Raw genomic sequence first — 57,091 nt, 5'->3', positions numbered from 1 at the left:
CGAAGCGCTGGCGGTGCCGGTGTTGATCGGGCTCGGCGTGGACGAGTTATCAGTCAGCGTACCGCTGATCCCCACGATCAAGGCCACCGTGCGCGAGCTGGACCTGGCCGACTGCCAGAGCATCGCTCGCCAGGTGCTGGGCCTGGAAGAAGCCGCCCAGGTGCGCGAGGCCCTGCGCCTGTACCACGCGGCCACCGTTGAAACCTCACCTGTCGTGGAGCACTGAGCATGTTCGAGAAATTGCAGCGGGCGTTCTGGAAAGCCCTGACCCCGGACTTGATTGCCGAGACGGCTGTGACGGCAGCCCCGAGTCTGTTGTCGGCCGATGTTCTGAATGCATTGGGCGGCGCGGATAACCTCAAGTCACAACAACGTGTGGCGCTGACGCGGGTGCGTGTGCAATTGCAGGATGCGGGGCGGTTGGATGAACCGGCACTCAAGGCGGCGGGTGTGCCGGGTGTGATGGTATTGACCGGTGGGGTCGTTCATTTGATCACCGGTCTCTAAGCCAAGAGCAGATCTAAATGTGGGAGCGGGCTTGCTCGCGAAGAGGGAGTGTCAGCCACCAGATGTATCGACTGACCCACCGCTTTCGCGAGCAAGCCCGCTCCCACATTAGTTTTGTGATGTTTGGGAGAGCGCTACAGCTTCGGGTTATCTTCCGGTGGCTTGGTCTTATCCACGCCCGGCACATGCAAGTTGCCTTCGACCACTTGGTTGCCTTCCAACTGCGGCTGCGTCACCCAGGTGAGGATGTCGTAGTAACGCCGAATGTTCGCCACAAAGTGCACCGGCTCGCCGCCGCGCGCATAGCCGTAACGGGTCTTGCTGTACCACTGCTTCTGCGACAGGCGCGGCAACATCTTCTTCACGTCCAGCCACTTGTTCGGGTTCAGGCCATCCTTCTTCGCCAACGTGCGCGCGTCTTCCAGATGGCCAGTGCCGACGTTGTAGGCGGCGAGGGCGAACCAGGTGCGATCCGGCTCGGCGATGCTGTCGTCCAGCTCATCCTTGATCTTGGCCAGGTATTTGGCGCCGCCCATGATGCTTTGCTTGGCGTCCAGGCGGTTGGACACGCCCATGGCCTGGGCGGTGTTTTGGGTCAGCATCATCAGGCCGCGCACGCCGGTCTTGGAGGTGACGGTCGGTTGCCACAGCGATTCCTGATAGCCGATGGCTGCTAATAGGCGCCAATCGACTTTTTCTTTCTTGGCATAGGCCCGAAAGTCCTTCTCGTATTTGGGCAAGCGTTGCTGCAAGTGCTGGGCAAAGGTGTAGGCGCCGACATAACCGAGTACATCCACGTGCCCGTAATAGCGGTCTTTAAGGCGCTGCAGGGTGCCGTTCTTCTCGACCTTGTCCAGGTAGCTGTTGATCTCGTTGAGCAGGCTGTTGTCGTCGCCGGCCGCCACGGCCCAGCTCTGATGGCTGGCATTGCCGAGGTCGAAGGCCACGCGCACGTTGGGGAAGTACACCTGGTTCATCGCGACTTCGTTGGAGTCCACCAGGGTCAGGTCGATTTGGCCCTCGTCGACCATGCGCAGCAGGTCGACCACCTCAACGGCGTCGGACTCTTCATATTCAATCGCAGGGTTTTGCTTTTTAAGCGCCGCCAATTGTTCGGCGTGGGTGCTGCCCTTGAGCACCATGATCTTCTTGCCGACCAAATCCGCCGGGGTCGTCGGTCGGGACTGGCCATTGCGGTAGATGATCTGCGGTGTCACTTCCAGGTAAGGATGGGAGAAACGCACCTGCTGTTCGCGCTGCTCGCTGGCGACCAGGCCGGCGGCAGCCAGAACCGGGCCATTGGGTTTGCCCAATTGGCCGAACAGGTCATCGAGGTTGTCGGCGGTCTCGATCTCCAGCTTCACGCCCAGGTCATCGGCAAAGCGCTTGACCAGTTCATATTCGAAACCGGTTTCACCGTTGCGGTCCTGGAAATACGTCGCCGGGCTGTTCCGTGTAATCACCCGCAATACGCCATCCTCCTTGATTCGCTCGAGCGTGCTGGGCTTATCAACACAGGCACTGAGCATCAGGAAGAGTCCGGTTGCGATGAGCCATTTGGCGCATCGCGGGCGCAAAGCAGTAGGGGAGAACATCTGCGCAGTATACGCAAACGACCCACGGCGCCATATCTCGACAGCAGGGGACTTGTCTGCTAGTACCCAAAAAACTGGGCTGCAGCCCGCAGAAACGCGGGTTGGCGAGGGTTTATGACGGTTAAAATAACTGCGCGCCAACCCTTGGAAAACGCCCCGATACCGTGCAAACCCTGCCAACTGACGTTCGGCAGCGGCCAGCCGTGCCGTTTCGGGTGCCGTTGGCGACGGTTTACGCTAGAATGCACGGCCTCAAAGCACACCCCTTCCCGAGGCTGTCCCGAAGATGTTGATCCTGCGCGGCGCTCCTGCCCTTTCTGCCTTTCGCCACAGCAAACTCCTTGAGCAACTGAGCCAAAAGGTTCCAGCGGTTACAGGCTTGTATGCTGAATTTGCTCACTTCGCCGACGTTACCGGCGTGTTGACCGCCGACGAACAGCAAGTGCTGGCACGCCTTCTGAAGTACGGCCCAAGCGTTCCCGTTCAAGAGCCTAACGGCCGCTTGTTCCTGGTTCTGCCACGGTTCGGCACCATCTCGCCCTGGTCGAGCAAGGCCAGTGATATCGCCCGCAACTGTGGCCTGGAAAAAATCCAGCGCCTGGAGCGCGGTATCGCTTTCTATGTTGCCGGCCAGTTCAGCGACGCCGAGGCCGAGCTGATCGCCAGCAGCCTGCACGACCGCATGACCCAGATCATCGTCAGCCAGTTGGAACAGGCTGCCGGCCTGTTCAGCCACGCCGAGCCAAAACCGCTGACCGCCATTGACGTGCTGGGCGGTGGCCGCGCCGCCCTCGAGAAGGCCAACACCGAACTGGGCCTGGCCCTGGCCGAAGACGAGATCGACTACCTGGTCAACGCCTTCAACGGCTTGAAGCGCAACCCGCACGACATCGAGCTGATGATGTTTGCGCAGGCCAACTCCGAGCATTGCCGTCACAAGATCTTCAACGCCAGTTGGGACATCGACGGCGAAAGCCAGGAAAAAAGCCTGTTCGGCATGATCAAGAACACCTACGTGATGCACAGCGAAGGCGTTCTGTCGGCTTATAAAGACAACGCCTCGGTGATCGTCGGCTCCGTCGCCGGGCGTTTCTTCCCGGACCCTGAAACCCGCCAGTACGGCGCGGTGCAGGAACCGGTGCACATCCTGATGAAGGTTGAAACCCACAACCACCCGACCGCGATTGCCCCGTTCCCAGGCGCCGCCACCGGTTCCGGCGGTGAGATCCGCGACGAAGGCGCGACCGGCCGTGGCGCCAAGCCAAAGGCAGGCCTGACCGGCTTCACCGTATCCAACCTGCAGATCCCAGGCTTCGAACAACCGTGGGAAGTGCCGTACGGCAAGCCTGAGCGCATCGTTACCGCGCTGGACATCATGATCGAAGGCCCGCTTGGCGGCGCTGCGTTCAACAATGAGTTCGGCCGCCCGGCGCTGACCGGCTATTTCCGTACGTTTGAGCAGTCCATCACCACCCCGCGTGGCGATGAAGTGCGCGGCTACCATAAGCCGATCATGTTGGCCGGCGGCATGGGCAATATCCGTGAAGAACACGTACAGAAAGCCGAAATCCTGGTCGGCTCCAAGCTGATCGTGCTGGGTGGCCCGGCGATGTTGATCGGCCTGGGCGGCGGCGCAGCTTCCTCCATGGCCACCGGCACCAGCTCGGCGGACCTGGACTTCGCGTCCGTACAGCGCGAAAACCCAGAGATGGAACGCCGCTGCCAGGAAGTTATCGACCGTTGCTGGCAGTTGGGTGACAAGAACCCGATCAGCTTCATCCATGACGTCGGCGCCGGCGGTTTGTCCAACGCCTTCCCGGAACTGGTCAACGATGGCGACCGTGGTGGCCGTTTCGAACTGCGCAATATTCCAAACGACGAGCCGGGCATGGCCCCGCACGAGATCTGGAGTAACGAATCCCAGGAACGCTACGTGCTGGCCGTTGGCCCTGAAGACTTCGCGCGCTTCCAGGCCATCTGCGAACGCGAGCGTTGCCCATTCGCCGTAGTCGGCGAAGCCACTGCCGAACCGCAGCTTACTGTCACAGATAGCCACTTCGGCAACAGCCCGGTAGACATGCCACTCGAAGTGCTGCTGGGCAAAGCCCCACGCATGCACCGTTCGGCGGTACGTGAAGCCGAGCTGGGCGATGACTTCGACCCAAGCACGCTGGAACTGGCCGACAGCATCGAACGCGTGCTGCACCACCCGGCCGTGGCGAGCAAAAGTTTCCTGATCACCATCGGCGACCGCACCATCACCGGCCTGGTTGCCCGCGACCAAATGGTTGGCCCATGGCAAGTGCCGGTGGCCGACGTTGCCGTCACCGCCACCAGCTTCGACGTGTACACCGGTGAAGCCATGGCGATGGGCGAGCGCACGCCGCTGGCCCTGCTGGACGCTCCGGCGTCGGGCCGCATGGCCATTGGTGAAACCCTCACCAACATCGCCGCCTCCCGTATCGGCAAGCTGTCCGACATCAAACTGTCGGCCAACTGGATGTCCGCCGCTGGCCACCCAGGTGAAGATGCACGCCTGTACGACACGGTTAAAGCGGTCGGCATGGAGCTGTGCCCGGAACTGGGTATCACCATTCCGGTGGGCAAGGACTCGATGTCCATGGCCACCCGTTGGAACGAAGACGGCACCGACAAGAGCGTTACCTCGCCGCTGTCGCTGATTGTCACCGGTTTTGCTCCGGTCACCGACATTCGCCAGACCCTGACCCCGCAACTGCGCATGGACAAGGGCACCACCGATCTGATCCTGATCGACTTGGGCCGTGGCCAGAACCGCATGGGCGCCTCGATCCTCGCGCAAACCCACGGCAAGCTCGGTAAGCACGCGCCGGACGTGGATGACGCCGAAGACCTGAAAGCCTTCTTCGCCGTGATCCAGGGCCTGAATGCTGACGGCCATCTGCTGGCCTACCACGACCGTTCCGATGGCGGCTTGCTGACCAGCGTCGTGGAAATGGCCTTCGCCGGTCACTGCGGCCTGAACATCGTGCTCGACAGCGTTGCCGAGGATGCCTCTGAGATTAATGGCATCCTGTTCAACGAAGAATTGGGCGCCGTGATCCAGGTTCGCCAGGACGCTACCCCAGACGTACTCGCACAGTTCAGCGCCGCAGGCCTGGACGACTGCGTGGCGGTGATCGGCCAGCCGATCAATAACGGTGAAATCAATATCTCCTTTAATGGCGATACGGTGTTTGCCGGCCAGCGCCGTCTGCTGCAACGCCAGTGGTCTGAGACCAGCTACCAGATCCAACGGCTGCGTGATAACGCCGACTGCGCCGAGCAGGAATTCGACGTGATCCTGGAAGAAGACAACCCGGGCCTGAGCACCAAGCTCAGCTTCGACGTCAACCAGGACATCGCCGCGCCTTACATCAAAAAAGGCATCCGCCCACAAGTGGCGGTACTGCGCGAGCAGGGCGTCAACGGCCAAGTGGAAATGGCGGCCGCGTTCGACCGCGCCGGCTTTAATGCGATCGACGTGCACATGAGCGACATCCTCGCCGGTCGCGTTGACCTCAACGAGTTCAAAGGCCTCGTCGCCTGCGGCGGTTTCTCCTATGGCGACGTGCTGGGTGCCGGTGAAGGCTGGGCCAAGTCGGCGCTGTTCAACAGCCGTGCCCGCGACGCGTTCCAAGGCTTCTTCGAGCGCAACGACAGCTTCACCCTGGGTGTGTGCAACGGTTGCCAGATGATGTCCAACCTCAGCGAACTGATCCCGGGCAGCGAGTTCTGGCCGCACTTTGTGCGTAACCGTTCCGAGCAGTTTGAAGCCCGTGTTGCCATGGTGCAGGTGCAGGAGTCCAACTCGATCTTCCTGCAAGGCATGGCTGGTTCGCGCATGCCGATCGCCATCGCCCACGGTGAAGGCCACGCCGAGTTCGCCAGCGAAGAAGCACTGCTCGAAGCCGACTTGTCCGGCACCGTGGCACTGCGTTTCGTCGATAACCACGGCAAGGTCACCGAAAGCTACCCGGCCAACCCGAACGGCTCGCCGCGCGGGATCACCGGCCTTACCAGCCGCGACGGTCGCGTCACCATCATGATGCCGCACCCGGAGCGTGTATTCCGCGCCGTGCAAAACTCGTGGCGCCCGGAAGAATGGAACGAAGACGGCGCCTGGATGCGCATGTTCCGCAACGCGCGCGTGTGGGTGAACTAAGGCCGTGTACAAGCTCGCCTTCTTTGTGCCCGACAGCCATGTGGAGACGGTAAAAACCGCCGTCTTCGCAGCCGGTGGTGGGCGCATCGGCGACTACGACAACTGTGCCTGGCAAGTGCTGGGCCAGGGCCAATTTCGCGCATTGGACGGCAGTCAGCCGTTTATCGGGCAAGTGGGCCAGGTTGAAGTGGTTGAAGAATGGAAAGTTGAGCTGGTGGTGGCGGATGAGTTGATCGTGGCGGTTGTAGCTGCGTTGAAACTCAGCCATCCCTACGAGACACCGGCGTATGAGGTGTGGCAGTTGGCGGATTTTTAATCCGACGGCTGTGAAACGAGAAACCCGCTGGGCCCTCACGGACAGCGGGTTTTTTGTGCCTGGAAAACAGAAAACCCCTACAGAGGCTTAGTCGCCAGCGACGGTAGTGTGCCGTGCAGGTGCTTCGAGACAGCCCATCCGCATCAGTGGCCGCGTGGATGTCTCGGGCTTAGACCTCGTTGAGAAGGTGTTCCTACATGAAGAAAAACCAGTTGATCGCAGGCAGTGCTCTGGCGGCAATGGTGATTGGAGCCGGTGGCGCGTGGGCCGGCAAACCCGAGGTTAAGGCCAAGGGTAACGTCCAGTTCTATGACTCAGGGCGCTTCGACCTGCCGTTCTCCGATGGCGTACGTGTAGGCAACGTGTTCTACACTGCCGGGGAAATCGGCGACGCACACGGTTCCGATAAAGTGGTGTCAGGCGGTATCGTGCCGGAATCGCGCCAAGCCCTGGAAAACATCAAAACCACGCTCAAGGCCAACGGCTACGCGCTCACGGACGTGGTCAAGTGCACGGTTTTCCTGGCCGACATCAAGGAATGGCCAGCCTTTAACGAAGTGTACAAAGAGTATTTCAAAAAGCCCTACCCGGCGCGTAGCGCGTTCGGTGGTACCGAGCTGGCCTGGAATGCTCGGATGGAAATCGAGTGCATTGCAGCGAAGTGATGCGGCTGGGTTGTTGATCCGCCGGTTGTAAATAAAAGAAACCCGCTGGGCCGGTTCGGTCAGCGGGTTTTTTGTTGGCTGTAATGGCCTCTTCGCGAGCAAGCCCGCTCCCACATTTGACCGCATTGCCAAGTCGGGCACCGATCAAAATGTGGGAGCTGGCTTGCCTGCGATGAGGCCACTTCAGGCCGTGATGATTTACGCCCTGACGCCGACCTCACGGCCACTGACCAACCGCTCCAGCGCCTCACCCAACCCCGATGCCTTGTCACCAATCAACAGGTGCCAAACACCGCTGTCCAGCTGGCTCACACCCTGGCAGCCCAGCGCCGTGAGTTCAGCTTCTGACAACACCGAATCATCCCCCAACTCCACCCGCAGCCGGGTCATCGCCACGGCGTCCAGCTGCCGTACATTCCCTCGACCACCCAAAGCGCTCAGCCATTTCTCGGCCTCGTGCACATTCACCGCAACCGGCTTATCCACAGGCGCGACCGTCACAGGTGCAGCGGCAACAAACGATGGCATGGCCAGGCGGATCTCATCGGCAATGCTGTCGGCCATCGGCCCGACCACCACCTGCAAGCTCCCGCCATTACCCGGCCGTACCACGGCCATGGCGCCGAGGGCTTTGAGCTCCGCATCTACCGCCTTGTTGCGATCTACCATGTCCAACCGCAGGCGCGTGGTACAGGCGCCGACACTCAGCAAGTTAGCCGCACCGCCCAGCGCACGGATATACGCACTGGCCAGCTGGTTATCACTCATCGCCTCGGCCTGCACCACCTGGATGTCTTCACGCCCAGGCGTCTTCAGGTTGAAGCGGCGGATGCAGTAGTTGAACACGCTGTAGTAGATCAGCGCGTAAGCCAGGCCGACGGGGAACACCAGCCAACCGTTGGTGGACTTGCCCCAGCCCAGCACCATGTCGATAAACCCACCGGAGAAGGTAAAACCGAGGTGGATGTTGAGCAGGTTGGTCACGGCCATCGACAGGCCGGTAAGCACCGCGTGAATCAGGTACAAAAACGGCGCAAGGAACATGAACGCGAACTCAATCGGCTCCGTCACGCCGGTCAAAAACGAGGTCAGCGCCATCGACAGGAAAATCCCGCCCATGACTTTGCGGCGTTCCGGCAGCGCGTTGCGGTACATCGCCAGGCACGCGGCCGGCAAGCCGAACAGCATCACCGGGAACATGCCGGTCATGAACTGGCCACCTTTGGGGTCGCCGGCGAAGTAGCGGGTCAGGTCGCCAGTCACCACGGCGCCGGTCACCGGGTCAGTGAAGGTGCCGAACACGAACCACGCCATGTTGTTGAGGATATGGTGCAGGCCAGTGACGATCAGCAGGCGGTTGAACACGCCGAACACGAAGGCGCCGAAGCTGCCGCTTTCCATCAGCAGCACGCCGAAGCTGTTGATGCCGTGCTGGATCGGCGGCCAGATCAGGCCGAAGATCACGCCCAGGGCCACCGCCGAAAAGCCGGTGACAATCGGCACAAACCGTCGCCCGCCAAAGAAGGCGAGGTACTCCGGCAGCTTGATGTCCTTGAAACGGTTATACAGCCCACCGGCCATCAAGCCGCTGGCGATACCCGCGAGCATGCCCATGTTGATGCTGGTGTCCATTACCTTGAGCGTGGAGACCATCACCAGGTAACCAATCGCCCCGGCCAACCCTGCCGTGCCGTTATTGTCGCGGGCAAAGCCCACGGCGATACCGATGGCGAAGATCAACGCCAGGTTGGCGAAGATCGCTTGCCCGGCGTCGTGCATCACCGCGATGTTGAGCAAGTCGGTGTCGCCCAGGCGCAGCAAGAGCCCGGCGATCGGCAAGATCGCGATCGGCAGCATCAGCGCGCGGCCCAGGCGTTGTAAGCCTTCGATAAAGTGTTGGTACATGGCATGTCTCCCTTTTTCTTGTTGTTGTCAGCTCAGCGGCCAGTGGTGTTGACAGGCTTGGCGAACCGCCTTGGCGCTGCTCAGGTCGAGCAGGCCTTGGCTCAGTTGCCGGCATTGAGCCGCGTCCAGGTGGCGGACGCGGTCCTTGATTTCTCCAATTTGCGGCGCGCTTACCGACAGCTCGCTGACGCCCAGGCCGATCAGCACTGGCGTGGCCAACGGGTCGGACGCGAGGGCGCCGCAAACACCCACCCAACGCCCATGTTTAGCCGCACCGGCGCAGGTCTGTGCGATCAGCCGCAGCAGCGCCGGGTGTAAGGCATCGACCCGTGCGGCGAGGCCTGCGTGGTCGCGGTCCATGGCCAGGGTGTACTGGGAGAGGTCATTGGTGCCGATGGAGAGGAAGTCTGCATACAGCGCAAGCTGCTCGGCCATCAGCGCGGCGGCGGGTACTTCGATCATCACGCCCAGCTCCGGGCGCTGGGTCAGCCCCAGATCGGCACACAACTCATCCAGGCGCTGGCGGATCTGCAGCAGTTCATCCACTTCGCTGACCATCGGCAGCAAGATGCGGCAACGTTCCAGCGGGCTGACTTGCAGCAGCGCGCGCAGCTGCTGGTCGAGCAATTCGGGGCGCACCTGGGCCATGCGAATACCGCGCAAGCCCAACACCGGGTTGGCCTCCACGGGCAGCGGCAGGTAGTCGAGCTGCTTGTCGCCGCCCACGTCGATGGTGCGGATGATCACTGCCTTGTCGCCCATAGCATCCAGCACGGCTTGATAGGCCTGGCGCTGTTCCTGTTCATCCGGCGCGGTGCGGCGGTCGACGAAGAGGAATTCGGTGCGCAACAGGCCGACGCCATCGGCGCCGTTTTCAAACGCCACTTGGGCCTCGGCGCTGGAGGCGACATTGGCGGCCACTTCGATGCTGATGCCATCGGTGGTGCGCGCCGGTTCCTGCGCTTGGGCTTGCTGTTGCTGGCGGCGCAGTTTCTGTGCATCACGAATCTGGTGCACTTCGGCGTGGCGCGCGTCGCTGGGCGCAAGTTCCAGGCGCCCATTGACCGCGTCGAGTACCACGCGCTGGCCTTGCGGTACATCGAGCACGTCTGCGCCCAACGCCACCACACAAGGCAAGCCTTTGCCGCGGGCCAAAATGGCCACATGAGAGGTGGCGCCGCCTTCGGCCATGCAGATGCCAGCGGCGTGTTGCGCACTCAGTTGCAGCAGGTCGGACGGCGTCAGCTCATGGGCGCTGACAATCGCCCCGGCAGGCAACTCGAAGTGCCAGGCCTCGCCCAGCAGTGCGCGCAGCACCCGCTGTTGCAAGTCGCGCAGGTCATTGGAGCGCTCGGCGAACAGCGGTTTGCCCAACGCCAGCAACACCGCGCATTGCGCCTGGATCGCATCACGCCAGGCGTGGGTGGCGGCGCTGCCGTGTTCGATGGCGGCGGTGGCCGCTTCCAGCAGGGCCGGGTCTTCCAGCAGGGCGAGGTGGGCGGCGAAGATCTCTTCTTCTTCGATATTCTTGCGTTGGCGGGCGTGGTCCAAGGTGTTGCGGATCTCGCCGCGCACGTGCTCAAGGGCGGTGTCCAGCCGTTGCAGTTGTTCGGCGGCCGAGTGGTTGCCGGTGTCTGCCGGCAGTTCAATGCCGGTAAGGCGGAACAACGGCCCACACACCAGGCCCGGTGCGGCACATACGCCTTGCAGTACGCCGACTTCGGTATGGGCACGGCGCGGAGCAACGGCTACCGGCGCGTGCTGTTCCTCACTGACGGCCACGGACAGCGCGGCCACCAACGCCTGCAACGCCGCTTCGCAATCCTTGCCGCGACAGGTGACACGCACCTCGTCGCCTTCGCCGATCCCCAGCCCCATTAAGCCAATCAAGCTGTCGCACGGCGCGGATTTGCCAGCGAAGTGCAACTGCGCCTGGCTGCTGAACCCTTGGGCGGTTTTGCGGATCAGCGCGGCGGGGCGCGCATGTAAACCGCCGCGGTGAGTAATGCGCACGCTGGCGCGGACTTCGGTGACTGAGTTATCCACAGCCGCTGGCGACGTTGCCGCCGAGCGCGCCACGATGTGCAGCAACGGCTCACCGACCTTGACGGTTTTACCTGCCACCGGCCGCAGCTCAAAGTGTTCGCCATTGGTCAGAATGATCAGGCTGACCAGGCTTTTGCACCGGCGCGCAATTCGGTCCAGATCAAACTGCACCAGCGCCTGGCCCTGGCTCACCCGCGCGCCTTCTTTGACCTGCAGCGCAAAGCCTTCACCCTTTAGTTCCACCGTGTCGATGCCGACATGCATCAACACCTCGGCACCGTTCTCGGCACGAATGGTCAGCGCGTGCCCGGTGCGGGCAACGTGAATGATCACGCCGTCACACGGGGCATGCAGGCAATCGTTCAGCGGGTCGATGGCGATGCCGTCACCCATGGCGCCGCTGGCGAACACTTCGTCGGGAACGTTGCCCAGGGTCAGCACCGGGCCACTGAGTGGGGCGCTTAGGGTCAATTCATTATTGTTGTAAGACATGGGCACGGTACTCATCAGGAAAACGCGACTCAGTGAGTGCGGGTAACTTTGCTCAGGTGACGCGGCTGGTCCGGGTCCATGCCCCGGGCTTGCGCCAGGCCGGCGGCCATCACGTAGAAACTCTGGATCGCCAGGATCGGGTCCAGGCTCGGGTGTTCGGCACGGCTCAAGGTCAGGTCGCGTTCGGCGATATCGTCCGGCGCAGCCAGCAGCACGCGAGCACCGCGTTGGCGCATGTCGGCGGCCAGGCTCAACAGGCCAGGCTGTTCGGCACCGCGTGGGGCGAATATCAGCAACGGGTAGTTCTCGTCGATCAAGGCCATCGGCCCGTGGCGCACCTCGGCGCTGCTGAAGGCTTCGGCCTGGATCGCCGAAGTTTCCTTGAGCTTGAGCGCGGCTTCCTGGGCGATGGCAAAACCGGCGCCCCGGCCGATCACCATCAAGCGCTGGCTGTCACGCAGGGCGTCGATGGCTTTGCTCCAATCCTGCTTGGCGGCGGCACGCAACTCGTCGGGCAGGGCGCGGCAGGCTTGCAGCAAGTCGGCTTCCTGGTTCCAGTGGCCGATCAACTGCGCGCTGGCGGTGAGGGTGGCGATAAAGCTTTTGGTCGCGGCCACGCTGTGTTCCGGCCCGGCGCACAGCGGCAGGTGGAATTCGCAGGCGGCTTCCAGCGGTGACTCTTCGGCGTTGACCAGCGAAATGCTCAGGGCACCGCGTTTGCGCAACAGGCGCAGGCTGTTGACCAGGTCCGGGCTTTGCCCCGACTGCGAGAAACCAAACGCCACCTGCCCACTGACCTTCAGCGGTGCCTGCAACAAGGTCACCACCGACATGGGCAACGACGCCACCGGGATACCCACGTGCTGCATGGCCAAGTAGGCGAAGTAGCTGGCGGCATGGTCCGAGCTGCCACGGGCGATGGTCATGGCCACTTGCGGTGGCTGACGGCGCAGGCGCCCGGCGACCTCTTCGAGCATCGGGTCCAGGCGTTGCAGTTGCGCCGCGACGGCATCACCAGAGGCCAGGGCCTCTTCAAGCATTTTTGAAGTCAATGGTTTCTCCTTCGACCATTACGTCGGTGAGGTGCAGGGAGCGGTCCAGGCGCACGCAGTCGGCAAAGCTGCCGGGTTGCAGGCGCCCGCGTTCTTCCAGGCCCAGGTAGTCCGCAGGAAATTGCGACAGGCGTTGTGAGGCTTCGCTGATAGGCAGGCCGATTTTCACCAGGTTGCGCAGCGCCTGATCCATGGTCAGGGTGCTGCCGGCCAAGGTGCCGTCAGCCAGGCGTACGCCGCCCAGGCATTTGGTCACGGTGTGGCTGCCCAGCTTGTATTCGCCGTCGGGCATGCCGGCGGCGGCGGTGGAATCGGTGACGCAGTACAGGCACGGGATCGAACGCAGGGCCACGCGCATGGCGCCGGGGTGTACGTGCAGCAGGTCGGGGATCAACTCTGCGTACTGGGCGTGGGCCAACGCGGCGCCGACGATGCCCGGTTCGCGGTGATGCAGCGGGCTCATGGCGTTGTACAAATGCGTGAAGCTGGTGGCGCCGGCTGCCAGGGCGGCGACGCCTTCTTCATAGCTGCCCAAGGTGTGGCCGATCTGCATGCGCACGCCGCGTTGGCTGAGTGTGCGAATCAGTACGTCGTGGCCGGCGATTTCCGGGGCGATGGTGATCACCTGGATCGGCGCCAGACGCAGGTAGGCTTCCACTTCGGCCATCAACGCGGTGTGGGCGAAGTTGGGTTGGGCGCCGAGTTTGCCGGGGTTGATGTAGGGGCCTTCCAAGTGCACGCCGAGTACGCGAGCGCTGCCGGTCGGGCGCTGTTCGCAGAAGGTGCCGAGTTCGCCGAGCACACGGGAGATTTCATCCACCGGTGCCGTCATCGTGGTAGCCAGCAGTGACGTCGTGCCAAACCGCACGTGGGTGCGGGTGATGGTCTCGAAGGCAGCCACGCCTTCCATGATGTCTTTGCCGCCACCGCCGTGTACGTGCAGGTCGATGAAACCGGGCAGCAAGTAGGGCAGGTCGTTGTCAGCCGGGTCGCACGGCGTGCCGTCGATGCCGACCACCTTGCCGTGTTCGTGCACCAGGCGGCCGCGCATCCAGCCGCTGGGCGTGAGGATATTGTCTTCGGACATGGGCAGTTCTCTAAGTTCGCAGTTCAGCGGAATAGTCGTGGCGGCGCAGTTCTGCGACGAAGTCGTAGTAGTCGTTGCGGCAGTAGGTGTCGGTGATTTCAATCGGCGTGTTGTCGGCGGTGTAGCCGACCCGCGTCATCAGCAGCATGGCGGTGCCGGGGGTAATGCCCACCAGCTTGGCGAACTCATCCGAGGCGTTGATCGCCTGGATATGCTGCAAGGCGCGCACGACGGGCTTGCCGATGCTTTCCAGGTATTCGTACAGCGAATTGCCGATGGCTTGCGGGTGCGGCAGCACCGAGGCGGGCATGGCGGTCATTTCAATTGCCATCACCGTGTCATCGGCCTTACGCAGACGTTTGAGGCGCGCCACTTTGTCGGTAGGCGACAGGCACAGGCGGATCAGCTCTTCGTGGGTCGGCGGGGTGATGTCGCGCTCCAGCCATTGGGACGTGGGTACAAACCCCTTGAGCCGCAGCATTTCACTGAAGCCCGACAGGCGTGACAGCGGTTGTTCCAGGCGCGGCGTGATAAAGGTGCCGGAGCCTTGGCTGCGGCGAATCAACCCTTGGGCAAACAACACTTCCAGCGCTTTACGCGCGGTCACCCGCGAGATGCTCAGTTGCTCGCTGAGGGCACGTTCCGAGGGCAAAGCCTGCTCGGATTTCCACTGGCCGGCATGGATTGCCGCTTCAAGGTTACGGGCCAGTTGCAGGTACAGCGGTGTGGATTGTTTGTCGTCGGGGCGCAGCGTCTGGATGGGGTTCATCTGTGAGGTTTCCGATGCGGTTATTGGAGTGTTGTCGCCCGGTAATGGTCGAAAATTAATACCACTTAAATACCATGTCAATCCTGCCAAAACGGTGCGGAACCCGGTTTCAGGGCGCTTTATTGGTGCCTGGTATCAAGTGGTATTAGAGAGGTCTGTATCGCGCGCAGAACTACGCAGACCGGCGCGGTGAACTGGTATTCACCGGCAGGCGCTGCCAGAGGCAGGAATTATTTTTTGATTATTTTACCAACGGTAGGTATTTACGGCCGAATCTCGATCAGGGTGCCGTCTTTGACCAGGTTCCAGACTTCGCGCATGTCCACGTTGCGCATGCCGATACAGCCGTCGGTCCAGTCCAGGGTATGGAACCACTGTTCCGGGTAGTCCTCGGTGTCGGGGGTGCCGTGGATCATGATCATGCTGCCCGGTTTCACGCCTTCACGGCGCGCGCGCGCGGAGTCGCTGATGTTGGGGTAGGAGATATGCATGGCCAGGTTGAAACGGTCGCTGGTCTTGCGCCAGTCGATCCAATATAAGCCTTCCGGCGTGCGGCGGTCGCCTTCGATCAGTTTGGTGCCCTTGGGGTTTTTGCCGAGCGAGATGCGATAGGTCTTAAGCGGCTTACCGTCGTTGATCAACTGCAACTGGTGGGCCGACTTGAGCACCAGGACTTTCTCGACAGGTTTGCCGCCCAGGGTTTCCACCGTGGAGGCCGAAGAGAGGGTAGCGAACGACAGGCAGATAAGAGCGAGCAACCAACGCATTAAAACGGTTTCCCTTGTAAGAAGGTGCTGCCTGAAATTGTTATGTGGCCGGCCGCGTCATCGGCGGCACCGACTCGCTGCGTACCGGGAACAGTTGTTGCTTACGGTCGGCGAAGAAGCATTCTAAGGTACGCCCGACTGTGCGGAAAGCCAGCTCTGACCAAGGGATGTCGGCTTCATCGAACAGCTTCACTTCAAGGCTTTCGGGGCCGGCGGCGAAGTCCAGATCGACCAGTTCGGCGCGGTAGAAGATGTGCACCTGGCTGATGTGCGGCACGTCGATCAGGGTGTAGAGGCTCAGGTTGCGCACGTGGGCGCAGGCTTCTTCCAGGGTTTCACGCAGGGCGGCCTGCTCCACGGTCTCGCCGTTTTCCATAAAGCCTGCGGGCAAGGTCCAGTAACCCAGGCGCGGCTCGATGGCGCGGCGGCACAGCAGCACTTTATCGCCCCACACCGGCACGGTGCCAGCGACGATATTGGGGTTCTGGTAGTGAATGGTCGAGCAGTGATCACACACATAGCGCAGGCGTGCGTCGCCGTCGGGAATGCGCTGGGTAACCGGTTTACCGCACTGGCTGCAGAAGTTCATGCTGGGGTTCCTGGAGAGTGGGCCTATCTTGGCTCGGCGGGCAGGGCCCTGCAAGTTGTCGTTTCGCGACATGCGCAGGGTTTGGGGTTGGGTGCCTGCCAGCTTTGGTGCATGATGCGAGGTAGCCAACAGACCGAGATGACTCATGCTGGACGAGCTACTTCGCCGGGTAAGCAATCACACCCCTCATCGGCTTGAAACTGACGGGCGTTTCCCCGAGGCCGCGGTGTTGGTGCCGATTACCCGCAGCGACGAACCTGAGCTGATTTTGACCCTGCGCGCCAGCGGCCTGTCGACCCACGGCGGCGAAGTGGCGTTTCCCGGCGGGCGGCGCGACCCTGAAGACCCGGACCTGATCTTTACCGCGCTGCGTGAGGCCGAAGAAGAAATCGGCCTGCCGCCCGGCCTGGTGGAAGTCATCGGTCCGTTGAGCCCGCTGATCTCCTTGCACGGCATTCGTGTAACGCCCTATGTCGGTGTTATCCCCGATTACGTCGAATACCTGGCCAACGATGCCGAGATTGCTGCCGTGTTCAGCGTGCCCCTGGAGTTTTTTCGCCAGGACCCACGCGAACATACCCACCGCATCGATTACCAGGGCCGCAGTTGGTATGTGCCCAGCTATCGGTTTGGCGAATACAAAATCTGGGGGCTGACGGCAATCATGATTGTCGAACTGATCAACCTGCTCTATGACGACGCCCAAATCAGCCTGCACCAGCCACCCACGAGTTTCATCAATACGTAAGCCATCGCTTGAATGGCCAGCCGTGAGGAAAAACCATGAAATACCGCCTGGGCGACGCCCGCGTCGAGACTCATCCGAAAAGCTGGGTGGCGCCGAATGCCACGCTGGTCGGCAAGGTCAAGCTGGAAGAGGGCGCCAACGTGTGGTTCAACGCGGTGTTGCGTGGTGACAACGAGCTGATCCTGATCGGCAAGAACAGTAATGTGCAGGACGGCAGCGTGATGCACACCGACATGGGCTACCCGCTGACCCTGGGCACTGGCGTGACCATCGGCCACAACGCCATGCTGCACGGCTGCACCGTCGACGACTACAGCCTGATCGGCATCAATGCGGTGATCCTCAACGGCGCCAAGATCGGTAAGCACTGCATCATCGGCGCCAATTCGCTGATCGGCGAAGGCAAGGAGATTCCCGATGGCTCGCTGGTGATGGGCTCGCCGGGCAAGGTGGTGCGTGAGCTGACCGAGGCGCAAAAACGCATGCTCGAAGCCAGCGCCGCGCACTATGTGCATAACGCGCAGCGCTATGCCCGTGACTTGGTTGAGCAGGAAGAATGAACCCGATTGAACGGCCTGTTGCCTCGCCGTGCGTGAACATTTGCGCGCTGGACGATGATGACATTTGCACCGGTTGCCAGCGTACGGTGGATGAGATCACGCGTTGGAGCCGCATGGACAATGCCGAGCGCCGGGTGGTGCTGGGGTTGTGCCATGAGCGGGCGAAAGTAAGTGGGTTGGTGTGGATGATGCCGGGGAAATCGGGCGCCTGAACCACCGCTATCGCAGGCAAGCCAGCTCCCACAGGTGACCGCGTTTAACCTGTAGGCGTGCGGCCAAAATGGGGGAGCTGGCTTGCCTGCGATGAGGCCCTGCGAGACGACATATTTCCAAATGTGAAGTAACCTGTGCCGATTGCTCACAGGTCCATCCGTCATGCTCTTCCTGATCGCCTATATCAGCAGCGTCGTGCTGATCAACTTCGCCTTTTCCACCGCCCCGCACCTGGATGTCATCTGGTCGGCCTGGGGTGGCTTGGTGTTTATCCTGCGCGACATGGTGCAAACCCGCTTCGGCCACGGCGCGATCATCGCCATGCTGGCGGCGTTGGTGCTGTCGTATATCACCTCTGACCCGTCCATCGCCCTGGCCAGCGCCACGGCGTTTGCGGTATCCGAGTGCATTGATTGGCTGGTGTTCAGTATCACCAAGCGCCCGCTGCATGACCGCCTGTGGATAAGTTCGGCGCTGAGCATTCCCCTTGATACCTTCATTTTCTTCGGCCTGATCGGTGCCCTGACACCGGCGGTCGCGGGCACTGCATTGGTGTCGAAATTCGCCGGGGTCACGGTGGTGTGGCTGATCATGGCCTGGCGTATGCGCAAACGCGCCGTCGCCAACTGAGGCCAATCCTTACAGTTCATGTAAAATGCCGGCCTTTCTCCCCATGATCCGCTCCCCTGAGGACCTGAGATGACCCGAATCGGAACTCCACTGTCGCCAACCGCGACCCGCGTTTTGCTGTGTGGCTGCGGTGAGCTGGGCAAGGAAGTGGTAATCGAACTGCAACGCCTGGGCGTTGAAGTGATTGCCGTGGATCGCTACGCCAACGCCCCGGCCATGCAGGTCGCGCACCGTAGCCACGTGATCAACATGCTCGATGGCGCCGCCCTGCGTGCCGTGATCGAAGCCGAGAAACCGCACTTCATCGTGCCGGAAATCGAAGCCATCGCCACCGCTACGCTGGTGGAGCTGGAGGCCGAAGGCTTCACCGTGATCCCGACCGCGCGTGCCACCTCGCTGACCATGAACCGCGAAGGCATTCGCCGCCTGGCCGCCGAAGAGCTGGACCTGCCGACCTCGCCGTATCACTTTGCCGACACCTTCGAAGACTACAGCAAGGCCGTGCAAGACCTGGGCTTCCCCTGCGTGGTCAAGCCGGTGATGAGTTCCTCGGGCAAGGGCCAGAGCCTGCTGCGCAGCACTGATGAGGTGCGCAAAGCCTGGGATTACGCCCAGGAAGGCGGCCGTGCTGGTAAAGGCCGGGTGATCATCGAAGGCTTTATCGACTTCGACTACGAAATCACCCTGCTGACCGTGCGCCATATCGGCGGCACCACCTTCTGCGCGCCGGTCGGTCACCGTCAGGAGAAGGGTGACTACCAGGAATCCTGGCAGCCGCAAGCCATGAGCCCGATTGCCCTGGCGGAATCCGAGCGGGTGGCCAAAGCCGTGACCGAGGCCTTGGGTGGCCGTGGCCTGTTTGGCGTGGAATTGTTCATCAAGGGCGATCAGGTGTGGTTCAGCGAAGTGTCGCCACGCCCGCATGACACTGGTTTGGTGACGTTGATTTCTCAGGACCTGTCGCAGTTCGCGCTGCACGCTCGCGCCATCCTGGGGCTGCCGATTCCGTTGATCCGTCAGTTCGGGCCTTCGGCTTCGGCAGTGATTCTGGTGGAAGGGCAGTCCACCCAGACCGCCTTCGCCAACCTTGGCGCGGCCTTGAGCGAGCCGGACACGGCGTTGCGTCTGTTTGGTAAGCCAGAAGTCAATGGTCAGCGCCGCATGGGCGTGGCGTTGGCGCGGGATGAGTCGATTGAAGCGGCTCGGGCTAAGGCGACTCGCGCTTCGAAGGCTGTTGTTGTAGAGCTGTAACCCCACGCAGATCGTTCCCACGCTTTGCGTGGGAATGCAGTCCCGGATGCTCCGCGTCCCAACGCGTGACGCGGAGCGTCACAAGAGGCGTTCCCACGCAGAGCGTGGGAACGATCTGCGCTCAGGCAACCTTGTTCAAGTCGTTATCCCGCGTCTCTTTCAGGCACAGCACAGCCATCAAGCTGAGCAACGCTGCCGCCGACACGTACCCTCCGACATAACTCAGCCCGCCCATCGCTACCAGCTTGGTCGCGAAGAATGGTGCGGCCGAAGCCCCGACAATCCCACCCAGGTTATACGCCGCCGAAGCACCGGTATAACGCACGCGCGTCGGGAACAGCTCCGGCAGCATCGCGCCCATCGGGGCGAAAGTCACGCCCATCAGGAACAGCTCCAGCGCCAGGAACAGTGCCACCGCCCAGGTTGAGCCATGGGTCAACAGCGGCTCCATGGTGAAGCCCGACAGAATCGCCAGGACCGCGCCGACGATCAGCACCGGCTTGCGCCCGTAACGGTCACTGGCCAAAGCTGCCAGCGGTGTGGCCAAGCCCATGAACAACACCGCAAAGCACAGCAAACCGAGGAACGTCTCGCGGCTGTAGCCCAACGTCGACACGCCATAACTCAGGGAAAACGCGGTGGTGATGTAGAACAGCGCATAACACACCGCCATCGACGCGGCGCCCAGCAGCACCGGTAGCCAATGCTGGCTGAACAGCTCCACCAGCGGCACTTTCACCGGGGCTTCTTTGGCCACCGCGTTGGCGAACACCGGGGTTTCATGCAATTTAAGACGTGCATACAGACCGACCATCACCAGCGCTGCGCTGAGGATGAACGGGATACGCCAACCCCAACTGCGGAACTGTTCATCGTTCAGGCTAATGGCAAGGATCAGGAACAAGCCGTTGGCTGCCAGAAAACCAATCGACGGGCCCAGTTGCGGGAACATGCCGAACCAGGCGCGCTTGCCCTTGGGGGCGTTCTCGGTGGCCAGCAACGCGGCGCCGCCCCATTCCCCGCCAAGGCCAAGGCCCTGGCCAAAACGCAGCACGCACAAGAGGATCGGGGCCCAGGCGCCGATGCTGTCATAGCCGGGCAGTAAGCCGATCAGCGTGGTGCACACGCCCATCAGCAGTAACGACGCCACCAAGGTTGATTTGCGCCCGATACGGTCACCGAAGTGGCCGAACAGCGCCGAGCCCAGCGGGCGTGCGATAAAGGCGATGCCGAAGGTCAGAAACGACGCCAGCATCTGCGCGGTGCCGGAGGTTTGCGGGAAGAATACCGGGCCGATCACCAGCGCCGCAGCGGTGGCATAGATATAGAAATCGTAGAACTCGATGGCAGTGCCGACGATGCTCGCCGTGGCGACCCGTGCGGTCGAGTTGAGCGGGGCGGCGGTCGCGGCCTCGTTATAGGTGGTGCTCATTGAGGTATCCCTGACGGTTATTGCGCGTTTGGACGCGGATTATTATTGGTCGAACACCCATGGATCAGGGGTGCACGCGGGGCGGCTCGGGATGGGAGCAAACACCGGTCAGACACGGTAAAGCGGTGCCTGGACGCGCTGAGTGCGGGTAGCACGCGGTCGGGCGGGGCTTGGGTAAGCCGAGCCGATTATAGGAAGGGGTTTGAACATACAACAAGGGGGCTGACACGCTGAACATCTCACTCTAGGAGGGGGCTTGCTCCCGATTGCAGTGCGTCAGTCAGCTCATCTGTCACTGGCCTACCGCTGTGTCCAGCGCGATTATGCGGCGACCGGCACACGGCTGGTGTGCCAGATCAGCACTTTGCTCACGCGGTTGTCCTCGGTTTCGAGGATTTCCAGGCGATAGCGGCCGATTTTCAGGCACACCGCGCAGTCGGGAATGGTCTCCAGCGCCTCGGTCACCAAACCATTGAGGGTCTTGGGGCCGTCACTGGGCAGGTGCCAGCCAAGGCTCTTGTTCAGTTCGCGGATCGAAGCGGCGCCGTCGATGATGTAGCGGCCATCTGGCTGGGCTTCGATATGCGGGTTGTCTGACGCTTGATCGCTTTCGAATTCGCCGACAATCTCTTCGAGGATATCTTCCAGGGTGACGATGCCCAGCACTTCGCCGTATTCGTCCACCACCATGCCCAGGCGCCGCTGCTGCTTGTGGAAGTTCAGCAATTGCAGTTGCAGGGGCGTGCTTTCAGGGACGAAGTAGGGCTCGTGACAGGCCGCGAGCAAGGCTTCCTTCGTCAGGCTGGCGTCGGGCAGCAGGTGTTGGATCTGCCGCGTGTTGAGCACGGCTTCGACCTGGTTGATGTCGCTGTGGAACACTGGCAGACGCGTGCGCTGGGAGGTGCGCAGTTGCTCGATGATTTCTTCGAGCGAGTCATCCAGGTTGATGCCGTCCACTTCACTGCGTGGCACCAGAATGTCGTTGACCGTGATGTTGTCCAGCGCATGGATGCCGGGCATGCCGGGCGTGCGATTGTCGTCGGCCTCGGGCTCCGGTTCATCGTCGTGATCAGGCAGTGGCTCGTCGCTCTTTTTCACCACGCCGGATTTGCGCGCGAACGGGCGCAACAACAACAGGCTGATGCCATTGAGAAGCCACGCCATGGGGTAGAGGATTTTCAGCGGTATGCCCAGCAGCGAATTGCCAAAGCCCAGCACGGCCTGTGGGTGACGAACGGCGAGGGCCCGCGGCAAGTAGTCGGCGAGCACCAGCAACATCGCGCAAGAGATCAACCAGCCGAGCCACGGGCCGTTCTGCGCCCAAGCGTAAATCGCCAGTAGGGTGCAGAGAATTACCACGGCGGCGCGACACAGGCTGTTGCATAGAATCAGGCTGTGACGCGGGAAGTTCAGGCGGGCGGCAGCCTTGTCGCCCTGGCGTGTACCGGGGCGAAGGGCCAGCAAGTGCTGTTGCGCGGCCTCGATGGCGGTAAACAGCGCCGCCCATAACACCAGCAAGGCGATTACCGCGAGCATCGGCCCTAAGGGCAAGTTGTCCATGATCGCTGCCCGTCAGATATGCAGGATGTATTCGCGAACCAGCTTGCTGCCGAAATAGGCCAGCATCAGCAGGCAGAAGCCGGCCAGGGTCCAGCGGATCGCCTTGTGCCCACGCCAGCCGAGGCGATTACGCCCCCACAGCAACACGCTGAACACCACCCACGCCAGGCACGCCAGCAGGGTTTTGTGCACCAGGTGCTGGGCGAACAGGTTTTCGACGAACAGCCAACCCGAAATCAGCGACAGCGACAGCAGCGTCCAGCCAGCCCAGAGGAAACCGAACAGCAGGCTTTCCATGGTTTGCAGTGGCGGGAAATTTTTGATCAGCCCGGACGGGTGTTTGTTTTTCAGCTGGTGGTCCTGCAGCAGTACGAGCAATGCCTGGAACACCGCGATGGTGAACATGCCGTAGGCCAGGATCGACAACAGGATGTGGGCGAGGATGCCCGGTTCCTCGTCAATCACCTGCACGGTGCCGGTCGGTGTGAAGTGCGCCAGCAACACCGTCAGCATACCCAGCGGGAACAGCAGCACCAGCAGGTTCTCGACCGGAATGCGGTAGCAGGCCAGCAGGGTCAGCGCGATAACGGAGGCCGCAATCAGGCTGGCGGCGCTGAAAAAATCCAGGCCCAGGCCGACCGGCGTCATCAAGTGGGTGTACAAGCTCGCGGCGTGGGCCAGCAGGGCGACGACACCAAGGCCCACCAACAGGCGTTTGTCCGCCTTGGCGCCTTTGGCCAGGCGAGTGCCCTGATAAAGAGTCGCAGCGACATATAAGACGGCGGCGGCGAGGCTGGGTAGCAAACTGGGTGACAAGGGGACCATAAATCCTGATAGACAAGCCCGAAAGGCGCTGAGTTTGGCACACACCTGCGCTGCACGAAAGACTCCCGGGCCAGACAGCGGGTGTGCACAGGCGCAGTCTTCGCTATAATCCGCGACCTGCCCACGCCGCAGGCTCGCCGAGCGCTGTTTTTAATAGCGATTTATCACAGCCTGGGCCGTCATTACCTCGGTCTACCAATGCACTTCGTTGAATAGGGCCTGAAAGGATCGCGCATGTTTGAAAACCTGACTGACCGTCTCTCGCAGACGCTGCGCCACGTAACCGGCAAGGCCAAGCTGACCGAGGACAATATTAAAGACACCCTGCGTGAAGTGCGCATGGCGTTGCTGGAAGCCGACGTGGCCTTGCCTGTGGTCAAGGACTTCGTCAACTCGGTCAAGGAGCGTGCGGTCGGCACCGAAGTGTCCCGCAGCCTGACCCCGGGCCAGGCCTTTGTGAAGATCGTGCAGGCCGAGCTCGAAAGCCTGATGGGCGCGGCCAACGAAGATTTGAACCTCAGCGCCGTGCCGCCGGCCGTCGTACTGATGGCGGGTCTGCAAGGTGCGGGTAAGACCACCACCGCCGGCAAGCTGGCGCGCTTCCTTAAAGAGCGCAAGAAGAAATCCGTGATGGTGGTCTCGGCCGACGTGTACCGTCCGGCGGCCATCAAGCAGCTCGAAATGCTTGCGGGTGAAGTGGGCGTGACCTTCTTCCCGTCCGACCTGAGCCAGAAGCCGGTCGACATTGCCAACGCGGCTATTAAAGAAGCCAAGCTGAAGTTCATCGACGTGGTCATCGTCGATACCGCTGGTCGCCTGCACATCGATGAAGAGATGATGGGCGAGATCAAGGCGCTGCATGCCGCGATCAACCCGGTCGAGACGCTGTTTGTGGTCGACGCCATGACCGGCCAGGATGCGGCCAACACCGCCAAGGCCTTCGGCGACGCGCTGCCGCTGACCGGTGTGATTCTGACCAAGGTCGACGGTGACGCTCGTGGCGGTGCTGCGCTGTCGGTACGTGCAATCACCGGCAAGCCGATCAAGTTCATCGGTATGGGCGAAAAGAGTGATGCGCTCGAGCCGTTCCACCCTGAGCGTATTGCCTCGCGTATCCTCGGCATGGGCGACGTGCTCAGCCTGATCGAACAGGCCGAAGCCACGCTCGACAAAGACAAGGCCGACAAGCTTGCTAAAAAGCTGAAGAAGGGCAAGGGCTTCGACCTCGAAGACTTCCGTGATCAGCTGCAACAGATGAAGAACATGGGCGGCCTCGGCGGCCTGATGGACAAGCTGCCGAACATCGGCGGTGTGAACCTGGCGCAAATGGGCAATGCCCAGGGCGCGGCAGAGAAGCAGTTCAAGCAGATGGAAGCCATCATCAACTCCATGACCCCGGCCGAGCGCCGCGACCCTGAGCTGATCAGCGGTTCGCGCAAGCGTCGGATCGCCATGGGTTCCGGCACCCAGGTGCAGGACATCGGTCGCTTGATCAAGCAGCACAAGCAGATGCAGAAGATGATGAAGAAATTCTCCGCGAAAGGCGGAATGGCCAAGATGATGCGCGGCATGGGTGGTATGTTGCCCGGCGGCGGGATGCCCAAGATGTAAAGAATTCGAGCGGGAGTTCACTCCTGCTCCGACCCACAGGGATGTGGGATCTCCAGCAAACCCGCCTTTGGCGGGTGCTGACTCGCCGTTTTAACCGACGGCTCTATAGCAGATCTGAGTGGCACGCTGATAGGCGCCAGAAAAAGACATTTGCAAAAGTCCGGATATTCCTTAGAATATGCGGCCTTTCGGGCACCTATGCCCGCTGTGCATTTAGATTTGCAGCACCGACTACAGGAACGATGTTCACATGCTAACAATCCGTCTTGCCCTTGGCGGCTCCAAAAAGCGCCCGTTTTACCACTTGACCGTAACTGACAGCCGCAACCCACGTGACGGCTCTCACAAGGAACAAGTTGGCTTCTTCAACCCGATCGCTCGTGGTCAAGAAGTTCGTCTGTCCGTGAACCAAGAGCGCGTAGCCTACTGGCTGAGCGTTGGTGCACAACCGTCTGAGCGTGTTGCTAAGTTGTTGAAGGACTCGGCTAAGGCCGCAGCCTGAGCAATATGAACGCGACGCCAGCTGTTGCTGATGATTTGATCGTTATTGGCAAGATTTACTCTGTTCATGGCGTTCGCGGCGAAGTGAAGGTGTATTCCTTTACTGATCCGACTGAAAACCTGTTGCAGTACAAAACCTGGACGCTCAAGCGCGAAGGTAGTGTGAAACAGGTCGAGCTGGTCAGTGGACGCGGGAGCGATAAGTTCCTGGTCGCAAAGCTCAAGGGTCTTGATGATCGTGAAGAAGCACGTCTTCTGGCCGGTTATGAGATCTGTGTGCCGCGCAACCTGTTCCCTGAATTGACCGACGGCGAGTACTACTGGTACCAGCTGGAAGGTCTGAAGGTTATTGATCAACTCGGGCAATTGTTCGGGAAAATCGATCATCTTCTGGAAACCGGCGCCAATGATGTAATGGTGGTCAAGCCTTGCGCTGGCAGCCTGGATGATCGCGAACGCCTGTTGCCGTATACCGAGCAATGCGTGTTGGCCGTCGACCTGGCAGCGGGCGAGATGAAGGTGGAATGGGACGCGGACTTCTAAGCGTGGCTAATTTGCGCATTGAAGTGATCAGTTTGTTTCCCGAGATGTTTTCCGCCATCAGCGAGTACGGCATCACCAGTCGGGCGGTGAAACAGGGGCTGCTGCAGCTTACCTGTTGGAACCCGCGAGACTACACGACGGATCGGCATCACACTGTGGACGATCGCCCATTTGGCGGTGGTCCGGGCATGGTGATGAAGGTCAAGCCCCTGGAAGATGCGTTGGTTCAGGCCAAGGCTGCTGCCGGGGAGAAGGCGAAGGTAATTTACCTGTCCCCTCAAGGCCGTCAGCTGAAGCAGGCTGGGGTCCGCGAACTGGCGAATGAGGAGGCCTTAATCCTGATTGCCGGTCGCTATGAAGGCATTGACGAGCGGTTTATTGAAGCTCATGTCGATGAAGAGTGGTCGATTGGGGACTATGTTCTGTCCGGTGGCGAGCTGCCGGCGATGGTCCTGATAGATGCGGTTACACGACTGCTGCCTGGAGCTTTAGGGCATGCGGACTCCGCGGAGGAAGATTCCTTCACGGATGGTTTGCTGGATTGCCCGCACTACACCCGACCGGAGGTGTATGCGGATCAGCGTGTTCCCGACGTATTGCTAAGTGGCAATCACGCACACATCCGGCGTTGGCGTTTACAGCAGTCCCTTGGTCGGACCTATGAACGACGCGCCGATCTTCTGGAAAGCCGCTCGCTTTCTGGAGAAGAGAAGAAGCTGCTCGAGGAATACATCCTCGCGCGGGACGATAGTTAACAACGTATCGATGGTAGGTCCGACGACTTACCTTAGGAGCACAGCATGACTAACAAAATCATCCTTGCACTCGAAGCAGAGCAGATGACCAAAGAGATCCCTACCTTTGCCCCGGGCGACACTATTGTCGTTCAGGTGAAAGTGAAGGAAGGCGACCGTTCGCGTCTGCAAGCGTTCGAAGGCGTGGTAATCGCCAAGCGTAACCGTGGTGTGAACAGTGCTTTCACTGTTCGTAAAATCTCCAACGGTGTTGGCGTAGAGCGTACTTTCCAGACCTACAGCCCGCAAATCGACAGCATGGCCGTTAAGCGTCGCGGTGACGTACGTAAAGCCAAGCTGTACTACCTGCGTGACCTGTCCGGTAAAGCAGCTCGCATCAAGGAAAAACTGGCTTAAGTCCAGCTTCCCGATGCAGAAAAAAGCAGCCTACGGGCTGCTTTTTTGTGCTTGAAATTTGCCCATTGCCGGTACATGTCCATGACCACCCGCCTCGAAGAAATCCAGCGTCGCACCGACCTGTCCGTGACCCACGTGACCAAGGCCGTATTTCCGCCGACCACCAACCACCACAACACCTTGTTCGGCGGCACTGCGCTGGCCTGGATGGACGAAGTGTCGTTTATCACCGCCACGCGGTTTTGCCGTTTGCCGCTGGTGACGGTGTCTACCGACCGTATCGACTTCAACCATGCAATCCCGGCCGGCTCCATCGTTGAGCTGATTGGCCGTGTGATCAAGGTGGGCAACACCAGCCTCAAGGTCGAAGTCGAAGTGTTCGTCGAGAGCATGAGTGCCGATGGCCGCGAGAAGGCGATCCAGGGCGTGTTCAGTTTCGTGGCAATTGATGCTGACAAACGCCCTGTGCCGGTCTTACCGGGTTTTACCGACTGACTTATTCGGCTGTGTTGTTTTCTGGTTGAATCATGGCCAGTAAGGTCCAGCCAGCTATGGGCTTCAAGCTGCTGTCCGGGGTCACCACGTGTACCCAGCCGCCGGTATCGCGGGCAAACAGCAGCGTCGCGCGGTCACCATGGAGCGCCTGGTACTGTTCCCAGCTGAAGCCTTCGGTCAGGTTGGTGCTATACAGCTGTGCGCCTTGGCCCAGCAGGCTGGCAAGTTTGGTGTAACTCAGGGGTTGGCTGCCCAGCAAATGGCCACGATGCTCATGGCTGGCCCGGTGTTTGTCGGTACGACGGCTTTCCTGGCTGCTGGCCAGGGCGAACAGACGATGCCCAAAATCGTGGCGAAAGCGCATGGCGGCCAGGGTGTTCAGTTCGCCTGAAGGTGAGAGCGCCAGCAAATGCCCGAGGCCGACCAGATCCAAATGCGATTCGGCATGTTGTGATGCCGGGTTGCCGAAGTAGGTGGGCAGCCCTTCCATTCGGCTGGCGCGGATGTTTTCCCAGCTGGAGTCGGTCAGCAGCACACGGCTGCCCAGTTGTTGCAAGGCTTTGCCCAGGATCCGCGCCGGGCCGTTCGCCCCGACGATCAGGAAACCGCTGGGCGCAGGCTCGGCGACTTTCAGCAGGCGTGCCAACGGGCGGGCAGTGGCGCTTTGCAGGACGACGGTGCCGATAATCACGGCGAATGTCAGCGGCACCAGTAACAGTGCGCCTTCATGACCGGCCTCATCCAGGCGAATGGCGAAAATCGCCGACACGGCTGCCGCCACGATCCCGCGGGGTGCAATCCAAGACAGCAGAGCACGTTCACGCCAGTTCAGGCCGGACCCGAAGGTCGAAAGCGCAACGTTCAAAGGTCGCGCAATAAACTGAATGATCAGTAACAGGATCAGTACGAACGGCCCCAAGGCAATCAGGGCGTTCAGGTCCAGGCGCGCGGCCAGCAGAATGAATAACCCGGAAATCAGCAGGACGCTGAGATTTTCCTTGAAGTGCAGGATGTGACGTACGTCAACGCCCTTCATATTGGCCATCCACATGCCCATCAGCGTCACGGCCAGCAGGCCGGACTCATGCATCACCTCGTTGGAGGCGATAAAGATTCCCAGAACGCCAGCCAGCGTAGCCAGGTTATGCAGGTATTCCGGCAGCCATTGCCGGCGCATGATCTGCCCCAACACCCAACCACCGGCGACTCCGAACAGGCTGCCGCACAGGATCACGCCGCCAAAGGTCAGCAGGCTGTGACTCAAACCGTCGCCTGACGCGCGAGCGATGATAAAGCTGTAGACCACCACGGCGAGCAGCGCACCAATCGGGTCAATGACAATGCCTTCCCAGCGTAAGATATTGGCGATCGAGGCTTTTGGCCGCACGACACGTAACATGGGCACAATCACGGTAGGCCCGGTCACCAGTGTCAAGGTGCCGAAAAGCAGGGCGAGCATCCAGTCAAAACCCAGCAGCCAGTGGGTAGCCAGAGTAATGACGGCCCATGTCGACAGGGCGCCGACCGTGACAAGGCGATGCACGACGCTGCCGATCTCCTTCCATTCCGACAGGTGCAGCGTGAGGCTGCCTTCAAACAGGATCAGTGCCACGGCCAGGGATACCAATGGCATCAGCAACGGACCGAACATTTCCTGAGGATTCAGCCAGCCCAGCACCGGCCCTGCCAGGATTCCGCTGACCAACAGAAAAAGAATGGCGGGAAGTTTCAGGCGCCATGCGAGCCATTGGCACGCCAACGCGGCTACGCCAATGCCACCAAACGCCAGCAGAATCTGTTGTTCGCTCATTGAAGCTTCCTGTTCCTTGAAATAGCGGGCTATGAAAGACTAGTGGCCGTTGTCACAGTTCACTAAATAATTTGCGCAAAGCCCTGTGCTGCGCTGCTTGAGTGCCCATGCCCGCCATTGACCATCCCCTGATCGACCGCTTCCTCGACGCCCTTTGGCTGGAAAAAGGCCTGTCGGACAACACTCGCCAGGCGTATCGCAGCGACCTGGCGCTGTTCAATGGCTGGTTGCAGGAAAAAAACCTCGAACTGATCAATGCCGGCCGTGAGCTGATCCTCGATCACCTGGCCTGGCGCTTGGAACAGAACTACAAACCGCGTTCCACGGCGCGCTTTCTCTCCGGCGTGCGTGGCTTTTATCGCTACCTGCTGCGGGAAAAACTCATCGCCGTCGACCCGACCCTGCAAATCGATATGCCACAACTCGGCAGGCCATTGCCCAAGTCCCTTTCGGAAGCTGACGTCGACGCCTTACTCGCCGCGCCCGACTTGAGCGAGGCCATCGGCCAGCGTGATCGCGCCATGCTCGAAGTGCTCTACGCCTGCGGCCTGCGCGTGACCGAGCTGATCAGCCTGACCCTGGAGCAAGTCAACCTGCGTCAGGGCGTGTTGCGGGTGATGGGCAAGGGTAGCAAGGAGCGCTTGGTGCCCATGGGCGAAGAGGCGATTGTATGGGTCGAGCGCTACATGCGTGATGCGCGCGGTGAATTGCTGGGTGGGCGGCCCAGCGATGTGCTGTTCCCCAGCCTGCGCGGCGAGCAGATGACCCGCCAGACCTTCTGGCACCGTATCAAGCACCAGGCCAAGGTGGCCGGGATCGGCAAGGCGCTCTCGCCGCACACATTGCGCCACGCATTTGCGACCCATTTGCTCAACCATGGTGCGGATTTGCGCGTGGTGCAAATGCTGCTGGGGCACAGTGACTTATCCACAACCCAGATCTACACCCATGTCGCGCGCGCACGTCTGCAGGACATGCACGCCAAGCATCACCCGCGCGGATAAAATAGCGTCGCAAAAGGCCCTATTTACCTACCGTAGTCTGCCCTGCGGCCCAACTGTGGTAGGCTTTGCCGGTTAGCAAAGGGGACGGCCTCAACCCGTATTTCCAGAACGGTGTTCCACGCCCGTCCCTGCATCTGCCTTCAGGAGTTCCCATGCGCTTGACCCAGATTATTGCCGCCGCAGCGATTGCGTTGGTTTCCACCTTTGTTGTCGCCGATGACGCCGCCGAGCAAACGATTCGCAAGAGCCTGGCCAACCTGGCGCTCGACACGCCAATCGAAAGCATCAGTGCCAGCCCGATGGCCGGCCTGTACGAAGTCAAGCTCAAGGGCAGCCGCGTGCTGTACGCCAGCGCCGATGGCCAGTACATCGTCCAGGGCTACCTGTTCCAGCTGAAAGACGGCAAGCCGGTCAACCTGACCGAGAAAGCCGAGCGCCTGGGCGTGTCCAAGCTGATCAATGGTATTCCCGTGGCTGAAACCGTGGTTTACCCAGCCATCGGCGAGACCAAGACCCACATCACCGTGTTCACCGACACCACCTGCCCGTACTGCCACAAGCTGCACGCCGAAGTGCCTGCGCTGAACAAAATGGGTATCGAGGTGCGCTACGTCGCGTTCCCGCGCCAGGGCCTGGGTTCGCCGGGTGACGAGCAGTTGCAGGCAGTATGGTGTTCGGCCGACAAGAAAGCGGCCATGGACAAAATGGTCGATGGCAAGGAAATCAAGTCGGCCAAATGTGCCAACCCTGTTTCCAAGCAGTTCGCCTTGGGCCAGTCCATCGGTGTAAACGGTACGCCGGCCATCGTTTTGGCTGATGGCCAAGTGATTCCGGGCTACCAGCCAGCGCCACAAGTTGCCAAACTGGCACTGGGTGCGAAGTAAGCAGTCATCGTCGAGCCTTTGACGATCATGACCCGCCGAACAGTCGTCGGGTCATTAATTGAGAGCCGCGGTTGTGCGGCTGTTTTCCACGGCCGACCTTGAGTCGGCCGTTTCATGGGGAGTTCTTCAGTGAAACCGGTCAAAGTAGGCATCTGTGGGTTAGGGACCGTCGGTGGCGGCACCTTCAACGTACTTCAGCGTAACGCTGAAGAAATTTCCCGCCGTGCAGGGCGTGGGATTGAAGTGGCACAAATTGCCACGCGTTCGCCAAAGCCTCAGTTCCAAACGACCGGTATTGCGATTACCAACGATGTCTTCGCCGTGGCCACCAACCCTGAAATCGATATCGTCATCGAACTGGTCGGCGGCTACACCGTAGCCCGCGAGCTGGTGCTCAAGGCTATCGAGAACGGCAAGCACGTGGTCACCGCCAACAAGGCGCTGATTGCCGTGCACGGTAACGAGATCTTCGCCAAGGCACGCGAGAAGGGCGTGATCGTTGCGTTCGAAGCTGCCGTGGCCGGTGGCATCCCGGTGATCAAGGCGATCCGTGAAGGTTTGTCCGCCAACCGCATCAACTGGGTGGCGGGCATCATCAACGGCACCGGTAACTTTATCCTCACCGAAATGCGTGAGAAGGGCCGTACCTTCGAAGACGTGCTGGCCGAAGCCCAGGCCCTGGGTTACGCCGAAGCCGACCCGACGTTTGACGTGGAAGGCATCGATGCGGCGCATAAACTGACCATCCTGGCCTCCATCGCCTTTGGTATCCCGCTGCAGTTCGACAAGGCCTACACCGAAGGCATCACCAAACTGACTACTGCCGACGTGAATTACGCCGAAGCCCTGGGCTACCGCATCAAGCATCTGGGCGTGGCGCGCAGCACTTCGGCCGGTATCGAGTTGCGTGTGCACCCGACGCTGATCCCGGCCGACCGCCTGATCGCCAACGTCAACGGCGTGATGAACGCGGTGATGGTCAACGGTGACGCTGCCGGTTCTACATTGTTCTACGGTGCCGGCGCCGGTATGGAGCCTACGGCGTCCTCGGTGATCGCTGACCTGGTGGACGTGGTTCGCGCCATGACCAGCGACCCGGAAAATCGTGTGCCGCACCTGGCCTTCCAGCCGGACTCGTTGTCGGCTCACCCGATCCTGCCGATCGAGGCGTGCGAAAGTGCCTACTACCTGCGCATCCAGGCCCAGGATCATCCGGGTGTGTTGGCCCAGGTTGCGAGCATCCTGTCGGAGCGCGGTATCAACATCGAGTCGATCATGCAGAAGGAAGTCGAGGAGCAAAACGGCCAGGTGCCGATGATCCTGCTGACTCACCGTGTGCTCGAGCAGCATATGAACGATGCCATCGCCGCCCTGGAAGCCCTGCAAGGCGTGGTCGGCCCGGTGGTGCGGATTCGCGTCGAACACTTGAACTAACCGATTTGAGCCAGGGGCCCCGAGCGTTCGGCGGCCTCTGTTCGAGAATGTTTTAGAGGAGCCAGTCATGCGTTACATCAGCACCCGCGGCCAGGCACCGGCCCTGAATTTCGAAGACGTTTTGCTGGCAGGCCTTGCCACTGACGGCGGCCTGTACGTGCCGGAAAACCTGCCACGCTTCACCCAGGAAGAAATCGCTTCATGGGCTGGCCTGCCTTACCACGAGCTGGCTTTTCGAGTGATGCGCCCGTTCGTCACCGGCAGCATTCCGGATGCGGATTTCAAGAAGATTCTGGAAGAGACATACGGCGTGTTTTCCCACAGCGCCATTGCCCCGTTGCGCCAACTGAACGGCAACGAGTGGGTGCTTGAGCTGTTCCACGGGCCAACCCTGGCGTTCAAGGACTTCGCCCTGCAATTGCTCGGTCGCCTGCTCGATTACGTGCTTGAGAAGCGCGGCGAGCGCGTGGTGATCATCGGCGCGACTTCCGGTGATACCGGCTCGGCGGCCATCGAAGGCTGCAAGCATTGCGAAAACGTCGACATCTTTATCCTGCACCCGCACAAGCGCGTGTCGCAAGTGCAGCGTCGCCAGATGACCACCATTTTTGGCGAGAACATCCACAACATCGCCATCGAAGGCAACTTCGATGACTGCCAGGAAATGGTCAAGAACAGCTTCGCTGACCAGAGCTTCCTCAAAGGCACGCGCCTGGTCGCCGTAAACTCGATCAACTGGGCGCGGATCATGGCCCAGATCGTCTACTACTTCCACGCAGCCCTGCAGCTGGGCGGCCCGGCGCGTTCGGTGTCGTTCTCGGTGCCGACCGGCAACTTCGGCGACATCTTCGCCGGCTACCTGGCACGCAACATGGGCCTGCCGATCAACCAGTTGATCGTCGCCACCAACCGCAACGACATCCTGCACCGCTTCATGAGCGGCAACCAGTACGTCAAGGAAACCCTGCACGCCACATTGTCGCCGTCCATGGACATCATGGTGTCGTCGAACTTCGAACGCCTGCTGTTCGACATGCACGGCCGCAATGGCGCCGCCCTGGCTGGCCTGATGGACAGCTTCAAGCAAGGTGGCGGTTTCAGCGTCGAGCAAGAGCGCTGGACCGAAACCCGCAAGCTGTTCGACTCGCTGGCCGTGGACGACGCGCAGACCTGCGAAACCATCGCTGAGGTCTACGCCCAGACCGGCGAACTGCTGGACCCGCACACCGCTATCGGCGTGAAGGCCGCGCGCGAATGCCGTCGCAGCCTGGACATCCCGATGGTGATCCTCGGCACGGCTCACCCGGTTAAATTCCCTGAGGCGGTGGAAAAGGCGGGCGTAGGCAAGGCCCTGGAATTGCCGGAGCACTTGGCTGACCTGTTCGAACGCGAAGAGCGTTGCACGGTGTTGGCCAATGACTTGAAAGCTGTGCAGGCGTTTGTGAGCCAGCATGGCAATCGTGGTAAGCCGTTGTAAGGCTAACTGCGTAGGTAAAAACGCCGCTTTCCCTTCTTGGGTCAGCGGCGTTTTTTGTTTCTGGCAGGCCCGGCTGGCTGATCGTTATGAGAGTAGTTTTTGCGCCAGGGCCATTATTGTGCCGACAGCCGTAAACATGGCCAGGACGATGCCCACGGGGTACCCGAAATTCTCTCGGGTTATCTAGTGAGCTTCGGCGTTGAGTTTGCGTCGCTCGGCATAGATTCGTGATATGTCCGCGTGAATCTTCTCGAGTGCCGCCTGTTCTTTATCGTGTTCCAACATCTGATTATCCATCGTGATCAGGGCCTTTTTACATGCGCTCCTGCCCATAAGGCAGCGCTTACCGAGTATAGGATTCAGTCCTGGCCCGCGTGCCCGGCAACCCCCTAAAACCGCCGCCCATTACGTAAGCAGGTATATGCACCCGTTTTTTGCCTGTCATGTAGCAAGCGCATGCTGGTTCACGTCACTCCCCGACGGCCCATAAAGACGATAAAGCGAACTTTCCTACGTCATAACCAGTCACTTAGGATAGAGGCAGCTGCCGTTGAAACGATTGTTCCCGAACTATTGAGTGGTGATCGAGATGGAAAGTATCAGCCTATTGCTCGAAGAAGCACTGAGCCCTTATCAGGTGACATTGACCACCGCAGGTGTGCACGGCGAGTGCCTGGTGACCGTGAAGAACCCGGCCGGCGCCCTCGTTGTCGAGCGTGAAGTCGACCGCGCGCAATTGACTGATAAGCGCGCGCTGGTGGATGTGGTGGATTGCCTGCTACGCGACTTGAAAATCGCCGAAGGACGCCTCGAACCTTCGGTCATCGCAGCCCTGCGTAGCGCTGCTCAAACACGTGGCGTTGCCGCTGCATGAAGAAAAATTTAATCGTGGAAACTTCCTACGACATGGCCGGTCAGATTTTGTAACAGCAAGAGCAGACATTGTGCTCCGGTGTTTGTGGCTTGCTGTACTGGTCTTTGTAGGCCACGTTTAACCCCGAAGTGTCTCCCCACTCTTCGGGGTTTCTTTTGCCTGCGATTTGCCCTGCGAGTGCTCAGCGCTCGGGGGAATCCTGGAAAAAGCTCGGGTTGTCGCGCAAATACTGCTCACGCATGACCGGGTCCAGCCACGAAGCGTAGGATTGCTTTAGCTGCTCCTGCGGAATCTTGCGCAATACCTGATCGATCCGCGCGATAGCCTGGCGACCTTGAGGCGTGTCCGAGCAACCGATATGCGTACGCTGGTAAGGCGCTGAGCCCTTGATGGGGTAGAAGATCAGGTCTTCAGCGTTGATGCCCTGTTGAATGGCGTGATAGCGGATTTCAGGCCAATAACCCAGCACTGCTTCCAGCCGTCCAAGGCGCTGCATTTGCAGCAAGCTGCCAAGGGCGTCATTGCCGTAATGGAGCGCTAGCGTGGGTGGGCCGATATCCTTGAGCTGCTCATCGATCAATGGGCCATAGCTGCGCTCGGCGGTTGCGCCAATTCGCGCTTTATGGGAATCGAGAAAGGCCTGCAGGTCAAATTGCCCCTGGGCAACAAAGGGCGCCATTTTTGCTTGCTGGCTGCGTCGGATCGTTACCCCATTGCTCACCGCCGCGAATGCCTGGGCGGAAAACACAACGTACTTGGCACGCTCAGCTGTCCACAGCAGCGATGGGTCGCAGGTCAAGGACGCTGCCCGCAACATCTGGATGCCGCGGGCGCGGTTGACGTGCATCACTTTGTGGCGGTATTGCGGCAACCGTTCTCGGAGCACCGGCAGCAACTGATCCAGCGCCCCTTGGCCTTTTTGTGCCCCCTCGAAAATAGTCACTGGGGGCAAGTCGCGCAGCAGCCAGGTCAAGGTGTCCTGCGCGTGCGAGGTTGACGGCCATACGCCGAACATCGCGCCAAGCAGGCATAGATGAATGAACCAACGCGTGCGCGGGCGGGCCATCAGATCGCGCCGTCCTCACGCAAGCGGGCAATGGCGGCCGTGTCGTAGCCCAGCGCACTGAGCACCACGCTGTTGTGTTCACCCAGCTGCGGGCCGACCCACTCACAACTGCCCGGTGTGTCCGAGAGTTTGGGCACGATCCCCGGCATCTTGAAATCCTTGCCGTCCGGCAACTTAGCCTTCAGGAACATCTCCCGCGCCAGAAATTGCGGGTCGCCGAGCATGTCTTCGGCGCTGTAGATGCGACTCGCCGGTACCCCAGCCTTGTTGAGCTGCTCAACCACGTGCTCCAGCGATAGTGAGTTGACCCAGCGGTCGATCACCCCGTACAGCTCATCACGGCGGCTGTCGCGCCCGTCATTGCTGGCCAATACCGGGTCGTTGGCCAAGTCTTCGCGACCGATGGCACTCATGAAGCGCTTGAAGATTGCATCGCCATTGGCACCAATTTGCACATGCTTGCCATCAGCGCTGGTATGGATCGACGACGGTGTGATGCCGGGCATGATGTTGCCGGTGCGCTCGCGGATAAAGCCGAACACATCGAACTCCGGAATCATGCTTTCCATCATGGCAAAAATGGCTTCATACAGCGCCACATCCACCACCTGGCCAAGCCCGCCGTTGACCTCGCGATGACGCAGCGCCATCAACGCGCCGATCACTGCCCACAAGGCGGCAATCGAGTCGCCGATGGAAATCCCGGTGCGCACCGGCGGGCGGTCGTCGAAACCGGTGATATAGCGCAAGCCGCCCATGGACTCGCCCACTGCGCCGAACCCCGGTTGGTCTTTCATCGGCCCGGTCTGGCCAAAGCCCGAAAGGCGCACCATCACCAGCTTGGGGTTCAGTGCATGCAGGGTTTCCCAGCTCAAACCGAGTTTTTCCAGCACGCCGGGGCGAAAGTTTTCGATCAGGATGTCGGCGTCTGCCAACAGCTGTTTAAGGATCGCCAGGCCATCGGGATGCTTGAGGTTGAGTGTCAGCGACTTTTTGTTGCGCGCCTGCACAAACCACCACAGCGACGTGCCTTCATACAGCTTGCGCCATTTGCGCAGCGGGTCGCCGCCGTCCGGGGATTCGACCTTGATCACCTCGGCACCGAATTCGGCACAGATGCGTGACGCAAACGGGCCAGCGATCAGGGTGCCCAATTCGATGACTTTCAGGCCGGCAAGCGGTTTGGCATTAAACGACATGAGGATCCTTAGCAAGCGTGGGGCGTTGGTGTGCGGCCTTTTAACATAGCCTGCGGCCCAGGGATAAGGATGATACAGCGCAGTATTCGTTGATTGCTCTCGCCATCGGTTAGACTGGCCGCCTTTTCCTGTCTCTAGAAGCCCGTTCATGGCCCAGCCGTCCACGACCTACAAATTCGAACTCAACCTCACCGACCTCGATCGCTCGGTGTACGAGAGCGTCAAACAGACCATCGCCCGCCACCCGTCGGAAACCGAAGAACGCATGACCGTGCGCCTGCTGGCCTACGCCCTCTGGTACAACGAGCAACTGGCGTTTGGTCGTGGTTTGTCTGATGTGGACGAGCCCGCCCTGTGGGAAAAAAGCCTGGATGATCGCGTTCTGCACTGGATTGAAGTCGGCCAGCCTGACGCCGACCGCCTGACCTGGTGCTCGCGTCGCACCGAACGCACCAGCCTGCTGGCCTATGGCAGCTTGCGTGTGTGGGAAGGCAAAGTGGTGCCGGTGGCTAACAACCTGAAGAATGTCCACATTGCTGCCGTGCCACAGGAAGTCCTCGAGACCCTGGCCAAGGACATGCCGCGCGTCATCAAGTGGGACGTGATGATCAGCGAAGGCACGATTTTTGTGACCGATGATCGCGGCCAGCACGAAGTGCAACTGCAATGGCTGGTAGGCGAACGCGGTTGAAACTGCAGGGGCCGGCTTGCCTGCTCCCATATTTGATTCACAGCGTTTTCAACATCCCTGTTTAACCGTTGTATTAGAAGAGAAGCGCCCGTCACCCCATGCGTATCGATCCTCGCCCATTGCCCGCTGTCCTGCCGTTTCTCGGTGAATTGCCACCGCTGTTGACCCGTCTCTACGCCGCGCGCGGGGTGCAATCGGAAGCCGAACTGGACAAGAGCCTGGCGCGGTTGATTCCCTACCAGCAGCTCAAGGGGATTGATGCGGCTGTCGCGTTGCTGGTGACGGCCTTGGAGCAGCGCCAGCGCATCCTGATTGTCGGTGACTTCGACGCCGACGGCGCCACTGCCAGCACCGTGGGTACCCTGGGCCTGCGTTTGCTCGGGGCGGCGCATGTCGACTACCTGGTGCCCAACCGCTTTGAGTACGGCTACGGCCTGACCCCGGAAATCGTTGCGGTGGCGCTGCAGCGCGAGCCGCAGTTGCTGATCACGGTAGATAACGGGATTTCCAGCGTCGAAGGTGTAGCGGCGGCTAAGGCGGCGGGGTTGAAGGTGTTAGTCACCGACCACCACTTGCCGGGAGATGAATTGCCGGCGGCGGATGCCATCGTCAACCCCAACCAGCCGGGTTGTGAGTTTCCCAGCAAGGCGCTGGCCGGTGTCGGCGTGATTTTTTACGTGCTGATGGCCTTGCGTGCGCGTTTGCGCAGCTTGGGTTGGTATGACAACAAACCCCAGCCGAACATCGGCGAGTTACTCGACCTGGTGGCCTTGGGCAGTGTCGCCGACGTGGTGCCCCTGGACGCCAACAACCGCATTCTGGTCCATCAGGGCTTGGAGCGTATTCGCGCTGGTCGTGCGCGGCCGGGGATCAAGGCGATTCTTGAAGTTGCCAAGCGCGACCACGCCCGCATTACCTCCACCGATCTGGGTTTCATCCTCGGACCACGCCTGAACGCCGCCGGGCGCCTGGATGATATGAGCCTGGGCATCGAATGCCTGCTCACCACCGACTTCGCCGCCGCGCGGGAAATGGCCGCGCAACTGGATGGTATGAATCAGGACCGCAAATCCATCGAGCAGGGCATGCAACGCGAGGCGCTCGCCCAGCTCAAGGACTTGCCGGTGGAATCCATGCCTTACGGCTTGTGCCTGTTTGATCCGCAATGGCACCAAGGCGTCATCGGCATTTTGGCCTCGCGCATGAAAGAGCGGTATTTCCGCCCGACCATCGCCTTTGCCGACGCCGGTGATGGTCTGCTCAAGGGCTCAGGGCGCTCTGTGCAGGGTTTTCACATTCGTGATGCGCTGGCGGTCGTCGCGAGCCAGCATCCCAACCTGATCGCCAAATACGGCGGTCACGCGATGGCGGCCGGTCTGACTTTGCCCGAGGCGAATTTCCCACTGTTTGCCGAAGCCTTTGACGCTGAAGTGCGTCGGCAACTGCGCGAAGAAGACCTGACTGGCCGACTGCTGTCTGACGGTACGTTGGCAGTGGAAGAGTTTCACCTGGAGCTGGCGCGCGCATTGCGGCATGCCGGGCCGTGGGGGCAGCATTTTCCCGAGCCGCTGTTTCACGGTGTGTTTCAGTTGGTCGAGCAGCGCGTAGTGGGGGAGCGGCACCTGAAGGTGGTGCTCAAGAGCGAATGCGGGTCAGTGAAGCTTGATGGCATTGCGTTTGGTGTGGACCGTGAGGTCTGGCCGAACCCGACGGTGCGTTGGGTGGAGTTGGCCTACAAGCTGGACGTGAACGAGTTTCGTGGGCAGGAAACCGTGCAGTTGATGATTGCGCATATCGAACCGCGTTAGTTGTCCGACACGGCGCAAAATAAATGTAGGAGGGAGCAAGCTCCCTCCCACATTTTGCTTCATGTACAGCCTGGAGTTACTCGGCTTTATCCTTGGCCTGGTGCTTCACGATGATATCCACCAGCCGCTGTGCCAGTGCCGGGTAGTTTTCATCAAAGTGATGCCCGCCCGGCAGCTTCACCGCTTCGCCGACAGCGGTCTTGTCGGTGCAGCCACTCTCGTCGACTTCTTCGGCGCCGTAGATGCACACCACTTTATCAGCCGGCAACTTGGCCATTTCCGGGCCGGTCGCGGCTTCTTTGCCGGCGTTGCCCAGCCAACCTTCCACTTCGATTTCAAAGCTGCCGGTACGTGCGAATGCTAACAGGATGATCGCGTCGACACGCTGCTGCTCGTTTTCCGGCATGCGGTTGTAGATCGCCGGCAGTACATCCGCGCCGAATGAGTAGCCGGTCAGCACGAAGCGCTTGGTGCCCCATTTCTGCCGGTAGTGCTGCATCAGTTCGGTGAGGTCTTTGGCGCTCTGTTCCGGGGTCTTGTGCTGCCAGTAGTAGCGCAGGGTGTCGATGCCGACCACCGGGTAACCGATCTTGGCCATTTCACCGGCCACGTCGCGGTCCAGGTCACGCCAGCCACCGTCACCGGAGAGGAACAGGGTGACGGTGTCTTTGGCTTGGCCCGCCGGTACTTCCACCACAGGAATCGCCAGGCCGCCGTTGTCCGAACCGACCAACTGCTTGCGCAATTCGTTGTTCAGCACTTGCGGGTAGTGAATATCGTAGTCGCTGATGCTGGTAGTCGCGCGCGGGGTGTCGCGTACGAAACTCGCGCTTTCATCGTCAGGGTTGTTGTTCCAGGCCACCAGCCAGTTGCCATGGGCGGAGGTTTTCGGCAGCGGGTCCTTGCAACCTTCCTGTACCAGGGTGAAGCCGACGGAGATGGCGTTGGCTTTGTCATCGTTCTGTGTCGCCAACCAGCGCCAGGCGAGCGCGGCGCCAGGGCCGATGCCGCTGACCAAGGTCGCCGGGCCTTTAAGCTGGGCCAGGGCGCTTTGCAACGCCTGTTCCTGCAGCTTGCAGTCCTCTTTTGGCAGGATCACTTGAACAATCTGTGCCGCGCCGCCCTGGCTCAGGGCAACCAGCTGGCTGTCGGTCAGGGTTTCATCGGCCATCACGGCCACGGCCACACGGGCTTTTGCCGAGCCGTTAGGCGTCACACGGGTCATCACCGACCCGTCGGCCTGGGGCAGTTGCTCCACGGTCGGTTGCGGGGCAGGGCGGTTCCAGTACCAAAAGCCACCCGCCGCGATCAGCGCGAGCAGCACTACAAAGGCCAACACATACCGCCAGGAGCGTCGAATCATCAGCGTTTCACCAATCCAGTCAAGCCGCCCGCAATCAGGGCGGCGGTATCGGCCAGTGCCACCAGCGGATCAAGTCCTGCGGGCACGGCCATATAACGGGGTTCCCAGTCAGGCTGGAATTTGTCTTTGAAGCGGCGCAAACCTTGGAAGTTATACAGTTGCTCGCCACGGCGGAACACCATTGAGCCCAGGCGTTGGGTCAATGGAGCACCACGGCGGGGTTGCAAGCCCGACAATGGCACCATGCCGAGGCTGAAGCGGGCGTAGTCATGGTTCTTATAATGTTGAATCAGGCCAACCATCATGAATTCCATGGTCAGCTTCGGCGCGTCCGGGTGCGCACGCATCAGGTCGAGACTGGCCAGGTCGTGGTTGTAAGTCTCGAGCAAGTTGGCGAAGGCCACCGGTCGCCCTTCGAAGCGAATGATCGCGATGCGAAAGTGCTTGAGGTAGTCGTCGCTGAAACGGCCCAGGGAGAAGCCCTTTTCCCGCACGTTCTTGCCGGTCAGCCAGGCGTCGGAGATGACTTTGAGTTCATCCATCGGCGCCTGGCCCGGGTCGAAGATTTCCAGGGACAAACCGTCCCGGGTGCCACGGTTCCAGGTGTAGCGCAAATCCTTCATCTCTTTGCCCTTGGCTTCCAGGTCAAAGCGTTTCAGGTCAACGCGGGCTTCTTCGCCGAGTTTGATCGCGGTGAGGCCGATGTCCATGTAGTACGGCAGGTTCTCGGCGCGTACCTGGTAGAACACTGGGCGGGCGTGATGGATGTCACACAGGTCACGGAACTGCCAGATCATCTCGGCGCGCGGTTGGGTCGGACCGATCGGGTCATACAAGGCCACCAGGCTGCGCCCGCGACGGGCGTACATCAGGAAGGCTTCATCGTTAGGGTGGAACAGCAGCGCCTTGTCGCCGGTCAGCGCCAGGCCTCCGTCGGGTTGCGACGAGGCCATCAGGATCTTGGTGGCGCGTTCCAGTTCATCCGGGGTCGGCAGGTGGATCACCGGGCGCGCGGTGCGCAGCAGCCAGGTCAACGACACGATCACCAGCAGCACCGCCGCACCCAGCAACGAGCGCAGGCCGCGTGGGGCGTTGGCGTCCAAGGTGAACTGCCACCACAGTTGATGGCTGTAGGGCACGTCTTGGTAGGCAAACAGCAGCAGCCAGATGGACGCGCCCAACACGCAGACGCTGGCCACCAGGTACAGCGGCGAGAACGGCAGCTCGGTCAGGCGGCTGGCGCGGTAGAACGAGCGCCGGAAGATCGCCAGCAACACGGCGGTCATGGTCATCAGGCTGGCTTCTTCCCAGTCGAAGCCTTTAAGCAGCGAGAGCAGGGCGCCGGTCAGCAGCAACACCATGGTCAGCATCCACGCCGCCGACAAGCGCCGGCGCAAACCCTGGGCGAGCAACAGGCACAGTACGCCGATCAGGCTGGCACCAAAGTGCGAAGCGTCAATCAGGCGGTGAGGAATCAGGAAGCCGATGTTTTCCAGGCGTGAGTCGATTTCCGGTGTTGCGCCGGAAAACAGCAGGACCACGCCGGACAAAAAAACCAGTACGGCCAGCACGGGTGCGGCCAGGCCGGAAGCAACCCGCAGGCTTTGCTGTGTCTGGAACAGACGCTGAGCTTCGTTGACCAGCAGGAACACACAGGCGATCAGCAGCGGCAGCACCACATAGATCATGCGATACAGCAACAAGGCGGCGGCCAATGGTGCGGCGCCGAGCTTATCGGCGAATGCAGCGAGCAGAATCGCTTCGAACACACCCACACCGCCCGGCACATGGCTGAGCACACCAGCAGCCAGGGCCAGCAGGTACACCAGCAGGAAGGGGGCAAATGGCGGCGCTTCGGGCAGCAACATATAGAGGACGGTGGCGGCAGCGGCCACGTCCAGCGCGGTAATGATCAGTTGCAGGAACGTCAGACGCCGGCCTGGCAGGCGCAGGGTACGGCGCCCGGCTTTGACCAGCAGGTTGTCCGGGTAGGGTTGTTCCGGCAGGCGACGGCGATAAATACCGATGCACAGCGCGGCCGACAACAGCAGCACCGCACCGGCAATACCGCCGAGCAAACCTTGCGACAAATGCAGGTAAGTCGAGGCCGCCGGCAAGTTGCTCAGCGTGGCCAGTGCAGCCAACGGTGGCAGCGCCGTACCCAGGGCCAGGCTGGCGAACACGGTCATGTGGGCAACGTCTGAAGCCCCGATCCCATTGCGTGCATATAAACGGTAACGCACCGAACCGCCCGAGAGCATCGACAGGCCGATGGCGTTGCCGATGGCAAAGGCAGTGAAACCACCCAGGGCCAGTGTTTTGGCGGGTAACTTCACCCCTGCATAACGTGCGCCGGAGAATTCATAGCCTAATAGAATGATGAAACCGGCGACCGCCGCGGCGAACGCACCCAGCAGGGCTGGCTTTGGCACTTCCAGGATCGAGTCGTGGAGGGCGTACAGGTCCAGCTCCAGCAGCAGATGCCGGCAGGCGATGAGGGCGATTGCGAACAGCAACAGGGTAACGGCCAGCCCGATGGGTTGACGGTATTTGCTCAACAGATCCAGCCAGCGCAAACGGCTGGGTGTGATCGGTTGTGTCGCTGTGACGGTGTCTTGTGGTTCAGACGAGTTGGCGCGCATCAATCACCTCGTGGATTGTGCGCGACAGGATGGAGGTATCCAGCCAAGTTACCAATCCCTATGGACAAAATAATTACAAATATTAACGCTTATCGCCGGGGGCGGCGACTGCGGCCATTGGTCGTAGAGGGTAGCGCTTGAGCGTTGAGCATAGCGTGCAAAGACATGGACTCAACAAACCGCATAGGGTTTCATGAAAGATGCCATGCCATTGTTTCAGAAGAACTTTTTCATCGGATACAAAAAAGGCCACTCTTTCGAGTAGCCTTTTTTGATGTTTGGTTGCGGGAGCCGGATTTGAACCGACGACCTTCGGGTTATGAGCCCGACGAGCTACCAGACTGCTCCATCCCGCGTCTGTGGGCGGCATTCTACAGCCCAGCGGCGAGGTGTCAACCGTTAATCGGCCGATGGGTCAAATAAGTGTGAATTAGTTGCTCAGGCGACCTAAGTTCTCGTTTGGAAACGGTTTTGTAGTGAATGGGCTTGTCGAATCGTCGCACCGCCCGCGACGGGTTGCGGAGCAGCCCGTAGTGAAGTTCACGCGCTCTGGTCTTTAGAAAATAGACGCGCACAAAAAAGGCCACTCTTTCGAGTAGCCTTTTTTGATGTTTGGTTGCGGGAGCCGGATTTGAACCGACGACCTTCGGGTTATGAGCCCGACGAGCTACCAGACTGCTCCATCCCGCGTCTGTGTGTCGGCATTCTACAGAGGAACGCAGGTGTGTCAACCTGTGAATCGAAGAAAAGCGCTTGTGGTTCAATCGGTTAGGTCTGAAAGACGGCTCTTGAAGGGGCTCTGGCCCAGTCGGGCCGAGGGTTTCGGCTCTATTGGCAGCCTGATTTCGATTGAGAAAATAAATTCACCTTGGAAATTTCCTACCGTTGAAGCGGAAGAATCAAACTACTGGTGCTATATACAGGGGTGAGTGCGATACTGGCCGCCCGTATGATTACACCCTCTGTTTATATGACGCAGCGCAAAATCATCCACGTCGACTGTGATTGCTTCTACGCCGCCATCGAGATGCGCGACGACCCGAGCCTGGCACAAAAGCCTCTTGCGGTCGGCGGCTCGGCGGACAGAAGAGGGGTGATCGCCACCTGCAACTATGAGGCGCGGGCGTATGGCGTGCGTTCGGCCATGTCGTCACGCCACGCCTTGAAGCTGTGCCCGGACCTGACCATCGTCAAGCCGCGCATGGATGCTTATAAGGACGCGTCGAAGGAAATACAGACGATCTTTCGTGATTACACTGACCTGATCGAGCCGCTGTCGTTGGATGAAGCCTATCTGGATGTCTCGGATAGCCCGCATTTTGGCGGCAGTGCCACGCGTATCGCCCAAGACATTCGTCGTCGGGTCTCCAACCAGTTGCACATCACCGTGTCCGCCGGTGTGGCGCCGAACAAGTTTTTGGCCAAAATCGCCAGCGACTGGAAAAAACCCAATGGTTTGTTTGTGATCACTCCGGACCAGGTCGAAGACTTCGTGTCGCAGTTGCCGGTGAACAAATTGCACGGTGTCGGCAAGGTCACCGCCGACAAGCTGGCGCGCCTAGGCATTGAGGATTGCCTGCAATTGCGTGAGTGGAACAAGCTGGCGCTGGTGCGTGAGTTTGGCAGCTTCGGCGAGCGGCTCTGGAGCCTGGCCCGTGGGATTGATGATCGCGTGGTGCAGAACGACAGTCGCCGGCAATCCATTAGTGTAGAAAACACCTACGACGTGGATCTGCCGGATCTCTCAAGTTGTTTGGCAAAACTGCCCGAACTGATGGAAACCCTGGCCGGGCGTATGGCGCGCATCGACAGCAGCTATCGGGCGGGCAAGCCGTTCGTCAAAGTGAAGTTTCATGACTTTACCCAGACCACCTTGGAGCAAGCCGGGGCAGGGCGGGATCTGGAGAGTTATCAACAGCTGTTGACCCAGGCGTTCAATCGCGGTGGTAAACCGGTGCGGTTGCTGGGGATTGGGGTGAGGTTGCTCGACCTAAGCAGCGGTAATGAACAGCTCGAGTTCTCCTGGTAGAAACCCAAAACCAACTGTGGGCGCTGGCTTGCCTGCGATAGCGGCCTAACAGTCAACATTGGGGTTGAATGTCGGCCCGTCATCGCAGGCAAGCCAGCGCCCACAGGTGTATTTCGGTGTTCTCGGGAATTCAGCGAGCCCCAGGATCGGCCACCAACCGCCCCGCATCCTTGGTCAGCGCCTGCAGAAACTCCTGCTGCAACTCGGGATCATTGCGGGTCAGTTCGATCAGGCTTTGTTCCAGTTCACTGGCTTCTTCCTCCAGGCCCAGCGCCGACAGACGCTTGACCCGGTGTACCCATTGGTTGACCTCATCGTCCTCCAGATCGTCGTAGATCAGGTCATGGGCTTCCAGCAGCTTGCCGCGCAGGGTGTTGCTGATCGCCAGAGTCGAGTCCGAATGCACGTCGTCTTGACCATCTTCCACGCTGATCTTCAAGGTCGTGATGCGGTTCAAGTCCTGCTCGGCGAACGGGCTGTCCAACAGGTTCAGGCGCAGTACGCCATTGCGGTCGGTGGTCAGCTCGTGGGTTTGCTTGCCGGCGGTGACCTGTACCGGGCGTTCGCTCCAGGGCAGGCTCGAATACTCCGTGCGTTTGTCGCGCTGGACTTCATCGATCCCCGCCAGGTTCTGTTGCGCACGGCCGTGGGATTGTACGTTCATGAACGGGTTAATGCCGTCCACGCCGTAGCTCAGCCAGTCGCGGGTCATGCTGGTGGGCAGGTTGCCGAGGGCAAAGATATTCGCCACGTTGGCACCCGCGCCCGCTACCAATGCGACCGCGCCCAGTGGCATCTCGTAGAGTTTGCGCCAGGGTTGGTAAGGGGTGTAGCGATCGTAACGGCGGGTGACTTCGAATTCGGTGACCTCAAAGGTCTTTTGCTCGTGAATGCGAACCCGGCGTTGCGGCAGTTCCAGCACTTTGGGTTCGCCTACATCGATCTGCAGGCTGTGGTCGAGCAACTTACGCTCGATCCGCTCCTCGTGCTCACTGCGTTGCGACATCTGGTTGGCGCAGCCGCTGACCAGCAGGGCGCCGCACAAGGCGGCGCCCCCCAGGGCTCTGGTGTTTCGCTTGAACATGACTTCTCTTGATCTGGTTTTCAGCGACGAATACGCGCCTGAAGGAAAGACAGCACGTCAGCCACCGGCAACGGTTGGGCTTCGGCTTCGGTCCGGCTCTTGTATTCCAGATTGCCATCGGCCAGGCCGCGGTCACTGACCACGATCCGGTGCGGGATGCCAATCAGCTCCATGTCGGCGAACTTGATGCCCGGGCTGGTTTTCTTGTCCCGGTCATCCAGCAACACTTCAAAACCGGCAGCCGTCAGTTCGGCATACAGTTTGTCGGTGGCTTCGCGTACTTGCTCGGTTTCGTAGCGCAGTGGTACCAAGGCCACTTGGAACGGCGCCAGGGCGTCACTCCAGATGATGCCTTTTTCGTCGTTGTTCTGCTCGATGGCAGCTGCCACCACGCGGGACACGCCAATGCCGTAGCAGCCCATGTCCAGGGTGATCGGCTTGCCGTTCTCGCCCAGCACTTCGCACTTCATCGCCTTGCTGTACTTGTTGCCCAACTGGAAGATGTGCCCGACTTCGATGCCGCGCTTGATTTCCAGGGTGCCCTTGCCATCCGGGCTTGGGTCGCCGGCCACTACATTACGCAGGTCGGCCACGGTTGGAACCGGCAGGTCACGCTCCCAGTTCACGCCAAAGTAGTGCTTGTCGTCGATGTTGGCGCCGATACCGAAGTCGCTCATCAGCTCGACCGAACGGTCGATGATGATCGGCAGCGGCAGGTTCAGCGGGCCGAGCGAACCGGCACCGGCGCCAATGGCGTCGCGCAGTTCGGCATCGCTGGCCATGACCAACGGGCTGGCCACGCCAGGTTGCTGGGCAGCCTTGATTTCGTTGAGCTCGTGGTCGCCACGGATCACCAGGGCGATCAGCTTGCCTTCTTCTTCGGCGCGCACGATCAGGGTCTTGATGGTCTTTTCAATCGGCAGATTGAATTTTTCCACCAGGGCCGCGATGGTCTTGGTGTCCGGTGTGTCCACCAGGCGCAGCGCTTCGGCCGGTGCTGGGCGGGAAGTCTCGCGTGGCACAGCTTCGGCTTTCTCAATGTTCGCCGCGTAGTCGGAACCGTTGCTGAACACGATATCGTCTTCGCCGGAGTCGGCCAGCACGTGGAATTCGTGGGAGCCGGCACCGCCGATGGAGCCGTTGTCCGCTTCAACCGGGCGGAATTTCAGGCCCAGGCGCGTGAACACGTTGCAGTAGGCCTGGTGCATACGGTCGTAGGTGGCCTGCAACGAGGCTTGGTCAGCGTGGAACGAATAGGCGTCCTTCATGATGAATTCGCGGCCGCGCATCAAACCGAAGCGTGGGCGGATTTCGTCACGGAATTTGGTCTGAATCTGATACAGGTTCAGCGGCAGCTGTTTGTAGCTGCTCAGCTCGTTGCGCATCAGGTCGGTGATCACTTCTTCATGCGTCGGGCCGGCGCAGAAATCGCGGCCATGACGGTCCTTGAAGCGCAGCAACTCAGGGCCGTACTCTTCCCAGCGCCCGGATTCCTGCCACAGCTCGGCCGGTTGGGTGCTCGGCATCAATACTTCCAGAGAGCCGGCGGCGTTCATCTCTTCGCGAACGATCGCTTCGACCTTGCGCATCACCTTCAAGCCCATGGGCAGCCAGGTGTACAGGCCGGAGGCCAGTTTGCGGATCATACCGGCGCGCAGCATCAGCTGATGGCTGATCACAACCGCGTCGGAAGGCGTTTCTTTCTGTGTGGCGAGCAAATATTGACTGGTACGCATGGTAGGCCGTTGTCGGTTGCTTGGACTTGAAATGACTTTGGATTGTACGGGCGCAAACTGCTGGAGTACAGGTATCAGAATGCAGAGGGGGCTGTGGGTGCTAGCTCGCGAAGGCGGTGTATCAGTGATGCATGTAGCAACTGAGACTGCGCCTTCGCGAGCAAGCCCACGCCCACATTGACTGAGGTGTGTCAGTCCTCGGTGGGAGGGGTCAATCTAGCCCGTCGATTTTCCTGAAACCAATGCAGCGCAATCAGGAACAGCGTCGGCACACCCAGCAAGCAGGTGATCATAAAGAAGTTGTGATACCCGAACTTCTCCACCATCACCCCCGAATACCCGCCGATCAAGCGCGGCAGCAACAGCATGATCGAGCTGAGCAGGGCGTATTGGGTGGCGGAGAACTTGAGGTTGGTCAGGCTCGACAGGTAGGCAACGAACGCTGACGTGGCCAGGCCAGAGCTGAAGTTGTCCAGCGAGATGGTGAAGATCAGCATCTGCAGGTCGGGGCCCATGTCGGCGAGCATCACGAACAGCAGGTTAGTGGCGGCCGAGGCGATACCGCCGATAAACAGGATCGGCAGAATCCCGAAACGTACGATCAGCAGGCCGCCCATACCGGCGCCGAGCAGGGTCATGATCAGGCCGAAGATCTTGCTGACTCCGGCAATCTGGTCTTTGGTAAAGCCTTGGTCGATATAGAACACGTTGGCCATCACGCCCATTACCGTGTCGGACATGCGATAGGTCGCAATCAGCCCGAGCAGCAGCAACGCCTGCCAGCGGTAGCGCAGGATAAAGTCGTTGACCGGCGTCAGCACCGGTGCCAGCCCCCGGCGACCCATGGTCGACAGGCACAGTGCGGTGAGGATGATATAGAGGATGGCGCGCAGGAACGCGCGGTCTTCCATCAACAGCTCCCACAGGCTTACGCCGTGGAACAGCACGCTGGCGAAATCGGTGTTGTACAACTGGGTGAACATCGCCGGGACCGACACCAGCAGCACGATCAGCACAAATACAGAAACTAGCTGATGCGCGAAGCTGTAGCGGCCGGCCTGCAACTGGGTGCGCAGTGGCACATTGGGCTCGCGCATGAAGAAGGTGGTCAGCAGCGCCGGGATCATCAGCAAGCCGAACAGCACGTAAGTGCCGGTCCACGCTGAGTGTTTATAGTTGAAGCCGGTGGAGCCGAAGCCTTCGGCGAAAAACAGTGCCCCGGCTGTGGCCAGCAGGGCGGCGATGCGATAACCGGACATATAGCTGGCGGCCAGCGCAGCCTGGCGGCTATCGTCGGCGATTTCCAGGCGGTAGGCATCCACCGCGATGTCTTGGGTGGCCGACGCGAAGGCGACGATTACGGCAATGGCGATCAGCCAGGACAGGTGTTTTTGCGGGTCGCAAAAGCCCATGCCGATCAACCCGAGGATCACCAGCGTCTGGGCAAGTACCAGCCAGGAACGACGACGTCCGAGTTTACCGAGCAGCGGTAAGCGCCATTGGTCGAGCAGCGGCGACCAGACCCATTTGAAGGCGTAGGCCAAGCCGATCAGGCTCGCATAACCGATGGTCTCGCGGGCCACACCGGCCTCGCGCAACCACACGGAAAGCGTCGAGAACACCAGCATGTAAGGCAAGCCGGCGGCGAAACCGAGCAACAACAACACTAACGTCGAGGGGCTGGCATAGGCGGCGAGCGCGGCGCGCCAGGTTTTACGGGGCATGGGCTGGAGTCTGCCTCAGATTTGCGGAAACAAAGCGCGCACTCTAACCGCTGTGCTCTACCGGGCGCCAGCCATGACGCTGAATATCAACGCGATTGTTCAGGATACTGACACCTTCGCTGCGTAAACGCGCACGTTGCTCGTCGCCTGAGGCACTGCCCACCGGCAAACTTATCCGACCACCGGCGCCCAGCACCCGATGCCAGGGTAGCCGGGTGTCGTCGGGCAACTGGCTCAGCGTGCGCCCGACCCAGCGGGCAGCGCGGCCCAGCCCGGCCAGGTGCGCCAATTCGCCGTAGCTCACCACGCAGCCTTCGGGCACTTGCGCCAAGGTCAGGTACAACGACGTGCGGCGCATTTCGGCCAGGCTTTGGGGGATATCGGCGGGTTGATTCACTGTGGGCATCGTCAGGGTCTTTGTAAGAAACGTCTGTAATCATGCTGTTGAGAATTGAACTCAACATAAATCCTTGAGTCAGTCCTAGCTATCTAACACGATAACGCCCCCCTTTCGCCAACCTTGAGCCCCGAATACGCTTATGTTGTCCAGAACCCTGCTGTGCCTTGCTGTTTTCAGCGCCTCCACGCCCCTGCTCGCCGACACCGTCTGGTTGAAAAACGGTGACCGCCTGACCGGCAAGATCAAAGTCTTCGACGGTGGCAAGTTGCTGATTCAGACCAACTACGCAGGGGCAATCCCGGTGGACTGGAAACAGGTGAAAACCCTGGAAAGCGATCAGGAACTGCTGGTCAAGCAGGACGCCTACACCGGCGAGAAGGCCAAATCCTTGAAAGCGGCGGAGGACGGCAAGGTGGTGCTTGCCAATGGCGAGGCGCCGAAGACAGTTGAGTTGGCAAGCATCCAGCAAATCATCAAGCCCAAACCTGTGATCGAAGACTTGGTGTGGAAGGGCAATGTCGACCTGGCACTCGACTACAAGCGTGCCGACAAAGACACCAACGACTACGACATCGACTTCAAGACCACCGCCCGTCATGGTCAGTGGCGCCATACCGGCCAGGGCGAATACAACCGCGAGTTCCAGGACGACGTCACCACCACCGACAACTGGGCGTTGGAATATGACCTGGACCGCTTCATCACCGAGCATTGGTACTGGCAGGGCCGTCTGACCTACAAGCGTGACAAGGTTGAAGACTTGTCCCGCCAGCGCACCGTCGGTACCGGCCCGGGTTACCAATTCTGGGATGATGAGCTGGGTGCGTTCTCCCTCGGCTCGTTGGTAAACCGCACCGATTATGAATATGAAAACGGCCGTAAGACCAACTTCTATTCCCTGGCCATGAAGTGGAACTACAACCGCTACCTCGTAGGCAAGACCGTGGAGTTTTTCACCAACGGCGAGGTGGGTAAGCCGCTCTCCGGGCCGTCCGAATACTCCTTGGATGCGGAAATGGGCCTGCGTTACAAAGTCACCGAATGGGCTTCGCTTAACCTCAAGGCTGAGCGCGACATCATCAGTGGCGAATCGCAAAGCAGCTTGAGCAAGACCCGTTACACCGCAGGGTTTGGCGTGGCCTGGTAAGAGCACTCTGGCAACCTGCGCGGATATTGATTACCTTGTGTTGAGATCCATTCCCATACGCTATGGGCGGCGGAATACCCGAGGAGTCATACGTTGAGCGCGCACGTTGCCAAGAACGCCCGAGAGCTGTTGCTCAAGGAATACCGTGGGGCTCTCTCCACATTGTCCAAAGCCATGCCCGGGTTTCCCTTTGGCTCCGTCGTGCCGTACTGCCTCGACGAACAGGGCCGCCCGCTGATCCTGATCAGCCGCATTGCCCAGCACACCCATAACCTGCAAAAAGACCCCAAGTGTTCGCTGCTGGTGGGTGAGCGCGAGGCCGACGATGTGCAGGCAGTGGGGCGCCTGACCTACTTGGCCGAAGCCGAGAAGCTCGAAGACGCCGCTGCCATTGAAGCGGCCGCCGAGCGTTATTACCGCTACTTCCCCGATTCGGCCAACTACCACAAAGCCCACGATTTCGACTTTTGGGTGCTCAAGCCGGTACGTCACCGCTATATAGGTGGGTTTGGCGCGATTCATTGGGTCGACCAACTGACCTTGGCCAACCCGTTCTCGGGCAAGGCTGAGCGCAGCATGATCGAGCACATGAACAGCGATCACACCCAGGCCATCGCGCATTACGTCGACCTGGCCGGTTTGCCGATCACCGAGCCTGCGCAATTGGCCGGCATCGACAGCGAAGGCATGCACCTGCGCATTGGCCAATCCTTGCATTGGTTGCCTTTCGCGGAGCCTTGCAATAATCCGACACAAGTACGCGAAGCCCTGGTTTCATTGGCTCATGCTGAGGTATGGCCGAAAAAAGAGCCTGCCAGCGCTTGAATTCACGAAACGGCGACGTCATCTAAGGTGGACTGGCAAGGCATTCTTGCGTTGAGGAACCATTTGATGCGCCCTTTTTTATTGCTCTTTCTGCTATTCCCGGTGTTGGAGCTGTTCGTATTCGTTCAAGTCAGCGGTGCGATCGGGTTTTTCCCGGCACTGTTACTGATCATTCTCGGCTCGATGCTCGGCATTCTGGTGCTGCGCGTCGCCGGCCTGGCGACGGCGTTGCGTGCTCGTGAAAGCTTGAACCGCGGCGAACTCCCAGCCCAGACCATGCTTGAAGGCCTGATGATGGCCTTGGCTGGTGGCCTTTTGATCCTGCCGGGTTTCATCAGCGACGTGGTCGGCTTGGTCATGCTGCTGCCGTTTACCCGCAAGCTGCTGGCCGGCAAGATGCGCCAGCGCGCCGAGGAGGCGGCGATTCGCCAACGTGCGTTCGCCGATGACCTGCAACCCCGTGGTGGCCCGGCCCCACGCCAGCCGTTGGGGCGTGAAGGGGATGTGCTCGAAGGCGAGTTCGAACACCGCGACAGCAAATAACCGCTATATGGGCACGGCACCTTCGGGTGCCGTGTTGCTTTTGGTCGCCAGCAGACACAAAAAATTTCCGCTGCGGCCCCTTGTAATAAGCTTATGCGCCCTTATGTAACGGTCACCGCAAGGTTTCTGGTGGCGACATCAGACAGACTTCCGCGACTTGCTTGGCGAGGCGCGACCGGCACAGCCGGAATACAACCCGCCGGTACCGATACCGGCCGATGCAAAACACAATTAGGAGAGATCGACAATGAGCAAGCTTCGTCCTCTGCACGACCGCGTCGTAATCCGTCGCAGCGAAGAAGAAAAGAAAACCGCTGGCGGTATCGTTCTGCCAGGTTCGGCTGCTGAAAAAGCCAACCACGGTGTGATCATCGCTGCTGGCCCAGGCAAGGCTCTGGAAAACGGTGAAGTACGTGCGCTGGCTGTGAAAGTGGGTGACAAGGTTGTTTTCGGCCCTTACTCCGGCAGCAACACTGTGAAAATCGACGGCGAAGACCTGCTGGTAATGAGCGAGAACGAAATTCTCGCCGTTCTGGAAGACTGATTCCCCGCGCATTTTCCCGTTACTACAAAGTATTTAAGGAATATCGATCATGGCTGCTAAAGAAGTTAAATTCGGCGATTCCGCCCGCAAAAAAATGCTCACCGGTGTCAACGTCCTGGCTGACGCAGTAAAAGCGACCCTGGGCCCTAAAGGCCGTAACGTGATCATCGAGAAGAGCTTCGGCGCTCCGACCATCACCAAGGACGGCGTTTCCGTCGCTAAAGAAATCGAGCTGAAAGATCGCTTCGAGAACATGGGCGCGCAGCTGGTCAAAGACGTTGCCTCCCGTGCCAACGATGACGCAGGCGACGGCACCACCACTGCTACCGTTCTGGCTCAGGCCATCGTCAACGAAGGCTACAAAGCCGTCGCTGCCGGCATGAACCCGATGGACCTCAAGCGCGGCATCGACAAGGCGACCATCGCCGTTGTCGCTGAGCTGAAAAACCTGTCCAAGCCATGCGCTGACACCAAGGCTATCGCTCAGGTAGGCACCATCTCCGCCAACTCCGACAGCTCCATCGGCGACATCATTGCCGAAGCCATGGAAAAAGTCGGCAAAGAAGGCGTGATCACCGTTGAAGAAGGCACTGGCCTGGAAAACGAACTGTCGGTTGTAGAAGGCATGCAGTTCGACCGTGGCTACCTGTCCCCGTACTTCGTTAACAAGCCAGAGACTATGGTTGCCGAGCTGGACAGCCCGCTGATCCTGCTGGTCGACAAAAAGATCTCCAACATCCGCGAAATGCTGCCAGTACTGGAAGCCGTTGCCAAAGCCGGCCGCCCACTGCTGATCGTTTCCGAAGACGTTGAAGGCGAAGCCCTGGCGACGCTGGTTGTGAACAACATGCGTGGCATCGTTAAAGTTGCAGCCGTGAAGGCTCCAGGCTTCGGCGACCGTCGCAAGGCCATGCTGCAGGACATCGCCGTGCTGACCGGCGGTACCGTTATCTCCGAAGAGATCGGCCTGAGCCTGGAAAGCGCTACCCTGGAAAACCTGGGCAGCGCCAAGCGCGTGACCATTTCCAAGGAAAACACCATCATCGTTGACGGTGCTGGCGTAGAACAGGACATCCAGGCACGCATCACTCAGATCCGTGCTCAGGTGGCTGAAACTTCCTCGGACTACGACCGTGAAAAACTGCAAGAGCGCCTGGCCAAGCTGTCCGGCGGCGTTGCAGTGATCAAGGTTGGCGCTGGTTCCGAAGTTGAAATGAAAGAAAAGAAAGCCCGCGTTGAAGACGCCCTGCACGCAACCCGTGCAGCCGTTGAAGAAGGCGTGGTACCTGGCGGTGGCGTTGCGCTGATCCGTGCCCTGGAAGCTTTGGTTGATCTCAAAGGCGACAACGCTGACCAGAACGTCGGTATCGCTGTACTGCGTCGCGCTGTTGAAGCACCGCTGCGTCAGATCGCTGCCAACTCCGGCGACGAGCCAAGCGTTGTGGTCAACGAAGTCAAGAACGGCAAAGGTAACTACGGTTACAACGCCGCAACTGGCGTCTACGGCGACATGATCGAAATGGGCATCCTGGACCCTACCAAGGTGACTCGTTCCGCATTGCAAGCAGCGGCCTCCATCGGCGGTCTGATCCTGACCACCGAAGCGGCGATCGCTGAGGCACCGACTGAAGGCGGCTCGGCTGGCGGCGGTATGCCAGACATGGGCGGTATGGGCGGCATGGGTGGTATGGGCGGCATGATGTAAGCCAGCCTTACCCAGCACCTGAAAAACCCCGCCTGCAGTGATGCAGGCGGGGTTTTTTTATGCGCCGCCGATGAGTCAGCCGATAGAGCGTCGGCGCAACAGCCTCTTGAAAGTCATGCCGCGTGCCAGGGTCAATTGGGCATTCGACACCAGTGCCAAGGGTTGCGATGCAGCAGCTTCGTAGAATGGGTGAGCGACAGGCAGGTGCGCGAGTTTTTCAGCGGCGGTGGCTCTGGGCCTCCTCCGGCGCTCGGCTGGCACCACCGAGCCCTGCGTGCTTGGGGGCCAGGTATTGGCACTTGGGTTTTTGTCTGGTGCCCGTTGCGATGGCGGGTGTGTGATCGCCTTACCGGGCAAGAGTGAGCCGGTGATGATGCATAACGACAGCATCAGTGTGAACACATGCTTTTTGGGGGGACGCATGAACGGGCTCTCCAACCTGGGGTTCAGGCGGCAGAGAGTACGAGCAATGGCCGCGCCTCGCTGTCACAGGCTGTAACACGCTTTCTACAGCGGGCGCAGCGGCAACACCAACGACAGGCGTGCACCGCCCAGCGGGCTGCGGGCTGCCGACAATTCGCCGCAGTGCCACTGGGTCGCACGTTTGGCCAGCGCCAGGCCGAGGCCGAAGCCGCCGGGTGCATCGCCGCCCATGGCCAGGCGTACAAAGGGCTCGAACATCTTTTCGCGGTTCTCGGCCAAGATGCCGGGGCCGTCGTCGTCTACATGCAACACCAGGTGGTGTTGGCCATGGTAGGTGGCACTCACGCACACCTGATCGCGGGCATAGGTGATGGCGTTGCTCAACAGGTTGCGCACGATCAGGTGCAGCAAGGCGCGGTCGCCGATCAGTTCAAGGTGGGCTGGCTCGGTTTCCAGGCTCAGCCGGCGATGGTGCCCGTCGAGCAGGGCAAACTCCTGGTGCAGCCAGTCACACAGGTTGATCGGTTCATGCTGCAAATCGCTCGGCGCACCGGCAAGGCGCGCAAACGCCAGGCTGGCACGCACCAAGGCTTCGAGCTCTTCGACATCGGTGAGCAAGCGTTCCTGCAGGCGGGTGCGGGTGAGCGGGTCTTCGCTTTTGCCCAGCAGCGATAAGGCAAAGCGCATGCGCGCCAGGGGCGTGCGCAGTTCGTGGGATACGGCCTGAGAGACTTCGCGATGGCGCTCGCTCATGGCGCTGATCTCTCGCGCATGTTGTTGCAACGTCAGCAGCAACGGCGTCCATTCCTTGCTCATGGCGGGCAACATCACGTTCGGGCTGCGCGCAAGGGTGCCCAGGCAGGTCTTGAGCGTGTTCAGCTCGGCGTTGCGTCGCCGATGTACACGTAAACCCACCCCGAGCAGTAGCAGGACCGGCAAGCCTGCGACGCAGGCGGTGATCCAGAAAACCGGAAATTTCAGCAGGTCCTTGACCTCGGCGCTTCCCCACATGGGGCCGAATCGGATCACGGTATCGTCGTCAAGCGGGAAGTAGCTGATGTCTTCGTCGCTGTTCAGCGCCGGTTGTTGATGCTCCAGCATGACCATGGCTTCCGGCGGCAGCTCGACGTCGTCCAGCGTGATCAAATTCACCGGGTACTGAAAGTGCGCGCGCAGCATGTCCATC

General features: G+C 60.4%; 51 protein-coding genes and 2 tRNA genes (2 of these 53 only partly in view). 29 read left to right on the top strand and 24 right to left on the bottom strand.

What is annotated here, in order from left to right; all coding sequences use genetic code 11:
- Positions 1–226, top strand: partial view of a phosphoenolpyruvate--protein phosphotransferase gene (gene ptsP / locus E0F99_RS04755; protein ID WP_083356894.1) — the 3' portion only. It extends 2,306 nt beyond the left edge of the window; 226 of the gene's 2,532 nt are visible here — the last part of the coding sequence; the start codon falls outside the window, past its left edge; the stop codon is at positions 224–226.
- Positions 227–228: 2 nt separating this feature from the next.
- Positions 229–507, top strand: a complete 279-nt coding sequence (locus E0F99_RS04750; protein WP_083356895.1) for a PTS sugar transporter subunit IIB — start codon at positions 229–231, stop codon at positions 505–507.
- A 134-nt stretch (positions 508–641) separates the two neighbouring features.
- Here the strand turns inward: E0F99_RS04750 and mltF are convergent, their stop codons facing one another.
- Complete coding sequence (mltF, locus tag E0F99_RS04745; RefSeq protein ID WP_083356896.1) at positions 642–2,102, bottom strand: membrane-bound lytic murein transglycosylase MltF; 1,461 nt, start codon at positions 2,100–2,102, stop codon at positions 642–644.
- Between the two features lie 286 nt (positions 2,103–2,388).
- Here mltF and purL point away from each other — a divergent pair, with 286 nt between their 5' ends.
- The 3 genes from purL (at position 2,389) to E0F99_RS04730 (ending at position 7,266) form a co-directional block, all read left to right on the top strand.
- Positions 2,389–6,285 (top strand): phosphoribosylformylglycinamidine synthase, encoded by a 3,897-nt coding sequence (gene purL, locus E0F99_RS04740; protein WP_083356897.1) that lies wholly within the window; start codon positions 2,389–2,391, stop codon positions 6,283–6,285.
- 4 nt (positions 6,286–6,289) lie between these two features.
- On the top strand, positions 6,290–6,601 hold the full coding sequence (locus tag E0F99_RS04735; protein WP_078734552.1) for a YqfO family protein: 312 nt from the start codon (positions 6,290–6,292) through the stop codon (positions 6,599–6,601).
- 197 nt (positions 6,602–6,798) lie between these two features.
- Positions 6,799–7,266, top strand: coding sequence for a Rid family hydrolase (locus E0F99_RS04730; RefSeq protein ID WP_130908715.1), 468 nt, complete (start codon positions 6,799–6,801; stop codon positions 7,264–7,266).
- A 198-nt stretch (positions 7,267–7,464) separates the two neighbouring features.
- Here the strand turns inward: E0F99_RS04730 and nagE are convergent, their stop codons facing one another.
- The 7 genes from nagE to E0F99_RS04695 form a co-directional block, all read right to left on the bottom strand.
- Entirely contained in the window at positions 7,465–9,171 is a 1,707-nt protein-coding gene (nagE, locus tag E0F99_RS04725) for an N-acetylglucosamine-specific PTS transporter subunit IIBC (protein WP_083356898.1), read from the bottom strand.
- A gap of 27 nt (positions 9,172–9,198) precedes the next feature.
- Positions 9,199–11,709: a phosphoenolpyruvate--protein phosphotransferase gene (ptsP, locus tag E0F99_RS04720; RefSeq protein WP_083356899.1), complete on the bottom strand. Its 2,511-nt coding sequence runs from the start codon at positions 11,707–11,709 to the stop codon at positions 9,199–9,201.
- Between the two features lie 29 nt (positions 11,710–11,738).
- Positions 11,739–12,749, bottom strand: coding sequence for an SIS domain-containing protein (locus E0F99_RS04715; protein WP_083356900.1), 1,011 nt, complete (start codon positions 12,747–12,749; stop codon positions 11,739–11,741).
- Positions 12,742–13,848 carry an N-acetylglucosamine-6-phosphate deacetylase gene (nagA, locus tag E0F99_RS04710; RefSeq protein WP_083356901.1) on the bottom strand — a complete coding sequence of 369 codons (1,107 nt, stop codon included), beginning with the start codon at positions 13,846–13,848 and terminating at the stop codon, positions 12,742–12,744. Before nagA ends, E0F99_RS04715 begins: the two co-directional genes overlap by 8 nt.
- A gap of 10 nt (positions 13,849–13,858) precedes the next feature.
- The gene (locus tag E0F99_RS04705) at positions 13,859–14,617 is read right to left on the bottom strand and encodes a GntR family transcriptional regulator (protein WP_083356902.1); all 759 of its coding nucleotides are present in this window, start codon (positions 14,615–14,617) and stop codon (positions 13,859–13,861) included.
- A gap of 263 nt (positions 14,618–14,880) precedes the next feature.
- A complete protein-coding gene (locus E0F99_RS04700) occupies positions 14,881–15,384 on the bottom strand; it encodes a L,D-transpeptidase family protein (RefSeq protein WP_083356903.1) in 504 nt (167 codons plus the stop codon).
- 40 nt (positions 15,385–15,424) lie between these two features.
- Positions 15,425–15,973, bottom strand: a complete 549-nt coding sequence (locus tag E0F99_RS04695; RefSeq protein WP_083356904.1) for an NUDIX hydrolase — start codon at positions 15,971–15,973, stop codon at positions 15,425–15,427.
- 145 nt (positions 15,974–16,118) lie between these two features.
- On the opposite strand from E0F99_RS04695, the gene E0F99_RS04690 reads away from it, so the two are divergent.
- From E0F99_RS04690 to purT, 5 genes are all read left to right on the top strand, one after another.
- Positions 16,119–16,721 carry a CoA pyrophosphatase gene (locus tag E0F99_RS04690; protein ID WP_083356905.1) on the top strand — a complete coding sequence of 201 codons (603 nt, stop codon included), beginning with the start codon at positions 16,119–16,121 and terminating at the stop codon, positions 16,719–16,721.
- A 35-nt stretch (positions 16,722–16,756) separates the two neighbouring features.
- Positions 16,757–17,281 carry a gamma carbonic anhydrase family protein gene (locus E0F99_RS04685; RefSeq protein WP_083356906.1) on the top strand — a complete coding sequence of 175 codons (525 nt, stop codon included), beginning with the start codon at positions 16,757–16,759 and terminating at the stop codon, positions 17,279–17,281.
- Entirely contained in the window at positions 17,278–17,493 is a 216-nt protein-coding gene (locus E0F99_RS04680; protein ID WP_083356907.1) for a DUF1289 domain-containing protein, read from the top strand. Before E0F99_RS04685 ends, E0F99_RS04680 begins: the two co-directional genes overlap by 4 nt.
- Before the next feature lie 163 nt (positions 17,494–17,656).
- Entirely contained in the window at positions 17,657–18,124 is a 468-nt protein-coding gene (locus E0F99_RS04675; protein WP_056858699.1) for a VUT family protein, read from the top strand.
- Positions 18,125–18,193: 69 nt separating this feature from the next.
- Entirely contained in the window at positions 18,194–19,375 is a 1,182-nt protein-coding gene (purT, locus tag E0F99_RS04670) for a formate-dependent phosphoribosylglycinamide formyltransferase (RefSeq protein WP_083356908.1), read from the top strand.
- Between the two features lie 121 nt (positions 19,376–19,496).
- Here purT and E0F99_RS04665 read toward each other — a convergent pair whose 3' ends face one another.
- The 3 genes from E0F99_RS04665 to E0F99_RS04655 form a co-directional block, all read right to left on the bottom strand.
- Positions 19,497–20,807: an MFS transporter gene (locus tag E0F99_RS04665; RefSeq protein WP_083356909.1), complete on the bottom strand. Its 1,311-nt coding sequence runs from the start codon at positions 20,805–20,807 to the stop codon at positions 19,497–19,499.
- Between the two features lie 321 nt (positions 20,808–21,128).
- Positions 21,129–22,367 carry a transporter associated domain-containing protein gene (locus tag E0F99_RS04660; RefSeq protein WP_083356910.1) on the bottom strand — a complete coding sequence of 413 codons (1,239 nt, stop codon included), beginning with the start codon at positions 22,365–22,367 and terminating at the stop codon, positions 21,129–21,131.
- A gap of 12 nt (positions 22,368–22,379) precedes the next feature.
- Positions 22,380–23,192 (bottom strand): cytochrome C assembly family protein, encoded by an 813-nt coding sequence (locus E0F99_RS04655; protein ID WP_083356911.1) that lies wholly within the window; start codon positions 23,190–23,192, stop codon positions 22,380–22,382.
- 234 nt (positions 23,193–23,426) lie between these two features.
- Here E0F99_RS04655 and ffh point away from each other — a divergent pair, with 234 nt between their 5' ends.
- The 6 genes from ffh (at position 23,427) to E0F99_RS04625 (ending at position 27,493) form a co-directional block, all read left to right on the top strand.
- Complete coding sequence (ffh, locus tag E0F99_RS04650; RefSeq protein WP_010207982.1) at positions 23,427–24,803, top strand: signal recognition particle protein; 1,377 nt, start codon at positions 23,427–23,429, stop codon at positions 24,801–24,803.
- Between the two features lie 250 nt (positions 24,804–25,053).
- The gene (gene rpsP, locus E0F99_RS04645; protein ID WP_003238923.1) at positions 25,054–25,305 is read left to right on the top strand and encodes a 30S ribosomal protein S16; all 252 of its coding nucleotides are present in this window, start codon (positions 25,054–25,056) and stop codon (positions 25,303–25,305) included.
- 5 nt (positions 25,306–25,310) lie between these two features.
- On the top strand, positions 25,311–25,847 hold the full coding sequence (rimM, locus tag E0F99_RS04640) for a ribosome maturation factor RimM (protein WP_053135622.1): 537 nt from the start codon (positions 25,311–25,313) through the stop codon (positions 25,845–25,847).
- Positions 25,829–26,602, top strand: coding sequence for a tRNA (guanosine(37)-N1)-methyltransferase TrmD (trmD, locus tag E0F99_RS04635; RefSeq protein WP_173667108.1), 774 nt, complete (start codon positions 25,829–25,831; stop codon positions 26,600–26,602). The genes rimM and trmD overlap by 19 nt, the downstream gene beginning before the upstream one ends.
- Positions 26,603–26,647: 45 nt before the next feature.
- Positions 26,648–26,998, top strand: a complete 351-nt coding sequence (gene rplS, locus E0F99_RS04630) for a 50S ribosomal protein L19 (RefSeq protein ID WP_003175895.1) — start codon at positions 26,648–26,650, stop codon at positions 26,996–26,998.
- A gap of 81 nt (positions 26,999–27,079) precedes the next feature.
- Positions 27,080–27,493 carry an acyl-CoA thioesterase gene (locus E0F99_RS04625; RefSeq protein ID WP_083356912.1) on the top strand — a complete coding sequence of 138 codons (414 nt, stop codon included), beginning with the start codon at positions 27,080–27,082 and terminating at the stop codon, positions 27,491–27,493.
- Position 27,494: 1 nt separating this feature from the next.
- Here E0F99_RS04625 and E0F99_RS04620 read toward each other — a convergent pair whose 3' ends face one another.
- Positions 27,495–29,303, bottom strand: coding sequence for a cation:proton antiporter (locus tag E0F99_RS04620; RefSeq protein ID WP_083356913.1), 1,809 nt, complete (start codon positions 29,301–29,303; stop codon positions 27,495–27,497).
- A gap of 107 nt (positions 29,304–29,410) precedes the next feature.
- On the opposite strand from E0F99_RS04620, the gene xerD reads away from it, so the two are divergent.
- The 5 genes from xerD (at position 29,411) to E0F99_RS04590 (ending at position 34,976) form a co-directional block, all read left to right on the top strand.
- Entirely contained in the window at positions 29,411–30,307 is an 897-nt protein-coding gene (gene xerD, locus E0F99_RS04615; RefSeq protein WP_083356914.1) for a site-specific tyrosine recombinase XerD, read from the top strand.
- Positions 30,308–30,459: 152 nt separating this feature from the next.
- Positions 30,460–31,191: a thioredoxin fold domain-containing protein gene (locus tag E0F99_RS04610; protein ID WP_083356915.1), complete on the top strand. Its 732-nt coding sequence runs from the start codon at positions 30,460–30,462 to the stop codon at positions 31,189–31,191.
- 129 nt (positions 31,192–31,320) lie between these two features.
- Positions 31,321–32,625, top strand: a complete 1,305-nt coding sequence (locus tag E0F99_RS04605) for a homoserine dehydrogenase (protein WP_083356916.1) — start codon at positions 31,321–31,323, stop codon at positions 32,623–32,625.
- A gap of 67 nt (positions 32,626–32,692) precedes the next feature.
- Positions 32,693–34,102 (top strand): threonine synthase, encoded by a 1,410-nt coding sequence (thrC, locus tag E0F99_RS04600; RefSeq protein WP_083356917.1) that lies wholly within the window; start codon positions 32,693–32,695, stop codon positions 34,100–34,102.
- 589 nt (positions 34,103–34,691) lie between these two features.
- Complete coding sequence (locus E0F99_RS04590) at positions 34,692–34,976, top strand: DUF3509 domain-containing protein (RefSeq protein WP_083356918.1); 285 nt, start codon at positions 34,692–34,694, stop codon at positions 34,974–34,976.
- Between the two features lie 181 nt (positions 34,977–35,157).
- On the opposite strand, the gene E0F99_RS04585 is transcribed toward E0F99_RS04590, so the two are convergent.
- Both E0F99_RS04585 and E0F99_RS04580 read right to left on the bottom strand, forming a co-directional pair.
- Positions 35,158–36,042, bottom strand: a complete 885-nt coding sequence (locus tag E0F99_RS04585) for a TIGR02285 family protein (protein WP_083356919.1) — start codon at positions 36,040–36,042, stop codon at positions 35,158–35,160.
- A complete protein-coding gene (locus tag E0F99_RS04580) occupies positions 36,042–37,241 on the bottom strand; it encodes a CaiB/BaiF CoA transferase family protein (protein WP_083356920.1) in 1,200 nt (399 codons plus the stop codon). Before E0F99_RS04580 ends, E0F99_RS04585 begins: the two co-directional genes overlap by 1 nt.
- Positions 37,242–37,389: 148 nt before the next feature.
- Between E0F99_RS04580 and E0F99_RS04575 the strand changes: the two genes are divergently transcribed.
- Both E0F99_RS04575 and recJ read left to right on the top strand, forming a co-directional pair.
- On the top strand, positions 37,390–37,932 hold the full coding sequence (locus tag E0F99_RS04575; RefSeq protein WP_003193952.1) for a YaeQ family protein: 543 nt from the start codon (positions 37,390–37,392) through the stop codon (positions 37,930–37,932).
- A 98-nt stretch (positions 37,933–38,030) separates the two neighbouring features.
- Positions 38,031–39,740 carry a single-stranded-DNA-specific exonuclease RecJ gene (gene recJ / locus E0F99_RS04570; RefSeq protein ID WP_083356921.1) on the top strand — a complete coding sequence of 570 codons (1,710 nt, stop codon included), beginning with the start codon at positions 38,031–38,033 and terminating at the stop codon, positions 39,738–39,740.
- 76 nt (positions 39,741–39,816) lie between these two features.
- Here the strand turns inward: recJ and E0F99_RS04565 are convergent, their stop codons facing one another.
- The 4 genes from E0F99_RS04565 to E0F99_RS04550 form a co-directional block, all read right to left on the bottom strand.
- A complete protein-coding gene (locus E0F99_RS04565) occupies positions 39,817–41,103 on the bottom strand; it encodes a virulence factor family protein (RefSeq protein WP_083356922.1) in 1,287 nt (428 codons plus the stop codon).
- A complete protein-coding gene (gene mprF, locus E0F99_RS04560) occupies positions 41,103–43,745 on the bottom strand; it encodes a bifunctional lysylphosphatidylglycerol flippase/synthetase MprF (RefSeq protein WP_083356923.1) in 2,643 nt (880 codons plus the stop codon). Before mprF ends, E0F99_RS04565 begins: the two co-directional genes overlap by 1 nt.
- Before the next feature lie 279 nt (positions 43,746–44,024).
- Positions 44,025–44,101 (bottom strand) — tRNA-Met (locus E0F99_RS04555).
- Positions 44,102–44,358: 257 nt separating this feature from the next.
- Positions 44,359–44,435 (bottom strand) — tRNA-Met (locus tag E0F99_RS04550).
- A gap of 280 nt (positions 44,436–44,715) precedes the next feature.
- Between E0F99_RS04550 and dinB the strand changes: the two genes are divergently transcribed.
- The gene (gene dinB / locus E0F99_RS04545) at positions 44,716–45,774 is read left to right on the top strand and encodes a DNA polymerase IV (protein ID WP_083356924.1); all 1,059 of its coding nucleotides are present in this window, start codon (positions 44,716–44,718) and stop codon (positions 45,772–45,774) included.
- A 130-nt stretch (positions 45,775–45,904) separates the two neighbouring features.
- Here the strand turns inward: dinB and E0F99_RS04540 are convergent, their stop codons facing one another.
- The 4 genes from E0F99_RS04540 to E0F99_RS04525 all read right to left on the bottom strand — a co-directional run bounded on the left by E0F99_RS04540 (position 45,905) and on the right by E0F99_RS04525 (position 50,724).
- Entirely contained in the window at positions 45,905–46,858 is a 954-nt protein-coding gene (locus E0F99_RS04540; protein WP_083356925.1) for a hypothetical protein, read from the bottom strand.
- A gap of 20 nt (positions 46,859–46,878) precedes the next feature.
- A complete protein-coding gene (locus E0F99_RS04535; RefSeq protein WP_083356926.1) occupies positions 46,879–48,594 on the bottom strand; it encodes a proline--tRNA ligase in 1,716 nt (571 codons plus the stop codon).
- Between the two features lie 191 nt (positions 48,595–48,785).
- A complete protein-coding gene (locus tag E0F99_RS04530) occupies positions 48,786–50,318 on the bottom strand; it encodes an AmpG family muropeptide MFS transporter (protein WP_083356927.1) in 1,533 nt (510 codons plus the stop codon).
- A 43-nt stretch (positions 50,319–50,361) separates the two neighbouring features.
- Entirely contained in the window at positions 50,362–50,724 is a 363-nt protein-coding gene (locus E0F99_RS04525) for an MGMT family protein (protein WP_083356928.1), read from the bottom strand.
- A 133-nt stretch (positions 50,725–50,857) separates the two neighbouring features.
- On the opposite strand from E0F99_RS04525, the gene E0F99_RS04520 reads away from it, so the two are divergent.
- The 5 genes from E0F99_RS04520 (at position 50,858) to groL (ending at position 55,482) form a co-directional block, all read left to right on the top strand.
- On the top strand, positions 50,858–51,865 hold the full coding sequence (locus E0F99_RS04520) for a DUF481 domain-containing protein (protein WP_083356929.1): 1,008 nt from the start codon (positions 50,858–50,860) through the stop codon (positions 51,863–51,865).
- A 93-nt stretch (positions 51,866–51,958) separates the two neighbouring features.
- Positions 51,959–52,690: a HugZ family pyridoxamine 5'-phosphate oxidase gene (locus tag E0F99_RS04515; RefSeq protein ID WP_083356930.1), complete on the top strand. Its 732-nt coding sequence runs from the start codon at positions 51,959–51,961 to the stop codon at positions 52,688–52,690.
- 66 nt (positions 52,691–52,756) lie between these two features.
- Positions 52,757–53,233, top strand: coding sequence for an FxsA family protein (locus tag E0F99_RS04510; protein WP_083356931.1), 477 nt, complete (start codon positions 52,757–52,759; stop codon positions 53,231–53,233).
- 247 nt (positions 53,234–53,480) lie between these two features.
- Positions 53,481–53,777 carry a co-chaperone GroES gene (locus E0F99_RS04505; RefSeq protein WP_083356932.1) on the top strand — a complete coding sequence of 99 codons (297 nt, stop codon included), beginning with the start codon at positions 53,481–53,483 and terminating at the stop codon, positions 53,775–53,777.
- A gap of 49 nt (positions 53,778–53,826) precedes the next feature.
- A complete protein-coding gene (gene groL, locus E0F99_RS04500) occupies positions 53,827–55,482 on the top strand; it encodes a chaperonin GroEL (RefSeq protein ID WP_083356933.1) in 1,656 nt (551 codons plus the stop codon).
- 75 nt (positions 55,483–55,557) lie between these two features.
- Here groL and E0F99_RS04495 read toward each other — a convergent pair whose 3' ends face one another.
- Together E0F99_RS04495 and E0F99_RS04490 are read right to left on the bottom strand one after the other, a co-directional pair.
- Positions 55,558–55,905 (bottom strand): hypothetical protein, encoded by a 348-nt coding sequence (locus tag E0F99_RS04495; protein WP_083356934.1) that lies wholly within the window; start codon positions 55,903–55,905, stop codon positions 55,558–55,560.
- 84 nt (positions 55,906–55,989) lie between these two features.
- Positions 55,990–57,091, bottom strand: the 3' portion of a protein-coding gene (locus E0F99_RS04490) for a sensor histidine kinase (protein WP_083356935.1). Its footprint extends 197 nt past the window's final position; 1,102 of the gene's 1,299 nt are visible here — the last part of the coding sequence; its start codon lies off the right edge, out of view; the stop codon is at positions 55,990–55,992.

Origin of the sequence: Pseudomonas antarctica (genome assembly GCF_900624995.1) — a bacterium.
GTDB classification, from domain to species: Bacteria; Pseudomonadota; Gammaproteobacteria; order Pseudomonadales; family Pseudomonadaceae; genus Aquipseudomonas; species Aquipseudomonas antarctica.
Note: the sequence above shows the minus strand (reverse complement) of the source record. Positions and strands in the feature narration are given on the sequence as shown.

Excerpts from the sequence above, each read along its gene's own strand:
- E0F99_RS04680 (WP_083356907.1), top strand. The coding sequence starts at position 17,278 with ATGAACCCGATTGAACGGCCTGTTGCCTCGCCGTGCGTGAACATTTGC.
- E0F99_RS04660 (WP_083356910.1), bottom strand. The coding sequence starts at position 22,367 with ATGGACAACTTGCCCTTAGGGCCGATGCTCGCGGTAATCGCCTTGCTG.
- E0F99_RS04625 (WP_083356912.1), top strand. The coding sequence starts at position 27,080 with ATGACCACCCGCCTCGAAGAAATCCAGCGTCGCACCGACCTGTCCGTG.
- E0F99_RS04505 (WP_083356932.1), top strand. The coding sequence starts at position 53,481 with ATGAGCAAGCTTCGTCCTCTGCACGACCGCGTCGTAATCCGTCGCAGC.
- E0F99_RS04665 (WP_083356909.1), bottom strand. The coding sequence starts at position 20,807 with ATGAGCACCACCTATAACGAGGCCGCGACCGCCGCCCCGCTCAACTCG.
- xerD (WP_083356914.1), top strand. The coding sequence starts at position 29,411 with ATGCCCGCCATTGACCATCCCCTGATCGACCGCTTCCTCGACGCCCTT.
- thrC (WP_083356917.1), top strand. The coding sequence starts at position 32,693 with ATGCGTTACATCAGCACCCGCGGCCAGGCACCGGCCCTGAATTTCGAA.
- E0F99_RS04685 (WP_083356906.1), top strand. The coding sequence starts at position 16,757 with ATGAAATACCGCCTGGGCGACGCCCGCGTCGAGACTCATCCGAAAAGC.
- ffh (WP_010207982.1), top strand. The coding sequence starts at position 23,427 with ATGTTTGAAAACCTGACTGACCGTCTCTCGCAGACGCTGCGCCACGTA.
- E0F99_RS04575 (WP_003193952.1), top strand. The coding sequence starts at position 37,390 with ATGGCCCAGCCGTCCACGACCTACAAATTCGAACTCAACCTCACCGAC.
- E0F99_RS04700 (WP_083356903.1), bottom strand. The coding sequence starts at position 15,384 with ATGCGTTGGTTGCTCGCTCTTATCTGCCTGTCGTTCGCTACCCTCTCT.
- dinB (WP_083356924.1), top strand. The coding sequence starts at position 44,716 with ATGACGCAGCGCAAAATCATCCACGTCGACTGTGATTGCTTCTACGCC.
- E0F99_RS04590 (WP_083356918.1), top strand. The coding sequence starts at position 34,692 with ATGGAAAGTATCAGCCTATTGCTCGAAGAAGCACTGAGCCCTTATCAG.
- trmD (WP_173667108.1), top strand. The coding sequence starts at position 25,829 with ATGGGACGCGGACTTCTAAGCGTGGCTAATTTGCGCATTGAAGTGATC.
- E0F99_RS04675 (WP_056858699.1), top strand. The coding sequence starts at position 17,657 with ATGCTCTTCCTGATCGCCTATATCAGCAGCGTCGTGCTGATCAACTTC.
- E0F99_RS04525 (WP_083356928.1), bottom strand. The coding sequence starts at position 50,724 with ATGCCCACAGTGAATCAACCCGCCGATATCCCCCAAAGCCTGGCCGAA.
- E0F99_RS04585 (WP_083356919.1), bottom strand. The coding sequence starts at position 36,042 with ATGGCCCGCCCGCGCACGCGTTGGTTCATTCATCTATGCCTGCTTGGC.
- E0F99_RS04695 (WP_083356904.1), bottom strand. The coding sequence starts at position 15,973 with ATGAACTTCTGCAGCCAGTGCGGTAAACCGGTTACCCAGCGCATTCCC.
- ptsP (WP_083356899.1), bottom strand. The coding sequence starts at position 11,709 with ATGTCTTACAACAATAATGAATTGACCCTAAGCGCCCCACTCAGTGGC.
- E0F99_RS04610 (WP_083356915.1), top strand. The coding sequence starts at position 30,460 with ATGCGCTTGACCCAGATTATTGCCGCCGCAGCGATTGCGTTGGTTTCC.
- rimM (WP_053135622.1), top strand. The coding sequence starts at position 25,311 with ATGAACGCGACGCCAGCTGTTGCTGATGATTTGATCGTTATTGGCAAG.
- E0F99_RS04540 (WP_083356925.1), bottom strand. The coding sequence starts at position 46,858 with ATGTTCAAGCGAAACACCAGAGCCCTGGGGGGCGCCGCCTTGTGCGGC.
- E0F99_RS04565 (WP_083356922.1), bottom strand. The coding sequence starts at position 41,103 with ATGATTCGACGCTCCTGGCGGTATGTGTTGGCCTTTGTAGTGCTGCTC.
- E0F99_RS04620 (WP_083356913.1), bottom strand. The coding sequence starts at position 29,303 with ATGAGCGAACAACAGATTCTGCTGGCGTTTGGTGGCATTGGCGTAGCC.
- groL (WP_083356933.1), top strand. The coding sequence starts at position 53,827 with ATGGCTGCTAAAGAAGTTAAATTCGGCGATTCCGCCCGCAAAAAAATG.
- E0F99_RS04730 (WP_130908715.1), top strand. The coding sequence starts at position 6,799 with ATGAAGAAAAACCAGTTGATCGCAGGCAGTGCTCTGGCGGCAATGGTG.
- mprF (WP_083356923.1), bottom strand. The coding sequence starts at position 43,745 with ATGCGCGCCAACTCGTCTGAACCACAAGACACCGTCACAGCGACACAA.
- E0F99_RS04510 (WP_083356931.1), top strand. The coding sequence starts at position 52,757 with ATGCGCCCTTTTTTATTGCTCTTTCTGCTATTCCCGGTGTTGGAGCTG.
- E0F99_RS04690 (WP_083356905.1), top strand. The coding sequence starts at position 16,119 with ATGCTGGACGAGCTACTTCGCCGGGTAAGCAATCACACCCCTCATCGG.
- mltF (WP_083356896.1), bottom strand. The coding sequence starts at position 2,102 with ATGTTCTCCCCTACTGCTTTGCGCCCGCGATGCGCCAAATGGCTCATC.
- rplS (WP_003175895.1), top strand. The coding sequence starts at position 26,648 with ATGACTAACAAAATCATCCTTGCACTCGAAGCAGAGCAGATGACCAAA.
- E0F99_RS04580 (WP_083356920.1), bottom strand. The coding sequence starts at position 37,241 with ATGTCGTTTAATGCCAAACCGCTTGCCGGCCTGAAAGTCATCGAATTG.
- E0F99_RS04530 (WP_083356927.1), bottom strand. The coding sequence starts at position 50,318 with ATGCCCCGTAAAACCTGGCGCGCCGCGCTCGCCGCCTATGCCAGCCCC.
- rpsP (WP_003238923.1), top strand. The coding sequence starts at position 25,054 with ATGCTAACAATCCGTCTTGCCCTTGGCGGCTCCAAAAAGCGCCCGTTT.
- E0F99_RS04750 (WP_083356895.1), top strand. The coding sequence starts at position 229 with ATGTTCGAGAAATTGCAGCGGGCGTTCTGGAAAGCCCTGACCCCGGAC.
- purT (WP_083356908.1), top strand. The coding sequence starts at position 18,194 with ATGACCCGAATCGGAACTCCACTGTCGCCAACCGCGACCCGCGTTTTG.
- E0F99_RS04715 (WP_083356900.1), bottom strand. The coding sequence starts at position 12,749 with ATGCTTGAAGAGGCCCTGGCCTCTGGTGATGCCGTCGCGGCGCAACTG.
- nagA (WP_083356901.1), bottom strand. The coding sequence starts at position 13,848 with ATGTCCGAAGACAATATCCTCACGCCCAGCGGCTGGATGCGCGGCCGC.
- E0F99_RS04520 (WP_083356929.1), top strand. The coding sequence starts at position 50,858 with ATGTTGTCCAGAACCCTGCTGTGCCTTGCTGTTTTCAGCGCCTCCACG.
- recJ (WP_083356921.1), top strand. The coding sequence starts at position 38,031 with ATGCGTATCGATCCTCGCCCATTGCCCGCTGTCCTGCCGTTTCTCGGT.
- E0F99_RS04495 (WP_083356934.1), bottom strand. The coding sequence starts at position 55,905 with ATGCGTCCCCCCAAAAAGCATGTGTTCACACTGATGCTGTCGTTATGC.
- nagE (WP_083356898.1), bottom strand. The coding sequence starts at position 9,171 with ATGTACCAACACTTTATCGAAGGCTTACAACGCCTGGGCCGCGCGCTG.
- E0F99_RS04535 (WP_083356926.1), bottom strand. The coding sequence starts at position 48,594 with ATGCGTACCAGTCAATATTTGCTCGCCACACAGAAAGAAACGCCTTCC.
- purL (WP_083356897.1), top strand. The coding sequence starts at position 2,389 with ATGTTGATCCTGCGCGGCGCTCCTGCCCTTTCTGCCTTTCGCCACAGC.
- E0F99_RS04705 (WP_083356902.1), bottom strand. The coding sequence starts at position 14,617 with ATGAACCCCATCCAGACGCTGCGCCCCGACGACAAACAATCCACACCG.
- E0F99_RS04655 (WP_083356911.1), bottom strand. The coding sequence starts at position 23,192 with ATGGTCCCCTTGTCACCCAGTTTGCTACCCAGCCTCGCCGCCGCCGTC.